The sequence below is a fragment of the Streptomyces sp. Ag109_G2-15 genome (assembly GCF_900215565.1).
GTDB classification, from domain to species: Bacteria; Actinomycetota; Actinomycetes; order Streptomycetales; family Streptomycetaceae; genus Streptomyces; species Streptomyces diastatochromogenes.
In genome coordinates this window covers 1725851-1783521 of sequence record NZ_OCNI01000001.1, presented here as the reverse complement: position 1 = coordinate 1783521, position 57671 = coordinate 1725851, and the positions used below count along the sequence as shown (strand labels likewise).

Sequence of the window (57671 nt, the reverse complement as noted above, 5' to 3'; positions counted from 1 at the left end):
GCGTCGACATGTTGCCGTCGACCAGCCGCAGCACCGAGTCGGCCAGCTCCGCGTAGTTCACGATCAGCCGCTCCTGCGCGGCCGTGCGCTCGGCCGGGTCCTCCTCGTCCAGCAGCCGGGCCTGCGCGAAGGCGCGCACCAGGTCGTGCAGCCGGTAGCGGCTGCCGCGCACATGGTCGATCAGACCGGCCCGGGCGAGCGCGGCCAGATGCCGGGTCGCCTCCGGCTCGTCGGTGGCCAGCAGGGCGGCGGCCGCCGCCGCGCCCAGCGAGGCCCGGCCGGCCAGCGCCAGCCTTCTCAGCAGCCGGCGCGCGCTCTCCGGCTGGTCGGTGTAGCGCAGCCACAGCACCCGCTCCACCGGCTCCACCGGGCCGTACGCGCCGAGGTCCGTGGCCAGCTGCCGCGGCGAGCGCGGACCCAGCGCCGAGCCGGCGACCCGCAGCGCCAGCGGCAGGCTCCCGCACAACTGCCGGATCCGGTCCGTGGACTCGGCGTCGTACGGCCCCGACATGTCCTGCGCGGCCGCGCTCAGCAGTTCCTCGGCGCCCGCCGTGTCCAGCGCCTCCACCGGCAGATGGTGCACCCAGGCCACCAGGTCCGCGGGCAGCTCCAGCGGCGTGCGGGAGGTGACCAGGACCAGGCTGTCGGAGCGCTCCGGCACCAGCGCCCGCACCTGCTCCGGGTCCGAGGCGTCGTCCAGCACGATCGTCACCGGCACGCCGGTCAGCTGCTGGTGATACAGCTCGCCGAGCCGCTTGACCTGCTGGTCGGGGGAGGAGCGCTCACGGAACAGCAACTGCTCGCGGGGTGCGCCGAGCCGGTTGAGCAGGTGCAGCAGGGCGTCCCGGGTGGGCAGCGGCGGCTCCTCCCGGCTGCCGCCGCGCAGGTCCACGACGACCGCGCCACGGAAGTGGTCCCTGAGGTCGTGCGCCGCCCGGACCGCGAGCGTCGTACGGCCCGCGCCCGGCTCCCCGTGCAGCACGACCACCGTCGGCCGGGTCTCGGTGGCCGCCCGGGCCGACTGCGCCCACTGCCTGATCCGCGCCAGCTCCTGGCGGCGCCCCGCGAACGGGCCTGCCGGCTCCGGCAGTTGACCGAACGACTGCTCCAGCACCGTACGCCTGCGGGCCGCCGCGCTCTTGTCCGCACCACGCAGCGCCGGGCCGCTCGTCTTCTTCGGACCCGTGGAGGCGCTGAGCACCCGCTGCTGGTCGAGGAACGGGCGGATGCCGCGCACCTCCAGCGCGGTCAGCCACTGCAGCCGCAGCTGCTCCGGGCCGCCGGGCTGGCCGGCCGCGCCCGCGCGATGGTGGGCGGCGGGCAGATGGGAACCGGCCACCTTCACCACGGTGGCCGCGGCCCCCACCACACCCACGGCGACGCCCGCACCCACGGCCGTGCCGGTGCCGGTGCCGAGGGACAGGTCGGCGACGGCGGCGGCCACCGCGGCGACGCCCGCCACCAGTAAGGCCGTGCCGGCACCCTCGCGGGCGTACCGCTGGCCGAAGGTGAGGCGCCCGGCCTCGGCCTCGTCGAGCGCGCGCGTGTAGGTCTCGTACTCCTCGGCGGCGGACTGTGCCATGGCGTCCAGCGCGCCGCGCCCCCGCGACAGCAGGAGCTGCCCGTCGGTCCGCCCGCCGGAGCGCCGTACCTCCTCCTCCACGGCCCGCCCCAGCAGCCGCTCGGCCTCCACCCGGTGGCTGTCCCGCATGTTCCGTCCCCCTCCGGCGGCAACTCCTTTGCCTATGAGTGTCCTTCGGGGAGGGCGGGAACGCGAGGGGCGGAGATCAGGGGCCGGGTGAGGATTTGGTGGCGGCAACTCCCTTGTGCGCGGCCGCCTTTTGCGGCTCCGACAACGCCAGGACCACACACACCCCCGCCAGCACGGTCTCCGCCACCGCACACGCCAGCGCCTGCGCGAGGTCGCTGCCCGACTGGGACGTCGTTATGTCGAACCACGCGTCCAGCACCGCCATCGCCGCCGTCGCCGCGGCCGTCAGGCGGGCCCGGGGATCCGCGCGCAGGCCGAGCAGGGCCGTCGCGGCGCAGCCTGTCGCGATGAGGACGTCGAGGCCGATCCAGGCCAGCGACCAGTGCTGTACCTCCGTGCTGCCCGGGAGTGTCAGCGCGAGCACCACCATCCACGGCACCAGCAGGACGGCCCCCGCCCCGAGCAGGATCAGCGTCCACCTCTTCGCCGTCCACCTCTTCAGTGCGCCCTTCATGAAAGATCCCCCGTCCGTCGTCCGCGTCCTTCCCGCACAGCCCCCACAGTAGACCGCAGAGAAATTTTTGCAAAGAAAACTCGGCAGACATCAGGGACGGCTCAGGGTTCTCAGGGTTACGGTGGCCGCATGACCGACGGCATGCCCGAGATGACCAGCCTTGAGCGCACCGCTCTCTACAAGTCCCTCGGCAACCCCCTGCGCCGCCGGATCCTCGACTACCTCGGCCGGCACGGCGAGGCGAACTCCACCGTCCTCGCCCGCGAACTCGGCGAGAGCTCCGGCACCACCAGCTACCACCTGCGCAAACTCGCCGAGCAGCGGCTCATCGAGGAGATCCCGGAGAAGTCCGGCGGGCGCGAACGCTGGTGGCGGGCGCTGCCCTTCAGTCACACCACACCCGACCCGGCCACGATGTCCCCGGAGGAGTACGCGGCCGCGGAACAGCTCGCCCACCTCAAGATCGGGGTCGACACCGCCCTCTTCCGCCGCGCCCACCAGGAGTACCGGGGCCCCGAGGGTTGGGCCCAGGTCCAGCGCACCGGCACCTGGATGACCAGGGAGGAGCTGCTCGCCTTCCTGCGCGAGTACCACGCCCTGATCGAGCGCTACGGTCACCTCCGCGAGGACGCCCCGGAAGGGGCGCGCCCGGTGTCGATGCGTTTCTACGCGGTGCCGGACCCCGTGGGAGAGTGGAACGGTGAACCGACTGGCCCATGAGACGTCCCCGTACCTGCTCCAGCACGCCGACAACCCCGTCGACTGGTGGCCCTGGTCGGCCGAGGCCTTCGAGGCCGCCCGCAAGGCGAACAGACCGGTCCTCCTGAGCGTCGGCTACAGCAGCTGCCACTGGTGTCATGTCATGGCCCACGAGTCCTTCGAGGACCAGGCCACCGCCGACTACCTCAACGAGCACTTCGTCAGCGTCAAGGTCGACCGCGAGGAGCGCCCGGACGTCGACGCCGTCTACATGGAGGCCGTGCAGGCGGCCACCGGCCAGGGCGGCTGGCCCATGACCGTGTTCCTCACCCCGGACGCCGAACCCTTCTACTTCGGCACCTACTTCCCGCCCGCGCCCCGGCACGGCATGCCCTCCTTCCGGCAGGTGCTGGAGGGCGTCCGGCAGGCCTGGGACGAGCGGCGCGACGAGGTCGGCGAGGTCGCCGGGAAGATCGTGCGCGATCTCGCCCAGCGGGAGATCAGCTACCAGACCGACCGGGTTCCCGGTGAACAGGAGCTGGCCCAGGCCCTCCTCGGGCTCACCCGGGAGTACGACCCGCAGCGCGGCGGATTCGGCGGCGCGCCCAAGTTCCCGCCGTCCATGGTGCTGGAGTTCCTGCTGCGGCACCACGCCCGCACCGGCGCCGAGGGCGCCCTGCAGATGGCCCAGGACACCTGCGAGCGGATGGCCCGCGGCGGGATCTACGACCAGCTCGGCGGCGGGTTCGCCCGCTACTCCGTCGACCGCGACTGGGTCGTGCCGCACTTCGAGAAGATGCTGTACGACAACGCGCTGCTGTGCCGCGTGTACGCGCATCTGTGGCGGGCCACGGGGGCCGACCTCGCCCAACGGGTCGCCCTGGAGACCGCCGACTTCCTGGTGCGCGAACTGCGCACCACCGAGGGCGGGTTCGCCTCGGCGCTCGATGCCGACAGCGACGACGGCACGGGAAAGCACGTCGAGGGCGCGTACTACGCGTGGACCCCCGAGCAGCTGCGCGAGACCCTCCAAGGTGATGCCGACCTCGCCGCCCAGTACTTCGGCGTGACCGAGGAAGGCACCTTCGAGCACGGGCAGTCGGTCCTCCAGCTTCCGCAGCAGGAAGGCGTCTTCGACGCCCGGCTGATCGCGTCCATCAAGGACCGCCTGTTGGAAAAGCGCGCGCAGCGCCCCGCTCCCGGCCGCGACGACAAGGTCGTCGCCGCCTGGAACGGGCTCGCGATCGCCGCGCTCGCCGAGACCGGCGCCTACTTCGGACGGCCCGACCTCGTCGAAGCCGCCGTCGGCGCCGCCGATCTCCTCGTCCGCGTGCATCTCGACGACCATGGCCGGCTCGCCCGGACCAGCAAGGACGGCCGAGTAGGGCCCAACGCGGGGGTGCTGGAGGACTACGCCGACGTCGCCGAGGGCTTCCTCGCGCTCGCGTCCGTGACCGGCGAGGGCGTCTGGCTGGACTTCGCCGGGCTGCTCCTCGACCATGTGCTGGCCCGCTTCACCGACCCCGGCAGCGGCGCCCTGTACGACACCGCCTCCGACGCCGAGCAGCTCATCCGCCGGCCCCAGGACCCCACCGACAACGCCACCCCGTCCGGCTGGACCGCGGCGGCCGGTGCCCTGCTGAGCTATGCGGCCCACACCGGTTCGGAGCCCCACCGGGCGGCGGCGGAACGGGCGTTGGGCGTGGTGAAGGCGCTCGGGCCGCGTGTGCCGCGGTTCATCGGGTGGGGGCTGGCCGTCGCGGAGGCGCTGCTCGACGGGCCCCGGGAGGTCGCGATCGTCGGGCCGTCCCTCACCGACGAGAGGACAAGTGCCCTGCACCGTACGGCACTTCTCGGCAACGCCCCGGGCGCCGTCGTCGCCGCCGGGACTCCGGACAGTGACGAGTTCCCGCTGCTCGCCGATCGTCCGCTCGTGGGCGGTGAACCGGCGGCGTACATCTGCCGTAACTTCACCTGTGACGTCCCGACGACCGATCCGGAGCGGCTGGGCGCGGCGCTGAACACCACCTGAGCGGCGCGAACGCCCGGAGGAGCGGAGGGGTGAACTGCCCAAATGTGAGCAGGTGTTCGGATAGCTACCGCTTCCCGTAACACCGTTCCGAAACACGCTATTTATCGGAAGAGCTCCCACGCTTCACAGATCCCCCCTAGTCTCTCCACAGCGCGTACGCGGGTGTAACTCACCGTTGCGCGCACAGGGGGTACTGGGGATCTGGGGGGATCTTTTTGCTGACGTCTGTCTTCATTGCTGCCGTCTCGCTGGCTCTGTTCTGGATGGCGGCCTTCACTCTGTGGTGGCAGATGCACGCGTGGCGTACGCCCGAGGTGCTCGCCTCCACCCGGTTCAGCAGACCGGACGGGAACGAGCACCTGTCCTTCTCGCTGCTCCTGCCGGCCCGGCACGAGCAGGCCGTGCTCGACCACACCATCCAGCGACTGCTGGAGTCCACGCACACCGACTTCGAGATCATCGTGATCGTCGGGCACGACGACCCGGAGACCACCGAGGTGGCCCGGGCGGCGGCCGAGCGCGACCAGCGCGTCCGTGTCGTCGTCGACACCCACGAGAAGAAGAACAAACCGAAGGCCATGAACACGGCGCTGCCGCACTGCCGCGGCGACGTCGTCGGGGTCTTCGACGCCGAGGACCAGGTCCACCCGGAGCTGCTCGCCCACGTCGACCACGCGTTCCGGACGACGGAGGCGGACGTCGTCCAGGGCGGTGTCCAGCTGATCAACTTCCACTCCAGCTGGTACAGCCTGCGCAACTGCCTGGAGTACTTCTTCTGGTTCCGCTCCCGGCTGCACCTGCACGCGCAGAAGGGGTTCATCCCGCTCGGCGGCAACACCGTCTTCGTGCGGACCGACGTCCTCAGGGAAGCGGACGGCTGGGACCCCAACTGCCTCGCCGAGGACTGCGACCTGGGTGTACGCCTGTCCAGCGTCGGCAAGAAGGTCGTCGTCGCCTACGACTCCGACATGGTCACCCGTGAGGAGACCCCGGGCTCGCTGATGTCGCTGCTGAAGCAGCGCACCCGCTGGAACCAGGGCTTCCTGCAGGTGTACCGGAAGAAGGACTGGAAGCAACTGCCCGCCCTCAGGCAGCGGTTGCTCGCCCGGTACACGCTGATGACCCCGTTCCTGCAGGCCTTCTCCGGCGTGATCATTCCGGTCAACGCGGCGATCGCGCTCTTCCTCGACGTGCCGGTCGGCGTCGCCTTCATCACCTTCCTGCCGCTGGTCACGGCCGCCGTCACCTTCGTCTTCGAGGTGGTCGGACTGCACGACTTCGGCAAGCAGTACGGCCTCAGGGTCCGCTTCGTCCACTACCTGAAGCTCGTCGTGGGCGGCCCCTTCTACCAGGTCCTCCTCGCCGGGGCTGCGATCCGCGCGGTGTGGCGCGAACAACGCGGCCGGAACGACTGGGAGTTGACCACGCACGTCGGCGCGCACCTCACCGCGGCCGAGCCGATCCGAGAGGACGTTCCTGCGTGACCTCCACTCTTCCCGCGGTGACCACTCCGAAGGTCCCCGCGCAGCGCAAGCCTGCGCCTGAGACGCGTTCGACCGGCCGAACAAGCCCGCCGGAGCGGCTCCGCTCCTCCCGCTCCGACCTGCTGCTGTGCGGTCTCCTGCTGGTGGCGATCCTCGTCGTCCAGGGCTGGAACATCGCCGACTACCCGACCCTCAGCGACGACGAGGGCACCTACCTCGCCCAGGCCTGGGCCGTCCAGCAGGGCAAGGGCCTGGCCCACTACACCTACTGGTACGACCACCCGCCGCTCGGCTGGGTCCAGATAGCCCTGCTCACCTGGATACCCTCCGCGATCAGCCCGGGCTCGATGACCGTCGGCTCCATGCGGATCGCCATGCTGGTGATCAGCGGCATCAGCGCGGTGCTGGTGTACGTCCTCGGCCGCAGGCTCTCCCTGCCCCGCTGGGCCGCCGGGCTCGGCATGGCCCTGTTCGGGCTCTCCCCGCTGGCCGTCGTGCTCCAGCGGGAGATCTTCCTGGACAACATCGCCGTGATGTGGCTGCTGCTGGCGTTCTGCCTCGCCGCCTCGCCCAGCCGGCATCTGTGGCACCACTTCGGCGCGGGCCTCGCGGCCGCAGCGGGCGTGCTCACCAAGGAGACGATGCTCGTCGTCCTGCCCGCCCTGTTCGTCACCATGTGGCGGCACAGCCACCGCGACACCCGCAAGTTCGCCCTCACCGGAGCCGTCACCGCCTGCGCCCTGATCGGCTTCTCCTACCCGCTCTTCGCCCTGCTGAAGGGCGAGCTGCTCCCGGGCAGCGGGCACGTCTCGCTGTGGGACGGCATCAAGTACCAGATGTCCAGGCCCGGTTCGGGCTTCATCCTGGACACCTCCTCCGGCTCGTACGGCGTGCTGCACTCCTGGCTGTACTACGACCGGGTGCTGCCCCTCGGCGGCCTCGCCGGAGCCCTGCTGCTGATCGTCACCTGGCGCTGGTCGGTCACCGCCCGCGCCCTCGCCGGGCCCGCCCTGACCGTGGCGATCCTGGCCGCCGTGGCCATGCGGCCCAACGGCTATCTTCCCGCCATGTACATCATCGGCGCGCTGCCCTTCCTCGCCCTGGTCCTGGCCGGCGGCGCCGCCTCCGTCGCCCACGCGGTCGTGCGCCGTAGGCGCGCCGAGAGCGAGAAGCGGTACGTCACCGGCGGCCGGTACGCACTCGCCGCCGTACTGGCCCTCGCCGCCGGCGCCTACGTCGTACCGCACTGGTACGACGGCGACCGCACCGCCCTCACCGCCGACGCCAACAAGCCCTACCGGCAGGCCTCCGCCTGGCTCAGCACCGAGGTCGAGAACCCGAAGAAGACCCGGGTCCTGGTCGACGACGCCCTCTGGCTGGACCTCGTGCACGCCGGGTACCGGCCCGGGCTCGGCGCGATCTGGTTCTACAAGGCCGACCTCGACCCGGCCGTCGCCAAGACCATGCCGCACGGCTGGCGGGACATCGACTACGTCGTCGCCTCGCCGACCGTCCGCCGCGACGCCAAGGACCTGCCGGGCGTCAAGGCCGCCATCCAGCACTCCGAGCCGGTCGCCACCTTCGGCACCGGACCCGACCGCATCGAGATCCGCCAGATCCAGACGGCAGCCGCGGGAGGCGCACGATGAGCAGCCACGAGTACACCGTCCCCGCCGAGGGCCTGGACGCCGCGGAAGTCGCCGAACCCGGCGCCGTCACCATCGTCGTACCGACCTTCAACGAGTCGGCGAACATCCGGCAGCTGCTGCACCAGATCACCGAGTCGGTGCCCGCGCGGCTGCCCTGCGAGGTCGTCTTCGTGGACGACTCCACCGACGACACCCCCGAGGTGATCCGCGCGGCCGCGCAGGACTGCCCGTTCCCGGTGGCCGTGCTGCACCGCGAGGAGCCGGTCGGCGGGCTCGGCGGGGCGGTGGTCGAGGGGCTGAAGGCGGCCACCTCCGACTGGATCGTCGTCATGGACGGCGACTGCCAGCATCCGCCGTCCCTCGTACCGGAGTTGGTGGCCACCGGCGAGCGGACGAACGCCGGGCTCGTCGTCGCCTCCCGGTACATCAAGGGCGGCAGCCGGGCCGGGCTGGCCGGCAGCTACCGGGTGGCCGTCTCGCGCGGCGCGACCTGGCTCACCAAGGCGCTCTTCCCGCGCCGGCTGCACGGCATCAGCGACCCGATGAGCGGCTTCTTCGCCATCCGGCGCAGCGTGGTGACGGCCGACGCGCTCAAGCCGCTCGGGTACAAGATCCTCCTGGAGCTGGCGGTACGCAGCCGTCCCCGGCAGGTCGCCGAGGTGCCGTTCGTCTTCCAGGACCGGTTCGCCGGCGAGTCCAAGTCGAGCGCGCAGGAGGGCTTCCGTTTCCTGCGCCACCTGGCCGGGCTGCGCACCGCCTCACCGGTCGCCCGCATGGTCGGCTTCGGGCTGATCGGGGCGAGCGGCTTCGTGCCGAACCTCGTCGGACTGTGGGCGCTGACCGTGCTCGGCCTGCACTACGTGCCCGCCGAGATCCTCGCCAACCAGCTTGGCGTCGCCTGGAACTTCCTGCTCATCGAGCAGCTGCTGTTCCGCGACCGGCGCGCGCACCGCCGCTGGTGGGACCGGCTCGGCCGGTTCGCGCTGCTCGCCAACGCGGACCTGGTGCTGCGCATCCCGCTGATCGCGCTGCTCGTCGACCGGTTCGGGATGGGCGCGCTGCCCGCCACCGCGCTCGCGCTGGTCATGACGTTCGTCCTGCGCTTCGTGGGGACCGAAGCGCTGGTCTATCTCCCGCGACGCCGCCGTGGGGGTCGTACAACCGCAAGGAGAGCCGTGTGAGCAAGTACCGCAGACGGACCGCGCTGGTCGGAGTGGGGGCCCTGACCGCCGGTCTGCTCCTCACCTCGCCGCAGGCCGCCGAGGCGGCCAACCTGGTCAAGAACCCGGGCTTCGAGACCGCCGGTACGGACGGCATGCCGTCCTGCTGGGAGAAGTCCGGCTGGGGCGACAACGACTTCAGTTTCGCGACGGTGCCGGATGCCCACTCCGGCTCCAAGGCCATGAAGGTCACGCTGACCCGGCGGGTGGACGGCGACCGCAAGGCGCTGATAACCGAGTCCACCGCGTGCGCGCCGGTGGTGTCGGCGGGCAAGCAGTACGACCTGGGGCTCTGGTACAAGACCACCACCCCGGACGCCAGCATCACCCTGTTCCGGCACGACACGACAGCCGGCTGGCAGTACTGGACCGACCTCAAGACCCTGGACATGGCGTCGAGCTGGACGCAGGCCACGGTCCGCACGCCCGGGGTCCCGGCCGGCACCGACCGCATCACCTGGGGTGTGTCGGTGTACGGCACCGGTTCGGCGACCACCGACGACTACACCATGGATCAGGTCCCGGACACGCTCCCGCCCCCGTCGTGCACGGCCACGAAGCAGATCTGCTCGAACGGAAGCTGGTCCGTGCTGCCGACGCAGAACCCGGTCCGCTCCATGCACTCCGTCGTCCTCAACAACGGCAAGGTGCTGCTGATCGCCGGCTCCGGCAACAGCGAGGAGAACTTCAACGCGGGCACGTTCACCTCGGCGGTGTACGACCCGGCGGGCGGCACCTACAAGGTCATCCCCACGCCGAAGGACATGTTCTGCGCGGGCCATGTGCAGCTCCAGGACGGGCGGGTCCTGGTCATGAGCGGCAACAAGGCGTACCCGGTCGCGGGCGGGCACGGCTACGAGGGGTTCAAGGACTCGTACATCTTCGACCCGAAGACCGAGACCTACAGCAAGACCAACGACCTCAACGACGGCCACTGGTACCCGTCGGCGACCGAACTCGGCAACGGTGACGTCATCTCCTTCGGCGGTCTGCGCGAGGACTCCTCGGGGTCGGTGACCGCCGAGCGCTGGTCGGACAAGGACCAGCAGTGGCTCCCGCTGTCGCAGGTCAACCAGACCTGGTCGTACTGGGGTCTGTACCCGTCGATGATCCTGATGCAGGACGGCCGCCTCTTCTACACGGGCAGCCATGTCTTCGGCAACAACATCCCCGGCACGGGCTCGGCGATCTACGACTACGGCGCCAACACGGTCACCCAGATCCCGGGGTTGCAGAACAAGGACCAGCGGGACCAGTCGGCGAGCGTGCTGCTGCCCCCGGCGCAGGACCAGAAGGTCCTCACCATCGGCGGCGGCAACATCGACTCCAACCCGGACGCGGGCCGTCTCACCGACCTGATCGACCTCAAGCAGGCCAACCCGTCGTACGTCGCCGGTCCGCAGATCCCCCAGGGCATGGTCGACCTCGGCAACGGCAAGGTCGCCGAGACCGGCACCCAGGGCAAGATGTACGTCTCCGCCGTCCTGCTGCCCGACGGCAAGGTCCTGGAGACGGGCGGCGCCCTGCACAACCGGGCCAACCCCGTGTACGAGTCCTCGATCTACGACCCGGCCACCAACAACTTCAACGCCGTCGCCGCCGACCCCGAGTCCCGCGGCTACCACTCCTCGGCGTTCCTGCTGCCCGACGGCCGGGTGATGGCCACCGGCGACAACCCGGGCAACGGCACCTGGAACCACAACGTGTCGATCTACACCCCGCCCTACCTCTACAAGGGCACCCGCCCGACGATCACCTCGGTGATCAACCAGGAGTGGAAGTACGGCGACACCCAGCGGATCACGGTCGACCGGCCCATCGCCAAGGCCGAGCTGATCCGCCCGGCCGCGGTCACCCACTCCTCCGACCCGAACCAGCGCTTCGTCGACCTGCCGCTGTCCGTCGACGGCAACAACGTGGATCTGAACGTGACGAGCAACCCCAACCTGGCCCCGCCCGGCTGGTACATGCTCTTCGCGGTGGACGCCAACGGGGTGCCGTCGGTGGCCAAGTGGGTGCACCTGCAGGGACCGGCCGCGCTCAGCGCCTCGGCCGCCTCCCCGCACGTCCACTCCTTCGCCGACGGTCTGACGGGCAGGACCTCGGGGCCGGGCAAGAAGCGGTCCTCGCAGAAGGTCAGCCCCACGATCTCCGGGTGCGACCGGCACTACGGGTCGATCAACGTGTGCGTGCCGACGGTGTTCCCGCCGCAGGTGAAGAAGACTGCCGCCGCCCGCTGTACCTGGCTCAAGCAGAACCACTACGGCCGGCTGAAGGTCAACGGCGGGGACGATCCGCTGGGGCTCGACCGGAACCGGGACGGGGTCGCCTGTGGGAGGGCTGACGTGCGATAGCCCCTAGGGGCGTTGCGCCAGGGCGCGTTCCACGATCGCTTCGAGCTGGTCGTGGTGCGCGCCCTTCCAGTAGGCGCGGCCGCATGCCGTGCACTGGGCGAAGACGTCGTACGTGCGCTGGGTGCCGTGTTCCAGCTGGTCGGCGACCTCGTCCTTGGTGGCCTCGCGCAGCAGGCCGTTGCAGGCGGTGCAGCGGGTCCAGGGGCGCAGGTCGGGGGCGAAGCGGTCGAGGACGTCCTGGAGCTGGTCCTCGGGGCGGGTGCTGTAGATGTACGCCCCCGCCCACAGCTCGCGGCGGCGCAGCAGGCCCCGGTCGCGGCTGAGCATGACCCGCTTCTCCGCCGCCGAGCGGGCGGCCAGCGCAGGGTCGCCGATGTCGGTCGACTCGTACGCCGTGTCCACGCCGAGCAGGCGCAGCCGGCGGGCGAGGGTGCCGAGGTGGACGTCGAGGAGGAAGCGGAGCGGGGCGCCGGGGACCTGCTGGGGGCGCTGCACCGCGCGGACCTCCACGCGCTCGCCCGACGCCGGGATGTGCGACGGCGGCACCTCGCGGCCGTCCACGACCAGCGCGCCGACCTCGGTGAGCGGGACGCCGAGGGACTCGATGACATGGCCGAGCGTCGAGACGCCGTCCGTGCTGAGACCTGCGGCACCGGCGCGCCTTGCCGGCGGCACGAACAGGTGCAGTGCGGGGGCGACTTCGACGTGGATCTCGGGTCCGTTCACATCGTCAGGATGGCACGGGGCCGGGCCGGGGCCTCAGGGTTTTTCGGCGGGGAGGCCGTGTTCGAGGACGTCCAGGGTGCGGTCGACGAGGCTCTCGAAGTCGTCCCGGTGGCCGTGTTCGGCCCAGTACATGGACGTCTCCATCAGGCCGCCGATCAGCGACATGGCGTAGACCCGCACCTCCAGGCTCTCCGGATCGCGGCCGGTGCGCTCGCCGATGGCCTGGCAGAGCATGTGGCCGGTCACCGACATGCTCTCCATCATGCGCGAGCGCACCGCGGGGACCTGGACCATCAGGTGGGTCCGCAGCCGGGAGATCCGCCGGTCCTCGTCGACGCCGAGCTGGACGGCCCGCCGCATCACGTACCGGATGGTGTCCGCCCACGGTTCCTCCGCGGGCCGCTGCCTGATCTCCTCCATGATGAGCGGGTCGTACTCGTCGGTGAGGACGATGTCCTCCTTGGTCGGGAAGTAGCGGAAGACGGTCGACGGCGACACCTCCGCCCGGTCGGCGATCTGGTCGATCGTCGTGGCGTCGTACCCCTGCTCCTCGACCAGGGCGTACGTCGCCGCGCGGATCGCCTCGCGGGTCTTGATCTTCTTGCGTTCGCGCAGACCGAGGCGGGTGCGGTCGGCAGCGGAGGCGGGGGAGTGTGCGGCCGTCATGCCCGTCATTGTCCGGCATCTCCCGCGGGGGCGGCCACGGCCGGGGCCTGCTCCCGTTCCGTGCGCCGCGCGACCGGGGTGTTCGGCAGGAAGGCCGCCGCCAGCAGCGCGGAGACGAGGGCGGCGATGCCGCACACCAGCAGGACCACGCCCATGCCGTGGACGTAGGCACTGTTCGCGGAGGCGGCCAGGTGCGCGGAGCCGGTCTTCTGGGCGATCAGATGCGCGGCGACCACCGAGTCCCCGGCGGTGTGGGCGGCCGGTGCGGGCAGGCCGGTCACGTCGAGGCGGTCGCGGAAGACGTTGGCCAGCAGGCTGCCGAGCAGGGCGATGCCGATCGCTGAGCCCACCTGGCGCAGGGTCATCAGCAGGCCCGAGCCGCTGCCGGCCCGGTCCCGGGGCAGGGTCGCGAGGGCGCCGGTCATGGACGGTACGAGCGCGAAGCCGAAGCCGAGGCCGGCGATGGTGAGCCACAGGGCGGTGTATCCGTAGCCCTGGCCGGTCGTCGTACGGCTGCCGAGCAGGGCGGCGAAGGCCAGCACGACCAGGCCCGCGCTGACCGTGGCGCGCGCCCCGAAGCGGGTGGCGACCGGGGGAGCGAGCTTCGCGGCGACGGACAGGCCGAGGACCATGGGCAGCATCCGGACGCCGGTGCCGAGGGTGTCGTTGCCGAGGACGGCCTGGAGGTAGGGCGGCAGCACGAACATCAGGCCGGACAGCACGAACATCACCAGGGTCGCGGCGACGGTGTTGAGCAGGAAGCCGCGCCTGGCGAGCAGGGTCATGTCCAGCATGGGGCGCCGCACCCGGCGCGAGCGTAGGACCAGCCCGGTGATCAGGACCGCCGCTCCGGCGAACATCGCGAGGATCAGCGGATCGCCCCAGCCGCGGTCGGGGGCCTCGATGATCGCGTAGATGAGGGCGCCGAGCCCGCCGACGGTGAACGCGGTGGAGAGGGTGTCGACCTGGGGGGAGGCGGGGTCGCGGGTCTCGGGGAGCAGGAGGACGCAGGCCGTGATGCCGATCGCGACCATCGGGACGTTGATCAGGAAGACCGAGCCCCACCAGAAGTGGTCGAGCAGCCAGCCGCCGATGATCGGGCCCAGCGGCAGGCCCAGTGCCGAGCCGGTGGAGACGAGGCCGATGGCCTTGCCCTGCTCGTCCGGGGTGAACAGCGACGGCAGCACCGACATCGCCAGCGGTGTGATCAGCGCGGCGCCCACGCCCATCACCGCGCGGGCCGCGATCACCACGTTCACGTCACCGGCGAGGGCGCCCAGCAGGGAGCCGGCCAGGAAGACCACCAGTCCGGCGATCAGCATCCGCCGCCGCCCGAACCGGTCGCCGAGCAGGCCCGCCGGGAGCATCAGCGCCGCGAAGACGACGACGTACGCGTCCGCCATCCACTGCTGCTGACCGGTGGTGGCGCCGAGCTGCTCCGCCATGGTCGGCAGTGCCACGTTGAGGATCGTCATGTCGAAGCCGAGCACCAGCATGCTCGCGACCAGGGCCCCGAGGGCCCACCAGCGGCGGGAGTCGCGCCGCGTCTCTTCGGTCTGGATGACAGCAACCATGAAATGAGAGTAACTATCAAAAGACGGCTGTCGTCAATAGGGATGCTCTGTCAGGGCATGAAAAACGGCCACGGCTGGAGTGCCGTGGCCGGAAAGGGGCCGCTCGAAAGGGCTGCTCGAAGGGTTACGCGTGCTGGTACGCCACCAGCGAGATGCCGACGTAGTGGACGACGAACGCGGCGAGGGTGAGGGAGTGGAAGACCTCGTGGAAGCCGAACCAGCGCGGTGACGGGTTCGGGCGCTTGATGCCGTAGATCACGCCCCCGGCGCTGTAGAGCAGGCCGCCGACGATCACCAGGACCAGGACGGCGATGCCGCCGGTGCGCATGAAGTCGGGCAGGAAGAAGACGGCCGCCCAGCCCATCGCGATGTAGCAGGGGGTGTAGAGCCAGCGCGGGGCGCCGACCCAGAAGACGCGGAAGACGATGCCCGCGGCGGCCGCGGCCCAGACGCTCCACAGCAGCCACTGACCCTTGGCGCCCGGTAGGAGCAGCATGGTCAGCGGGGTGTAGGTGCCCGCGATGATCAGGAAGATGTTGGCGTGGTCGAGGCGGCGCAGTACGCCGTCCATCCGGGGGCTCCAGTTGCCCCGGTGGTACAGCGCGCTGACGCCGAAGAGCAGGCAGGCCGTCAGGACGTAGATCCCGCAGGCGATGCGGCCTCTGGTGGAGTCGGCGAGGGCGGTGAGCACCAGCCCGGCGATCAGTACGGCCGGGAACATGCCGAGGTGCAGCCAGCCGCGGAGCCTGGGCTTGACCGGGTGCGGCAGCGAGAGCGCGGTGGGACCGTGGCCGGCGGCCGGCGAGTCCGTGGGCGCGTCGGGGACGGGCGCAGTCATGCGGGGCATGGTACCTACGGCTCCGTAAGTCGCGCGTCAGCGCGCCCTCGTGAGGGGTCGTAACGCAAAAAGTCCTCCTGTTGAACTCCATGCGTACGCAAAGAATCACGGAAACCGTGGGATTCCTCACGTTGCTCACCTGTGATGCCCTCTGGACAGATGGGCACTAGAATCGGATGATCAAATGAGTGCGGTCGGCACCGGATGAGCGGCTACGAAGCGTCCGGGCCGCGGCCCCCACGGGGCGAGACAAGACAAAAATCCCTCAATTAGGAGCAATCGTGGCGCGCGACATCGCGGCTCCCACCGTCATCCCCACCAACCACCAGGAACTGATCTCGTGGGTCAACGAGATCGTCGAACTGACCCAGCCGGACAGCGTGGTCTGGTGTGACGGATCCGAGGCCGAGTACGAGCGACTGTGCGAGGAGCTCGTCGGCAAGGGGACCTTCAAGAAGCTCGACCCGATCAAGCGCCCGCACTCCTACTACGCCGCCTCCGACCCGACCGACGTCGCGCGCGTCGAGGACCGGACCTTCATCTGCTCCGAGCAGGAGCAGGACGCCGGCCCGACCAACCACTGGAAGGCCCCCGCCGAGATGCGGGAGATCTTCGCAGGTGAGAAGGGCCTGTTCCGCGGCTCGATGCGCGGCCGGACCATGTACGTCGTCCCGTTCTGCATGGGCCCGCTCGGCTCCCCGCTCTCCGCGATCGGCGTGGAGATCACCGACTCCGCCTACGTCGCCGTCTCCATGCGCACGATGACGCGCATGGGCCAGGCCGTCCTGGACGAGCTGGGCGACAGCGGCTTCTTCGTCAAGGCCGTCCACTCGCTCGGCGCCCCGCTGGAGCCCGGCCAGGCGGACGTCCCCTGGCCCTGCAACCAGACCAAGTACATCTCCCACTTCCCGGAGAGCCGCGAGATCTGGTCGTACGGCTCCGGCTACGGCGGCAACGCGCTGCTCGGCAAGAAGTGCTACGCCCTGCGCATCGCCTCCGTCATGGCCCGCGACGAGGGCTGGCTGGCCGAGCACATGCTGATCCTCAAGCTCACCCCGCCGCAGGGCGAGTCCAAGTACGTCGCCGCCGCCTTCCCGAGCGCCTGCGGCAAGACCAACCTCGCCATGCTGGAGCCCACGATCTCCGGCTGGACCGTGGAGACCATCGGCGACGACATCGCCTGGATGCGGTTCGGCGCGGACGGCCGGCTGTACGCGATCAACCCCGAGGCCGGCTTCTTCGGCGTCGCGCCCGGCACCGGTGAGCACACCAACGCCAACGCGATGAAGACGCTGTGGGGCAACGCGGTCTTCACCAACGTCGCCCTCACCGACGACGACGACGTCTGGTGGGAGGGCATGACCGAGGAGGCGCCCGCCCATCTGACCGACTGGAAGGGCAACGAGTGGACGCCGGCGTCCGAGACCCCGGCCGCCCACCCCAACGCCCGCTTCACCGTCCCGGCCTCCCAGTGCCCGATCATCGCGCCCGAGTGGGAGGACCCGAAGGGCGTGCCGATCTCGGCGATCCTCTTCGGCGGCCGCCGCGCCTCCGCGGTGCCGCTGGTGACGGAGTCCTTCGACTGGAACCACGGTGTGTTCCTCGGCGCCAACGTGGCGAGCGAGAAGACCGCCGCCGCCGAGGGCAAGGTCGGCGAGCTGCGCCGCGACCCCTTCGCCATGCTGCCGTTCTGCGGCTACAACATGGGCGACTACATGGCCCACTGGGTCAACGTGGCCAAGGACAAGGACCAGTCCAAGCTGCCGAAGATCTACTACGTCAACTGGTTCCGCAAGAACGACGCGGGCAAGTTCGTCTGGCCGGGCTTCGGTGAGAACAGCCGCGTCCTGAAGTGGATCGTGGAGCGCCTGGACGGCAAGGCCGAGGGCGTCGAGACCCCGATCGGCGTCCTGCCGACCCGGGACGCGCTGGACACCAACGGCCTCGAACTGGCCGAGTCCGACCTCGACTTCCTGCTCACGGTCGACAAGGAGGTCTGGCGCGAGGAGGCGGCCCTCGTCCCCGAGCACCTCAACACCTTCGGCGACCACACGCCGAAGGAGCTGTGGGACCAGTACCGCGCGCTGGTCGAGCGCCTGGGCTGAGCCCCGCACCGAAGACTCCACGGCCGGTTGGGATGCCCTGACCAGCGATCGTCACGGCCGGCCGTGGTGACACCGTCGAAGGCCCCGCACAACGGCGTGCGGGGCCTTCGTCTACTGCTGACGGTCCTCCAGATAGCGCGTGTGGGTCTCCTGCCTGCGAGCCTCCGCGTCGCGCAGTGCCGACGCCAGCCGTTCGGCCTCCTCGCGCAGCAGGGAGAGCTGCCGTTCGAGATGGAGTTCGGGCGGCTCGGTGCCCGGGGTCAGCCGGGTCCACCACCGGGTGCGGACGAAGGCGTCGACGGCCTCGGGGACGTCCTGCCGTACCGCCCGGGAGAGGGCGTGCACGCCCTCGGGGTCCCGGGCGAGCGCCTCGGCGACCCAGCCCGGCTCCAGCAGCGCGGCCAGCAGGTCGGTCAGCTCGGTGAGCCGGGCGGCGGGAGTGGGCGGCAGGTCGACGTCGGCGAGATACCCGCCGAGCTTCCCGAAGTCCTCGCGCACCGCGTCGAGCTGGGCCGACGGATCCGGGAAGGCGGGCGGGGCCGGCCGCTCCGGCGGGGCGATCAGCGCGCCCGCGCCGTAGAGTCCGGCCACCACGACGGGCCAGTACGGGCCCGCGACCCCGGTGAAGGTCAGCACCAGGCCGACCAGGCCCAGGGCGCCGCCGGTGAGGTTCTTGCGGGACTCGAGATAGCCGAGGACCTTACTGGTAGCCACGGATCTCCTCGAAGGCGCCGTCCAGCGAGCCGCTCTGGGCGTCGAAGAGGCGGCCGCCGGTCAGGTCGGCGATGTGGGCCAGCTCGGAGCGGTCGGAGTCGCCGAAGAGGATCGGGAAGACGGGGGTGTCCCGCCGGGTGCCGGTGAGCCGGCGGTAGAAGCCGTCGAAGTCCCCGGCCCTGGCGCCGGTGGTGTTCTCGCCGTCGGTCATCAGCACGATCGAGGTGAACGTGTCGCGGTCCGCGCCGAGGTGGTCGTAGGCCTTCTCCAGCGAGGTGTAGATCGCGGTGTTGCCGTCGGCTTCGAGGGCGTCGGTGTCCGTGCGGATGGCGTCCAGACCGGCCTTCGGGTCCTTGGGGTCCACGACGTGCGTCCGCACGCTCTTCACGTCCGAGCCGAACGGCATCAGCGTGACCTCCTCACGGTCGCGGAAGTCGCCGGTCAGGCCGGTGAGCGCCTTCTTCAGCGCGGTCAGCCGGTCGCCCTCCATCGAGCCGGAGGTGTCGAGGACGTACACCGTGCGCGAGGGGCGGCGCAGCTCGTTCTCGTAGGAGTCGAGGAGCCCGTCGGCGACGGAACGGCTGCCGGGGAACGGCAGTTCGCGCCGGCGGCTCGTGTCCAGGCCGGACGCGGGCGCCACCGAGGCGACGACCGGGCGGCGGTGGGTGGTGTCGGTGATCAGCTTCTGTACGGCGTCGGTGCGCAGGTCCTCGGTCACCTTGCGGACGTCCTCACGGGTGCGGGCGTCGGTCGCGGTGAGCGAGGAGAGCGGGTAGTCGGCGGTGACGACGCCGTCCTTGGGGCGGATCACGGTCAGGCCCGGGATGCCCTTGAGGACGGACTCGTAGTTGAGCAGGGCGTCGACGTTGCCACGCCGCTTGTACGCCGTCGCCAGCCAGCCGGAGGAACCCGACGTCAGCTTCTGGCCCTTGAAGAACTCCTTCAGCCTCGGCGTGGCCTTGGCCACGTCCGCGTCCGTCAGTGCGGACTGGGCACCGGACAGGGCCGAGGCGACCGAGACGAGGGTGGAGAAACCGGAGTTGGAGCGGGCCGGATCGGTCATGCCGTACGTCAGCTTCCCGTCCTGCACGGCCTGCTCGATCTGCGACCAGGTGACCTGCTCGGGCTTCCAGCCGAGGGCCTGGGCGGTGGCCGTCTTCACGCCGATGGCGACCGGGCTGGACATGACCGGCGTCTCGGAGAGCACCTTCTTCGCCGCGTCGGGCCGCAGCCGCAGATAGTCGTCCGAGGACAGCCACAGCGCGTCGTACGCCCCGTCGGCCTTGCCCTTGGCGAGCAGGTCCACGGCGTCCAGGGTGCCCATGTAGGTCGGGCGGACGGTGACACCGGTGTCCTTGCGGACGCGGTCGAAGACGGCGGTCATGTCGCTGAGTTCGCTGGAGGCGAGGATCCGCAGGGTGCCGGGCTTCGGGGCGGTGGAGTCGGCGGTGCCGTCCTCGTGTCCCTCGGCCGTGCAGGCGGTCAGCAGAGCGGCCGTCGTGGCCAGCACGGCCAGTGTCCGTCTCGTCATGCGAGTCCGCCCTCCAGCGCGCCCCGCGACCGGCTGCGCTCCAGGTACGCGCTCGCGTTCTGCAGCTCGTCCGTCAGCGACTGGACGGTGGAGGCCATCGCCTCGGTCGCCTGCGCCTTGTAGGTGTCGATGGCGTCCAGGGTGCGGTAGATCTGCTGGAACGCCGAGCGCAGCGTCTCCGCGCCGACGGCCGGGTCGGCGGCGATGCGCTGGATCTCGCCGCTCTGCGTGCTGAGCATGTCGGCGTTGGCCCGGATGAGGTCCTCGGTGGTGCCGCGCAGCGCGTTGACCTGCTCGACGACCTTCTTCTGGTTGTCGAGGGCGGAGGCCAGCATCACGGAGATGCGCAGGGCCGAGACGGTGGTGGTGGCCGCCCGGTCGACGCCCTTGATCAGCTCGTCGTTGTTACGGCGTACGACGTCCATGGCGAGGTAGCCCTGTGCGCACACCGCGAGCTGGGTGAGCAGGTCCTGGTGCTTCTGCCGGACCGGGAAGAGGACGTCGGCGCGCAGGCTGTCGGCCTGCTGGGGGTCGGTGACCCGGGCGATGTGCTCCTCGACGGCGGTGTCCAGGGCCTCGGTGAGGACGACGTACTCCTGGAGCTTGCCCATGGACTCCCACAGCCGGACCCGCTCGGTCTGCAACGCGGCGTTGTCCCGGCGTAGTTCGTCCTGCCCGCCGCGCAGCGAGCCCACGATCCTGTTCAACGTGCCCTGAGCCGAGGCGTACTTGGCGACGTGGTCGCGCAGCTTGTTGCCGCCGGGCAGCCGGGAGAGGAACTTGCGGCCCTTGCTCGACGGGAGGTCGCGCGGGTCCAGGTCCTCGACGACCCGGCGGAGTTCCACCAGCGAGCCGGCGACCTTCGTCTGGGCGTCCCCGCCCTTGTCGGGCAGGCTGCGCACGGTCCGCTCCAGCATGCGGTTGGACTGCGCCGCGGCGGTGCGCATGTCGCCGGCGCCGAGGGCGGTGATCTCGCCGACCTTGCCCGCGAACTCGGGCGAGCGGGCGTCGAGCGAGGCGAGCCCGTCGACGTAGGCGGCGGCCTTGCGGGCCATGTCGGTGCGCACACCGTCCTCGACGGGCACCAGCCCACCGGCCTTGTCCCGCGGCACGGGCGTGACGGCCTCGGGCGGTGTGAGTATGAACTCGTTCTCGTTACTGGTCACTTGACGATCCCCCCGTCATCCGCGCGCCCGGCGGGCCATGTCGTGCAGCACCGCGGAGGTGGGCACGGGCGCCTGCCGGACGCCGGTCAGCTTCTGGTTCAGGTAGGCGGTGCGGTCCGCGGTGGCCGCGACGAACTCGGCGGCGTCGCCCTGCGGCCGGAAACCGTGCCGTACGGCGAGCTTGCGCAGCGTGGGGTCGGTGCTGAGGAGTTCCCCGAGCGCGCGGCCGTTCGCGTCGAGCGGTACGACGGTGTGGTCGCTGTTGACCGTGGTGTCCGGGTAGAGCACCACGAGGTCGGCTGCGTCCGAGCTGGGCTGCTGTTCGGCGAGCAGCGAGGCGACCTGCGACTCGTACACGAGCACCAGCGGGTTTCCGGCGCCGCTGACGAAGTCCCGGAAGACCGCGTCCGAGCTGGACTGCTGGGCGCCCTGGACACTGACCAGTTGGCGCAGCAGGGGTGCGGTGCGGTCGACGTCGGCCTTGCTCGCGACCACCTTGCCGCCGTTCGCGACGTAGGAGGCGGCGGCGAGGTACAGCGCGCCCGAGTTGGAGGACTCCGGGTCGGTGCTCGCGATGTAGAGGGTGCCGGTCAACTCCCCGTGCCTGGAAGCTCCCTTGAGCTGCTGCCAGGTCCGGTTGTGCCGGGCGGCGTCGACGTAGGCGCCCATCTTCAGCGTGCCCCGGCTCTTCCCGTCGAGCGTGGCCAGCCCGTTGGCGGCCAGCACATCGGCGGCACTGCGGTGGGCCACGACCACGAGGGGCGAGTAGAAGGGCCGGGGCAGCGGCTCCTGCACGTGGTACTTGGCGGCCAGCACGTCGGCGGGCGCCTGGCTGGACGGGAAGGCGAAGTCGTATCCCTTGAGGTCCAGGCCCTCCATGGCCCAGGACCCCGACGCCTCCGTCTGCACGGTGTAGCCCTTGGCGGCGAGGGCCTTCACCACATCGGGATCGGCGAAGAAGTCGGCCTTCTCCGATCCGATCACTCCCCGCACGGTCTTCGTTGCCGTGCCCTTGTCCTCCCCATGCCGTCCCGCGACGACGGCGGCCACCACGCCACCGATCAGCAGAACCGCGAGGACGATTCCCGCGATACGTCTCACACGGCGGAGCGTGCTCGCGGAATCCAACATTCCCCGCGGCGGGCGGTGAACGGGGGGTGACATACCGGCCCCGGCCCTGCAACGCCCTTAAGGGGCGCGGGGAACGGCGCGAGAAACCACGACGATCCGGTAGCCGCAGGAGACGCAAGCCCCTACGGCGAAAGGCACCCAGCTCAAGCCAACGCAGTGTATGGCGCCCGGTCCGCGCGTCGCTGCGGGTGCACGCGGACCGGGGCCGATCGGGGGACCCCTGAGGCGGGGTCAGTGGGCCGCGCTGAGTTCCTTCGGGTCGGCCAGGGCGGCGGCGTGGGCGTCCATCCGCTCGGCCGAGAGGATCGCCGCCGCGGTGTCCGCGCGGGAGGCGGCGACCACGAGGGCGCGGCCGGCGAGGGCGTGCGCGCGCTGGTGAAGGGCGGCGGGGTCACCGGACGCGGTCGGCGTCGCACGCAACGGCGGACGTCCTGCCCGCAGTCGGCCGACCTCGCCGGCGAGGCGTTCCGCGGCCGTGTCCAGGTCGGCGCACGGGGTCAGGGCGCGCAGGTCGTCGGTGACGGCGAGCAGCGCGGAGAGGTGTCCGGCCAGCTGGATGTCCAGCTCCTCCTCGCGCGACCGGTGCGGAAAGTCGGAAGGGGTGCCGGCCATCGTGCTGTGGACCGACTTGGTGCGGATCGGTTCGTACATGGGGATGGCCTCCTGTGCTCTGACAGGAAACCATCCTAGCTTGGATTTCGTCTAAAGTTGAGCCGTGTCACGGATTGCGGTCCGCCGGTCTCCGTCCGCTACGGCTGGCTGTATCCGTCCAGGAAGTTCCCGATCCGGGTCACCGCGTCCCGGAGATCACCGGCGGACGGCAGGGTCACCACACGGAAGTGGTCGGGCTCGGGCCAGTTGAAGCCGGTGCCCTGGACGACCATGATCTTCTCCTGGCGCAGCAGCTCCAGCACCATCCGCCGGTCGTCCCTGATCTTGAAGACCTTGGGGTCGAGGCGCGGGAAGAGATACAGCGCACCCTTGGGTCGTACGCAGGTCACGCCCGGGATCTGGGTGAGCAGGTCGTAGGCGACGTCCAGCTGCTCCTTGAGCCGGCCGCCCGGCAGCACCAGGTCGTTGATCGACTGGCGTCCGCTGAGCGCGGCGACCACCCCGTGCTGGCCCGGCATGTTGGCGCACAGCCGCATGTTGGCCAGGATGGTCAGGCCCTCGATGTAGGAGTCGGCGTGGGCGCGCGGGCCGGAGATCGACATCCAGCCGACGCGGTAGCCGGCCACCCGGTACGCCTTGGACATGCCGTTGAAGGTGAGGGTGAGCAGATCGGGGGCGACCTTGGCGGTCGGGGTGTGCGTGGCGCCGTCGTAGAGGATCTTGTCGTAGATCTCGTCGGAGCAGACCAGCAGGTTGTGGCGGCGGGCGATGTCCGTCAGCCCCTTGATCATCGCCTCGTCGTAGACCGCGCCCGTGGGGTTGTTCGGGTTGATGATGACGATCGCCTTGGTGCGGTCGGTCACCTTGCGCTCGACGTCGGCGAGGTCGGGCATCCAGTCCGACTGCTCGTCACAGCGGTAGTGCACCGCCGTACCGCCGGACAGGGAGACGGCCGCCGTCCACAGCGGGTAGTCCGGGGCCGGTACGAGGACCTCGTCGCCGTCGTCCAGCAGGCCCTGCATCGCCATCACGATCAGCTCGGAGACGCCGTTGCCGATGAAGACGTGCTCGACGTCGGTCTCGATGCCGAGGGTCTGGTTGTGCATGACGACCGCCCGGCGCGCGGCCAGCAGGCCCTTCGCGTCGCCGTAGCCGTGCGCGGTGGAGACGTTGCGGAGGATGTCCTCCAGGATCTCCGGCGGGCACTCGAAGCCGAAGGCGGCCGGGTTGCCCGTGTTGAGCTTCAGGATGCGGTGACCTGCTGCCTCAAGGCGCATCGCCTCCTCGAGAACCGGGCCCCGGATCTCGTAACAGACGTTGGCGAGCTTGGTCGACTGGATCACCTGCATGTCCGTGAGCTTACGGCCCGGTAACGCCTCACGGGTCGTGTTTTCCGACACGTGAGACACGGAGCTTTGTGCTGTTATCGCCGGTAGCTGTCTCAGGAGTCACACGCGTCTCTACAATTCCCGCCCATGTCCACCGATCGTGAGCACGCGGCGGAGGCGTACGGCGCGCACAGAGCGGGTGGCGAGCCGGAGGCTGCGCCGAACGTGTACCACCCGCAGGCCGCCTCGGCCCCGTCGTACGAGGAGTACGTCGATCCTGCCGCCGCCCACGGCTGGCAGAACGCCTACGACGAGACCCGTGAGCTGCCCGCGGTGCCCGCGGTGCCCCCGGTGCCCGCGCCGGACGATCCCGCCGGGCCGCCCGCTCCCGTGGCGGGCCGCGGCCGGGCCGATCTCCGGCGGCGGCGGAAGCAGGGCGGCCGTCGTCGGGTGGCGGTCGTCGCGGGGGTCCTCGGCGTGGCCGGTGCCGTCGCCGTGATCGCCGCGCTGGCGGGCGGCTCGGGCTCCCCGGCCGGACAGCAGCCCGCGAAGGGCGGCCGGGTCTCCTCCGGCGACTCCGGTGACTCCGGCGCGCCGAGCACGCGGCAGGACAGTGGAGCGACGCCGAGCGCCACGACCACCGCAGGCGCCCCCGGCGGTGCCTCGCCGTCCCTCACGTCCGGGCCCACCACCGCCTCGGCGAGCACCGCCACCTCCCCGGGCGCGCAGACCTCCACCGCCCCCACGCCGACGGCGACGAGCGATTCGGCGACCGCGAGCGCGTCCGCGACGACGACGGCGACCGGCGTCCCCGGCGGTCGGGGGCACGGCCGAGGTGCCACCAAGAAGCCCCGCTCGTCCACTGATTGACGTCCCGTCAGGAAAACAGTTCGCATACAACTCCTTGCTCACTCATGTCCCTCTCATGAGAATGCTCATGACAAGACAGTGGGCGGCCGGAAGATCTCCGGTCGCTTATGTCTGCAGAGGGGACCCCCACATGAACAAGCCTCTCCTGGCCGCGCTCTCCGCCCTGGCGATCGCCGGGCTCGGCGCGACCCCCGCGGTCGCCGCGCCCCAGGCCAAGACGGCCAAGGCGGCCAAGGCGGTGACCGTCAACTTCGCGGGCACCGTCTCGCTCAGCAACTGCTCCGGCTCCGTCGTCCGCTTCCCGAACTCCGCGGACAGCGACCCGGCGCTCGTGATGACCAACGGCCACTGCCTGGAGACCGGCTTCCCGGAACCGGGCGAGGTCATCACCGGCCAGTCCTCCAGCCGCACCTTCGGCCTGCTGAACTCCTCCGGCACCAAGGTCGCCACGCTCCGCGCCAACCAGGTCGTCTACTCGACCATGACGGACACGGACGTCACGATCTACCGGCTGACCACCACCTACGCGGCGATCAAGAGCTCGTACGGCATCAGCCCGCTCACCGTGCAGAACACGCACCCGACCACCGGTGCCGCCATCAAGGTCGTCTCCGGTTACTGGAAGCGGATCTACAGCTGCAACGTGGACGGGTTCGTGTACCGGCTGAAGGAGGGCGACTGGACCTGGAAGGACTCGCTGCGCTACACCTCCGCCTGCAACACCATCGGCGGCACCTCCGGCTCCCCGGTGATCGACACCAGCACCGGCAACGTCGTCGCCGTCAACAACACGGGCAACGAGGACGGCGAGACCTGCACCGAGAACAACCCGTGCGAGGTGGACGAGAGCGGCAAGGTCACCGTCCGCCAGGGCATCAACTACGCCGAGGAGACCTACCAGATCCCGGCCTGCTTCACGACCGGCAACAAGCTCAACCTGAGCGCCTCCGGCTGCACCCTGCCCAAGCCGTAGTCCCTCCGGCCCGGGCGGTCACACCGGTGTACGGCGCACCGCCCGGCCCGCCAGTACGTCCGTCCGCCGGCCGTCCTCGATGACGAACCCCCCGTCGACCAGGACGTACGGGATCCCGGTCGGCAGCGCGCGGGGCTCGGCGAAGGTGGCGCCGGGCGACACCGTCTCCGGGTCGAAGAGCACCAGGTCCGCCCGGTAGCCCTCACGCACCAGCCCGCGGTCCGGCAGTCGCAGCCGGGCCGCGGGCCGCGCCGTGAGGTGGGCGACGCACTCCTCCAGTGTCAGCACGCCCAGCTCCCGTACGTAGTGCCCGAGATAGCGCGGGAACGTGCCGTAGGCCCGCGGGTGCGGCTTGGCGCCCTGCAGGATGCCGTCCGAGCCGCCGGTGTGGGCGCGGTGCCGCATGATCGTGCGGACGTTCTCCTCGTGGCCGACGTGCTGCAGGATCGTCGTACCGAGCCGGTCCTCGACCAGCAGGCGGCGGGCGGTCGTCCAGCAGCTCTCCCCGTGCAGGTCCGCCGACTCCCGGACCGTACGGCCCACGTGGTCGGCCAGGGCCGGTGCGGTCACGCCGGAGATCTCGACCGTCTCCCACTCCACGGGCACGCCGTGGCAGCCGTCCGCGCCGGTCACCTCCAGGTCGTGCCGGATCCGCTCGGCCGTCGCCGGGTCGGCGAGCCGGTCCAGGATCCGCTCCGGGCCGCCCTCGCTCGCCCAGCTCGGCAGCAGCGCGGCCAGGGTGGTGGAGCCGGGGGTGTAGGGGTAGGTGTCCAGCGTGATGTCCGCGCCGGAGTCCAGGGCCTCGTCGAGCAGGGCCAGCAGGTCGGGCGCCCGGCCCTTGTTCACGCCGAAGTTCATCGTCGCGTGGGCCAGATGCAGCGGACAGCCCGCCTCCCGGGTCAGCGCCACCATCTCGGCGTAGGCCTCCAGGGCACCGGCGCCGTAGGAGCGGTGGTGCGGGCAGTAGTAGCCGCCGTACCGCGCCACCACCCGGCACAGCTCGGTCAGTTCGGCGTCCGCGGCATACATCCCGGGCGTGTACGTGAGCCCCGAGGACAGGCCGACCGCGCCCTGCTCCAGGCCCTCCGCGACCAGCTGCCGCATCCGGTCCAGCTCGGCGGGCGTGGCCGGCCGGTCCTCCCAGCCGACGGCGAGCGCGCGGACCGTGCCCTGCGGGACGAGATAGGCGGCGTTGACGGCGATGCCCCGGTCCAGCCGGTCGAGATACTCGCCCACCGTCCGCCAGTCCATGTCGAGGTCGTCGCCGTACCCGTTCCAGCCGGTGATCGCCCGCCGGACCTCCTCCAGCGTGCGGTCGTCCACGGGCGCGTACGAAAGACCGTCCTGGCCGACGACTTCGAGTGTGACCCCCTGCGCGGCCTTCGCGCTGTGGTCGGGGTCGCGCAGCAGGGCCAGGTCGGAGTGGGCGTGCATGTCGATGAAGCCGGGGGAGAGGACGAGCCCCTCCGCGTCCAGCTCCCGCCGCGCCCCGGGCCGCTGACAGCCCGCCGCCGCGGCCTCCTTGACGATCGAGACGATCCGGCCGCCGTCGACCACGACATCGGCGCGGTAGGAGTCCGCACCGCTGCCGTCGACGACGTCCGCGTCCCGGATGACCAGGTCCTCCACGGCACTCCCCGGATATTTAGAAGAACGTACGGATGTAGTCGACGACCGTCCCGTCCGCCTCGGCCACCGGGATCAGCTGCCACTTGTCGAACGCCGTGCAGGGGTGGGACAGGCCGAAGCCGATCCAGTCGCCGACCTCGACGTCCGCCTCGGGGCTGGTGCCCAGCCAGAGGTGCTGGTCGGACAGGGCGGTCACCTCGACGCCGGTCGCCGGGTGCTCGGTGCCGTCCCGGCGCACCACGTGGGCCACCGGGTGGTCGAGGTCGTAGGCGGCGTCCCGCTTGCCCGCGTTGACGAAGGCCTGCTCGGGGGAGGGGCGGGAGACGACCTGCGCCCACAGCCGGAACGCGGGCTCCAGGGCGCCCTCCTCGGGCACCCGGTTGAACGGGGTGAGCCTGCTGTAGTGCACGTCGTCGTGCGAGACGTACGCGCCCGAGCGCAGCAACCTCAAAACGGGGAGGGAGAGTTCGGGGATGTCGGCGAAGACGTCGGCGACCGCGTCGAACCACTCGCTGCCGCCCGCGCTCACCACGATCTCCTCGGCCCCGGCGAACCGCCCCGCCTTGTCGAACTCCGCCGCGAGCGCGACCAGCCGGCCCAGCCAGGCCCGCACCGGCTCGGGGGCGGCGCCGGGCACCTGGGCCTCGTAGCCCGCCACGCCCACCAGCCGCAGGGTCTCCACGCCCGCCACCGCGTCCGCGACGGCCCGCGCGTCCGCGTCGGTGCGCACGCCGGTACGGGCACCCTCGCCCGCGCCCAGCTCGACCACGACGTCCACCGGGCGGGCGGCGCCGCGCAGGGCCGCGTCCATCAGCTCGACCCCGCGCACGGAGTCGACGTAGCAGACGAAACGGAAGTCGGGGTCGGCCGCGAGGTCGGCGGCGACGCGGCGCAGGGCCGCCGGGTCGACCAGCTCGTTGGCCAGGAAGATCCGCTCGATCCCGAACGCCCGGGCCACCCACACCTGGTGCGGCACGGCGAGGGTGATGCCCCACGCCCCGTGCTCGATCTGGCGCCGGAAGAGCTGGGGTGCCATGGAGGTCTTGCCGTGCGGGGCGAAGGCGAGGCCATGGCGGACGGCGTACGTCTCCATGAGTGCGAGGTTGTGTTCCAGGCGCTCGGCGGAGAGCGCGAGCACGGGGGTGGTGAAGCCGCCGGTGAAGAGGTTGCGGCGCTGGGCGGCCAGTTCGGCGACGGTCAGGCCCTCGGCGTCCGGCGGGAGGCCCTTGAAGCGGTGGTCGACCCGTTCCCCGGCAAGGCGGGCGAGTGCTTCGGTACCGGCTTCCTGGGCCATGGGGCCTCCCTGATCTGGTGCGTTGCACTCTCTGCAACATTCATTGCGTATGTCGCTCACTGCTGTCTAACATCTCGGCCAACGCGGGGTCAACGGACTCCCCCCACCGAGGAGCTACGACGATCGTGACCGCCACCGGATCCCGCAACGCCCCCGACACGGTGGATGTCGTGGCGCTCGGCGAGTCCATGGTCACCTTCCTGCCCACCCGCCCGGGCCGCCTCGCCGACGTCCCCGCCTTCGACCGGACCATCGGCGGAGCCGAGTCCAACGTGGCCTGCGGGTTGGCGGCCGCCGGGCATGCGGTGCGGTGGGTCAGCCGGGTGGGGGCGGACGGCTTCGGGGACCACCTGGTCGAGACGATCGGTGCGTACGGCGTCGATGTCACCCACGTCCGGCGGGACACGACGCGCCCGACCGGCCTGTACTTCCGCACGGCCGGGGACCGGGCGACGGACGAGCACGAGGTGGCGTACTACCGGGCGGGGTCGGCGGCGTCCGCGATGACCGTGGACAACGTGGACGTGGAGGCGGTGCGGGCGGGGCGGGTGCTGCATCTGTCGGGGATCACGGCGGCGTTGTCGCAAGGGTGCCTGGAACTTGTACGCGAGCTGATGAAGCCCGGCGAGGGGCGGCCCTTGGTCTCCTTCGATGTGAACTACCGGCCCGGACTGTGGCGGGACGCCGATGACGCCCGGGTGTTGCTGGAGCTGGCGCGCGGGGCCGACATCGTCTTCGTGGGACACGACGAGGCACGCCAGGCCTGGGGACTGCACGGTGGCCGGGCCATCGTGGAGGCGCTGCCCGAGCCGGAGATCGTGGTCGTGAAGCAGGGCAGGGGTGGAGCGGTCGCGTTCGACAAGAACACCGACGGAATGGAGGACGCCGACGGCACGGCAACCCTCGTCCGGGCACCACGGGTCGATGTCGTCGCCCATGTCGGCGCCGGAGACGCCTTCGCCGCCGGATTCCTCTCCGGCACCCTCCGAGGACTTCCGATGCGCGACCGCCTCCGCCACGGCCACCTCACAGCCGCAGCCACCCTCACCACCCCCGGCGACCTCGCCACCCCACCCACTCGCAGCCACGCCGACCGGCTCGCCGCCCTGGACGACGACGCATGGGGGAGACTTCGACTCGGCCCCGGCTGGACGCAAGCCGACGAGGCCCCGGAGGAGGCGAACACCCCATGAGTCAGACCGTCGACCGCGCCCTGAGCATCCTGCCGCTGCTCGCCGAGGGCCCCGCCGACCTCGGCCAGGTCGCCGACCGCCTCGGCGTCCACAAGTCCACGGCCCTACGACTCCTGCGCACCCTGCACGAGCACGGCCTGGTCTACCGCCAGTCCGACCAGCGCTACCGCCTCGGCGCCCGCCTCTTCGCCCTCGCCCAGGAGGCGATGGAGAACCTCGACATCCGCGAGATCGCCCACCCCCACCTCGTCCGCCTCAACGAGCAGTGCGGCCACACCGTCCACCTCGCCGTGTACGAGGAGAACGAGGTGCTGTACATCGACAAGGTCGAGAGCCGCTACCCGGTCCGCATGTACTCACGGATCGGCAAGCCCGTCGCCATCACGGTCGCCGCCGTCGCCAAGCTGCTCCTGGCCGACCTGCCCGAACCCGAGCGCCGCGCCCTCGTGGACAAGCTCGACTACCCCCTGTACACGGCCCGTTCCACCCCCAACGCCACCGCGTTCCTGCGGGAGTTGGAGCAGGTGCGCGAACAGGGCTGGGCCACCGACCTCGGCGGCCACGAGGAGTCCATCAACTGCGTCGCGGCCCCCGTCCGCGGCGCCGACGGCCGGGTGGTCGCCGCGATGTCGGTGTCCGCACCGAACGTCGTCGTCACCGCCGAGGAACTCCTCACCCTGCTCCCGCAGGTGCGCCGTACCGCGGACGCGATCAGCGGCGAGTACTCCGGAAGAACGCCGGTGAAGGGCACCCCCGAATGACCGAAACGCCAGCGAAGGACACCCCCCGCATGACCGAGAAGATCGCGCTCACCCCGAAGACCCACACCACCCCGCCCGCGAAGTTCTCCCACGGCGTGAAGAAGGGCAACATCCTCCAGGTCGCCGGCCAGGTCGGCTTCCTGCCCGCCGAGGACGGCAAGCCCCCGACGCCGGCCGGTCCCACCCTGCGCGAGCAGACCCTGCAGACCCTCGCCAACGTCAAGGCGATCCTGGAGGAGGGCGGCGCGACCTGGGACGACGCGATGATGATCCGCGTCTATCTGACGGACGTGGACCACTTCGCCGAGATGAACGAGATCTACAACGCGTACTTCGAGGAACAGGGCCTCACCCAGCCGCCCGCCGCCCGGACCACGGTCTACGTCGGTCTGCCCGCCGGCCTCCTCATCGAGATCGACGCCCTCGCCGTCCTGAGCTGACGGCACCTCCGCTCCCTCCCGCAGTCCCGCACGGCACGGCACCCCCTCGGGTGCCGTGCCGCGATCCCCCCTGCCCGGCTGTGCCCTCTGGGGGGACACCCCCCAGACCCCCCGGAACGATGCACTTAAGAAGAGGCCCCCCGAATGTCCTTTCCGCTCGCCGCCCCCGCCCCCGCAGCCCCACCCCACACCGGAGGCCTGCTCCTCCTGATCGACGGCACCGCGGGACTGCTCACCGTCGCCGCCGTCGGCATAGCCCTGCTGCTCTTCCTGATCATCAAGGTCCGGCTGCAGCCCTTCGTCGCCCTCCTCGCCGTCTCCATAGCGGTCGGCCTGCTCTCCGGCCTCTCCGTCACCGAACTCTTCGGCACCGTCCAGCGCTCCGGCGCCGTCTCCACCATCGAGACCGGCATGGGCGGCATCCTCGGCCATGTCGCGATCATCATCGGGCTGGGCACGATGCTCGGCGCGATCCTCGAAGTCAGCGGCGGAGCCGAGGTGTTGGCTTCCCGGCTGCTCAACCTGTTCGGGGAGCGGCGCGCGCCCCTCGCCATGGGCCTGACCGGCCTGATCTTCGGCATCCCGGTCTTCTTCGACGTCGGCATCTTCGTCCTCGCGCCGATCGTCTACGCGGCCGCCAAGCGTTCCAGCAAGTCGATCCTGCTGTACTGCCTACCCCTCCTCGCCGGCCTCTCCATGACCCACGCCTTCCTGCCCCCGCACCCGGGCCCGGTCGCGGCCGCGGGCCTCCTCCACGTCGACCTCGGCTGGGTCATCCTCATGGGCATCGTCTGCGGCATCCCGGCGGTGCTGGCCGCGTGGGCGTACTCGGCGTGGATCGGCCGGCGCATCTTCGTCGCCGTACCGCAGGACATGGTCGAGGCCGCGGCCGAGGCGAAGCTGGCGGTGCTGAACGAGCAGCGCGAGCAGGGCGTGGAGCCGCGCGAGCAACCGGTGCCGCTCGGCACGGTCCTCGGCATCATCGGTACGCCCCTGATCCTCATCCTCGCCGCCACCTTCTCGTCGATCGCCCTCGACCCCTCCACCGGCCGCTCGGTGATCGAGTTCTTCGGCAGCCCCTTCGTGGCGCTGACGATCGCCCTGCTGCTCGCCTACTACCTGCTCGGCATCCGGCGCGGCTGGTCCCGCAAGTCCCTGGAGACCGTGTCGACGTCGTCCCTCAAGCCGGTCGGCAACATCCTGCTGGTCGTCGGCGCGGGCGGGATCTTCGGCGCCGTCCTGAAGGCGAGCGGGGTGGCCCAGGCCCTCTCCGACACCTTCCACGACGTGGGTCTCCCGGTGATCGCGCTGGCGTACCTGATCTCGCTGGTGCTGCGCGTCGCCCAGGGCTCGGCCACGGTCGCGATCGTGACCACGGCCGGCATCGTCGCCCCGCTCCTCGCCGAGGGCCACCACTCCCAGGCCTTCGTCGCCCTCGTCATCATGGCCATCTCCGCCGGCTCCATCTTCGCTTCGCACGTCAACGACGGCGGCTTCTGGATGGTCGCCAAGTACTTCGGCATCACCGAACGGGACACGCTGCGCACGTGGACGGTGCTGGAGTCGGTGCTGTCGGTGGCGGGGTTCGCGGTGGCGGGGGTGGTGAGCGTGTTCCTGTAGGCAGTATGGGTACGTGACCTTCTCCTCCTCCCGGCCGACCGACCCGCTCGGTGACATCACCGCCGAACGCGACGCCGTACTAGACGAGTTGGCCCGGCGCTCCGCCGGCGATCCGGAATCCGCCGAGCTGTGCGGGTACGCCGGAGAGCTGAGCCACCGGCTGTATCTGCTGCGGGACGACGACGGCCGCGACGAGGAACTCGCCCTGGCCGTCGAGGCGTTCGAGCACGCCTTCCGCAATCCCGGCGCCGAGCCGCTCTGGTCGGCCTGGCGGGTCCGGTTCGGGCAGCTGCGGGGTGTGCAGTACGAGGACGGCGGCGAGCGGCATCTGCTGGAAGAAGCCTTCGAGTTGCTGGTGGCCGGGGTGGAGGGGCTGCCCGACCAGGACCCCGACTTCGCCTGGGAGCGAGTGTGGGGGCGGCAGGTGCTCGCCGTGTGCGCCAAGCTGCGCTGCCTCGCCGAACCCGACTCCGCCGAGCTGCTGGCGGAGGCCCTGCGCAGGCACGACGACGCCCTTGCGGACGTGGAGCCGGGCAGTGAGGAAGAGGCCGACCTGCGGGCCGGGGCCGGATATCTGTCCATGCAGCGGGCCCTGCTCCACGGCGACCTCGACGCCGCCGACACCTCGGCCCGCCACTACCGCGCCCTCCTCGCCACCGCCCCGCCCGCCGAAGTCCCGCACCTTCGCTACAGCCTGGGCCTGGCCGCGATGGTGCGCGGACGGGTGCGGGTCGACCGGGAGGAACTGGAGGCCGCCCGGGACGCCTTCGACACCGCGCTCACCGAGGCCCGCCGGGCGGGCGGACCCGAACCCCACTGGGCGTTCGAGGCCGAGGTCAACGCCCTCCTCGTACGGGCCATGATCTGGGGCACCTGGAAGGACGTCGGCCACAGCCTGGCCGCCGAGGTCGAGCTGCGGCGCCTGCTGGAGCGGCCCGGCGCCGAGGAACAGCTGCTGCCGCAGTACCTGGACATGTTCGGGCGGCTGCTGTACGAGCGGGCCGCCGCCCGTGACGACGCCGAGGGCAGGGACCGCGGTATCTCCCTGGTGCGCCGGGCCATCGACACCTGGCGGCCGGAACGGGACGGCGACATCGGCGCCACCGCGCTCTTCCTCGCCCTCTTCCAGCAGTCCCGGCACCACGACGACCCCCGGCCGGACCGTGCCCGGGACGTGCTGCGGGCCGCCGGAATCGTGCTGGACTCAGGGACCGACAACCACGATCTGCTCCAGTCCGCCCGCATGCTCGACGGCTGGGCCCGCTTCACCCTCGCCGACCACGGAGAACTGCCCGAGATCGACGGATACCCGGAGGGACTCGACGCCGAACGGCTGAAGCAGACCTGGGACGGCATGCTCGACGACATCCGCGAGGGCCGGGCCTTCGTCGACTTCGGCGAGGAGGAGTTCCTGCGGGGCATGGAACGGGACGTCGTCGGATCCCGCCGTCGCATCCAGGGCTTCGAACAGGCCCTCGCCCGGCTGCGCTCCCTCGAACCGGGCAGCCCCGGCCGGGCCCAGCTCGCCTCGCTGATACTGAACAACCTCACCGTTGTCGACCCCGAGGGCACCCACGTCACCGCCGAGCACCGGCGGGAGCTGACCCAGGCGGTCCTGGAACAGGCCGAACGGGACCCGGCCTGGCGGGGGCCGGCGCACGCCATCGCCGGCGTCGCCCGGCTGCAGCAGGAGATGAGCAGGGGTTCCGGCGCCGGCTTCGACGAGGTGCTCGCCCACTTCGACCGGGCGGAGGCCGACGGCGGCCTCGGCGACGAGGCCGACTACGCCCTCGCCCTCGCCCGGTTCGTGGCCCAGACCCAGCGCGGCCAGACCGGCGGCGCCGGCGACGACATGGAGGCCGGTGCCGCGACCTGGCGCCGACTGCGCTCCGACCCCGCCCTGCCCGCGCACGTGCGCCGCCTGATGGACCTCCAGCAGGCGGGCTTCGACGCGCACACCGCCGTGCGGAGCGGCGACCTGGCTACCGCCGACCGGCACATCGCCGCGCTCACCGAGGGCCACGCCGCGCTGAGCGAAGAGGACCCCTCCCGTATCGAGATCCTCATCCTGCTGGAGAACGCCCGCCTCGGCCGCGACAACCTCGCTCAGCACCTCGGCGTACCCCCGCTGCCGGCGCTCGCCGCCCGCCCCGGCGCGGCCGAACTGCGGCGCCAGGCGAGCCGGTTGCCACGCGACCATCGCGCCTGGGTGCTCGGCGACACCGGCATGGCCCGTTTCGCGCAGGCCGCCGCCCAGCAGGACGGACCGGGACTCGTGGCGGCCATCGGCCTGCTCCGGGAGGCCCATGAGCTGTGCGAGCCGGGCAGCGACAGCCGCCTGCGCTACGCCAATGGCCTCGGCATCGCCCATTGCGTCCTGTCCGAGATGGAGTTCGACCGGGTGCGCCGCCGCGAGCGCCTGGCCAAGGGCATCGCCCTGCTGGAGGGCGCCTTCGCGGAGGCGGGCGGACCAGAGCACCGGCTCTACGCCGACATCGGCCTCGCCCTCGCCCGCGCCCACCGCACCCGCGACGACCTGCACCGCCGCGACCGGGCGAACGCCCGCACCCTCGGCCTGAACTCCCTGCGCGGCCACGCCTGGGCCGCCCTGCTGCAGTCCGGCACCGACCACGCGACGGTCGCCGCCGCGCAGGCCACCGCGGCCGCGCTGGAGGTGGCCGGCTGGTGCCTGAAGGACGACCGCCCCGAGGAGGCCCTCCAGGCCCTGGACGCCTGCCGGGGCCTGGTCCTGCACGCGACCCTCACCTCGGCGACCGTCCCCGACCTCCTCACCGCCACCGGCCACACCGACCTCGCGGCCGACTGGCAGGCCGCCGGAGCCGGCGCGACCGAGCGGCCCACCGACCCCCTCACCGCCGCCCAGACCCCCCTCACCGTCCCCAGCACCCTGCGCCGCCGCGTCCTGGCCGCCCTCACCGGCACCCACCAGGCCCGACTCCTCGACCCGCCCACCCCCGAGGAGATCGCCGAGGCCCTGCGCACCCTCACCAAGGACGCCCTGGTCTACCTGGTACCGGCCACGGATGACACCCCGGGCACCGCCCTGGTCGTCACCTCGAATGCCACGGTGCACGCCGTACCCCTGCCGACGCTCACGGAGGTTGCGGCGCCGCTGAAGGAGTACGGCCCGGGGGAGGGGCTGTCGCGCGCGGGGGGCCCGGACTCGGGGGCCGCGCAGGCGCAGTACGCCTCGGACGCCGGTCTGTCCGGGGGCCCGGGCGTCTCGGTCCCAGGTGCCCCGCCGACGGAGTACGGCCCGGGCGGCACCCCCGCCCACCCCCGCGACGCCGGCCCCGTCCCCGGCTGGCGCCCCACCGCCCCGCCCTCCCTCCGCGCCCAGCTGGACCGGCTGTGCGGCTGGGCCTGGTACGCGGCGATGCGGCCGCTGCTGGAGGCTTTCGAGATGCCGGCCGGACGGTTGCCCCGGCTGGTGCTGGTGCCGATGGGGAAGCTGGGGCTCGTGCCCTGGCACGCGGCCTGGGAGGCGGGCGGGCCGCGGGGCCGGCAGTACGCGCTCCAGGCCGCCGAGATCTCCTACGCCGCCTCGGCCCGCCTGCTGTGCCAGGTGGCCGCCCGCCCCGCCGCCGAGCACACCGGCTCCGCCCTGATCGTCGGCAACCCGACCGGCGACCTGCGCCACGCGGGCGAGGAGGCCGACGCCATACAGCGGGCCTTCTACCCCGAGGCCCGGTTCCTGGGCCGCCGTACGGCCGGTCCCACCGACGGCCCCGGCACCCCGGGCGAGGTGCTGCGGTGGCTGCGCGAGTCGCCGTACGACGGGGCGGTGCTGCATCTCGCCTGTCACGCGTCCGTCGCCGAGAACGCCCGCCGCAGCGCCTATCTCGCCCTGCACAACGGGCAGTTGGCGGCGGAGGAGATCGCCGGCGCGGGCGGTGACCGGCTGGGCCTCGTGCTGCTGGCCGCCTGCCGCAGCCATGTCTCGGGCCGCGGCCACAACGAGGCCTACAGCCTCGCCACCGCCTTCCTCGCCGCCGGCGCCCGCTCGGTCGTCGGCTCGCTGTGGCCGGTCCCGGACGAGGCGACCTCGGTGCTGATGTTCCTCACCCACCATTTCCTGCGCACCCACGGCGAACCCCCGGCCCGGGCGCTGCGCCGCGCCCAGCTGTGGATGCTCAACCCCGACCGCGAACTACCTCCGGACCTGCCTGAGTTCCTCGCCGAGCGGGGCCGCCGGATCGACCCGCACGATCTGAGCGCCTGGGCCGGCTTCACACATCTGGGCCGCTGACCGGCTCCGGCACCAGCGTGCGCAGCGGCACGGTCACCGCCGTCCAGCGGCCCGCCGCCCCCAGCACGGGGCCGGCGATCCGACGCCCGGTCGCCGCGTCCCAGGCGGGCAGCCGGAACGGCACCGTGCTCAACTCCCGGTCCGCCACGATCAGTTTGAACCAGTCACGGGCCTCCGCCCCCGGCGCGACGGCCCGGGAGGCGGGCAGCGACAGCTGCACGGGATCGCCGTCCAGCGCGTGGCCCGTACGGCCGGGACCGATGAAGTGCCCCGGATACAGCGCCGAGGAGGAGGCGTAGTCGTCGGTCAGGTCGAGCAGGACGCACCACAGGGTGCGGTCGGGGGAGCGGTTGTGCAGACGGATCGACACCCAGGGCGGGCGCAGGCCGCCGCTGTACGCGCAGACGATCTCCCCGGACGCGTCCGGCCGCAGCGGCTCCGCCGAGCCCCACGGGGTGATCTCCAGCTCCACCAGACCGTCCAGCAGGGAGGGCCGCGGGGTGAGATCGCGCAGTTGGTGCCAGCGGGTGAGGTGGGCCAGGCAGTCCGCGACCCGCCCCGCGTCCGCCGGTACGGCGAAGGGAAGCGGCGCCGTGAACTCCGTACCGTCGCGCCGCAGCACCGACGCCCGTCCGTCCCGCACCCGTACCCGGAAGTGCAGCCCCAGCGCCTCCTCGGCCCCGTCCACCAGCCGCACCAGCGGCCCGAGTGCCGTCGCCAGCCGCCGTACGTCCTCCGGTGATCCGTCCACCGCCACACTGGCCGGCGGCAGCGCGACGTCCGACAGCGCGACCGGATACACCCGCTCCGGCTCCGGCTCCCAGTCCACCGGCGCGACCAGCGTCCGCGCGGCCGACACCTCCACCGCGCGTACGACTCCCCGGCCCGGCCCCTCCTCCAGTGCCGCGAAGGTGGTGCCCTGGGCCTCGGCGCCGCCCTCCCGGAGACCGTGCACGGCACCGCAGTCCACCTCCCAGCCGTCGGCGCCGTACCGCAGCAGGTGCGGGCTCGCCGTGCGGGGCGCGCCGCCCAGCAGCGGGCGGTCCGCCGCACCGCCCGGGAGGTCCGGGAAGAGCACCGGATGCTGGGTGCTGCCCGCCCGCTGCACCCGGGCCGCGGCCGCCGCCAGCAGCTCCCGGCAGGTGGCGCCGGGACCGGCCGCGCGCACCGCGCCGACCAGCGCATGCGTGAACGCCCCGTGCCGGCGCCCCTCGAACCAGCCCTCGTACGACGGCTCGTCCAGCCGGCTCGCCGCCAGCAGCACATGCCGGGGCGGCCCGCCGTGGGCCCGGGCGCCGAAGTCCCACTCCGGCCGGGGCGGCGCGTACCGCTCGGTCAGCTCCGCCTCCCGCGTTGCGCCCCCCGAGTGACAGCAGTCCAGCACCGCCGTGACCTGGGCACCGCCCGCCGCGACCCGGTCCAGCAACGCGCCAAGGCGCTTGTCGAGCAGCGGACCGTCCACGCACACCAGCGCCTGGTTCAGGCCCGTCGCCTCGATCAGCAGATCATCACCGGTGGCGGCTTCCTGCGTGCCGTGCCCGGAGAACCACAGCAGCGCGGTGTCGTCCGGACCGGCCGAGCCCAGGTGCCGCAGTATCGCGTCCGTCACGGCGGCCACGGTCGCGTCGGCGTTCAACAGGACGGTGACGTCCGCCTGTTCACCGGCCAGGTCGGTCAGCAGCCGGCCCGCCTCGGCGATGTCGTTCGCGCAGCCGCCGAGCGCACTCGCCACGGACGCCGGATAGTCGTCGATGCCCACCAGGAGCGCCTTGATCGTCCCCATAGGGGAGAGTCTGCCAGTGTCCTGTCGGTGTCAATCAGCCGTACCGAGATGCACTCTTGACGTGACGTCACTAACCTTCACCTTCCGTGCATCGCACAACCGCTCACCACCCATGACTCTCGGGGGACACATGGGGAACACCGAACGGCCGCGCCGTATCGTGCAGTCGGCACAGCAGAGTCCAGGAATCCAGCCGGGCCTGGGCGCCCAGCGGGGCGCCGCACCCGCCAACCCGGCACCCGCCGCCCTGCGCCGTGAGCTGTACACATCGCGCTCCCGGAAGCTGCTCGACGCCGTGGGCCGGCTCGACGCGGGACTGGACGAGCAGGCCTGCCGGTCGCTGGCCGAGTGGGTCCGCGAGCAGTACACGACGGCGTACGGCTCGGTGCCGCTCGGCTTCGTCGCCCGCTGCCATCTGGGCCCGCCGTACGTCGACCACCAGCTGAACCTCTTCCACGTCATCGTGCGGCACTTTGCCCCGGCCGAGCCGATGCCCGAGCCGTTCTCGGCCGCCCGCATGCTCGCCCGCTCCGGCGGCTACGCGTACGTCGAGGTCTACGACGACGGCCTGATCCTGCCCGTCCTGGACGACGGCACCGTCGTCCGCCCCTGACCCCCGACCCCTGCCCGCTCACCCCGCAGCACTCGAACGGAGTTCCGCATGTCCGAGGTCGACTACACACTGCGCCGCCAGGTGCAGGAGGTCAGCAACCTCGTCATCAGACTCAGCGAACAGGTCGGCTCCGTCTCCGGCCAGGTCTCCACCGTCGAGGCCAACCAGCACCAGACCCGCACCGAACTCCAGCAACTGCGCGACGAGTTCCTCGCCTTCGTCCAGCAGGCGCAGGCCACCGCGAACGTGCAGCGCGCCGAGACCCGCATCGGGGCCATCGAGGACAAGATCGACCACGAGTTCGGCCACCACAAGACGGTCCGCCGTACCGCGGTCGGCATGCTCCAGGCCTTCGACATCGGCCTGGTGTCGGAGGACAACGTCCGGATGGTCGGCGACCAGCTGATGCTCCAGACCCCCCGCTACTGGCTCGCCCCCGCCCTGGTCGCCCTCGCCTCCTGGTCCGCCGACGACCGCACCCTGTGCGAGCGCGCGGTCGACGAGGCGTTCCGCCGCTCGCCCGACCGCACCTCCCTGTTCTTCGCGCTCGTCCTGCGCCGCCAGGGCCGTGCGGAGGGCGCCGTACGCTGGCTGCGCCACTACCTCCTCGCCCAGGACCCGGCCGCGCTTGGCCGCGAGTTCGCGGTCATCCTGGAGGCCATCGCCCAGGGCGCGTTCGGACTGGTCGGCCGCGAGCTGCTGGACCGTACCCTCGCCGAGTGGCGGAACCAGCTGATGGACAGCGCCGACGCACAGGCCAAGCAGGTCCGGCGCTGGCGCGACGAGCTGGAGTCCCTGCGCGGTCCGTCCCAGGCGGCCGAGTTCCCGCGCCTGGCCGCCCTGTCCCCGCAGTGGCTCACCCTCGACGGCGTGCTCTCCTCGGCGCGCGGCCAGCAGCCCGTGCTGGACAAGTACCGGGCCATCATGGAACGCGAGTTCCAGCCGTCCGAGCGCATCGAGGACGCCGTCGACGACATCCTCGACCGGCTGGTCTCCGAGTACGACAACGAGGAGCTGCCGCTCCGCCGCGACCTCGCCTTCAACCAGGCGGTGGTCGACCACGACGGCGACCTCACCTCCGCCCGCAAGACCGCCGACGCGGACGCGGCGTCGTACGAGGAGACCCTCGACTACCTCACCGTGCAGACCACGGCCGCGCTCAACCCGCAGGCCATCGGCACCTCACCGGCCACCCAGCGGCTCTCCGTGGCGGCCTGCCACGAGTGGTTCCGCCAGGCGCACGCGGCCCACACCCGCGACTACCGTGCCGCCGTACCACAGGACGTCCAGGCCCAGTTCGCAACGTCGCACTCCGTGGGCTCGCAGCTCTTCCAACTCCCCACCTGGGTCGGCTCCTTCACCCAGCCCCTGGCCACCCTGGAGAAGTCCCTCAGCGACCACTGGGACCGCTACACGGGCCCGTTCGTCGAGGCGCTCGCCTTCCCGTGGCTGAAGAAGGTGGCCCCGCTGGCCGGAGTCGTCGCGGCCATCCTCCTCTTCCTCGCCGGCAGCTTCCCCCTCTTCGCGATCGGCTCCGCGGCCATCGTCGCCCTGGTCTGGGGCCTGATCCTGCGCAACCAGGCCCAGACCGCGAAACGAGCCCAGGACGCGGCCCGCGAACTCCTGACCCGCGCCAAGACGGAGTCCCTGCACCAGCTACGAGGCGCCTCCGCCGAACTCACCGACTGGTACGAGAAGTTCACCTCCGCCGACCAGACGGAGACAAAGGTCCGCGAACTGATCGCCACGCTGCCTACGGCGGGCGGGGGTGCTTCGCCGTTCGAGGGGCGGACTGTGGGGAAGGAGAGCGGGGCTGCGGGGGCGGTTGGGGAGGAGGCTGGGCCGGGGGCGTCGGCTCGCGCGGACTCCTCGTCCGAGCCCCACTGGGCCGCCGCTCCCGGGCCCGGTACCGGTGGGGAGGCCGCGTCTGCGGAGTCGCCCCAGAGGGACGCCGTACCCCCGGCCCACTGGGCCGCCGCTCCCGAGCCCCGGACGGGCGAGGACGCCGCGCCTGCGGACTCGGCCCAGGAAGACGCCGTAGCCCCGGCCGCCCCCTGGCAGTCCGCGTCCGAGTCGTCGTCCCGTAAGGAGTCCGGGCCGGAGGCCAAGGCCGGTCAGGAGAACTCGTCCGAGTCTCAGGAGGACAGCGCCCGATGAGTACGCCACCGCCGCCCGCTCAGCAGCCCGGTCCGACGCCGCCCGCGTCGGACGAGTCGCCATGGGCGAACGCCACGCGCCCCGCGTCGCCCGAGGCGGGGACCGTGCCGCCGTCAGGGAGCAGCACGGCAGGCCCGTCGGCGACCGCGGCCCAGCGGTCCTGGGCCGCGACCGGGCAACCCGCGGCCACGGTGCCGGGCCAGGGAGCTGCGGTGCCTGCGCAAGGGGCAACCCCGGCGGCGTCCTGGGCCGCCGCCCCGCAGTCCGCTGCAGGCGGCACCGCACCCCAGGGAGCCACCCCGGCGGCGCCCTGGGCCGCCGCCCCGCAGTCCGCCGCCGCCCCCCATGCCGCCCAGCCCAGCGGCAGTGGCCCCGTCTCCCCCTGGGCCGCCTCCGCCGACTCCGGTCGCGCTCAGTCCTCCCCGTGGGCCGCGCAGCGCCGCCCGCAGCAGGAGCGGGTCACCAGCAGGCTTCGGCGGGTCGTGGAGGGGCTGCCCGACTGGGAGCCGCTGCCGCCGGGCGAGACCCTCGTACGCCGGCCGGGCAGCACCGCATGAGCGGTCTGTGGGGCGACGGCGGCCCCTACCAGGCCTGGGTCGGCTTCCTGCGCCGCTGGGCGGCCCTGGAGCCCGCCGACCCGGCCGTGCTGCCCGCGCTCGCCGAGGAGCAGTACGACGGCGACACCTGGGCCCGGCTGACCGAACACCTCACCGGCGCCCTGAACACCCGCCTGGTCGCCTGGGCCGAGCACCTGGTCCGCGCTCTGAACGAGGCCCGGGACGACTTCAGTTGGGGCCGTGAACTCGCCCAGGCCCGCACCGGTCTGCACAGCATCCGCGGGCTGGCCGCCCACCCCGGCCTCCCGGCGTCCCTGCGCACCCGGCTGACCGAACTGGTCGACAACCAGATCACCGAGGTGCAGGCCCAGCTGGAGCGGAACCTGGACGCCGAGATCCGGCGCGGCACCGACCCCCGCCTGGTCGACCGCCGCCGCCGCACCCTGCGGGACAACGCGCTGACCGCCACGCTGACCGTACGACCGGCCGGGGACGCATGGTCGTACGACCCCGCGGCACCGCCCCGACGGCGCATCGTGCCCGGCTGAGGCGCGGCCCGCCCGCAACCCGTCCCGATCCGTCCCGCCCCGAAGAAGGTCCGAGAAGGCCCGCATGTCGAACTACGCCGAGAGCCTCAGCCACCTCGACAGCTACATCTCCGCCCGCGTCCCGGTCATCGCGATGCGCACCATAGAACAGCAGCGCGCCCTGCGCCTGTTGCGCGAGGCGGCCACCCAGTCCCGGCGCAGCAGCATGCCGTTCTGGATCTACACCCGGGCCACCGGCCTGCGGGATCTGCGCACCAACGCGCCCGTGCAGGACGACCGTTCGCTCGCCGGCGCGATGGACTTCGCGGCCGCCCAGTTCGGCAGCCGCGCCAACGCCACGGTCGTCTTCGTCGACCCCGACGAACTCGAGTCGGACACCCCGGTCACCCGCCACTTCGCGGAACTGGCCCGCCTGGCCGACAGCAACATGGGCAGCATCGTCCTGATCACGGACACCCCCATCTGGAGCGGCCTGCAGCGCCTCGGCATGAGCCTGCGCCTGGACCTGCCCGACTCCGAGGAGATGTACGGCATCCTCAGCGGCTTCCTCGGCGACCACCACGGCCACATCCCCATCGAGTGGACCGAGGAGGACGCCCGGCGCGCGGCCGAGTTCCTGAACGGCGTCACCGAGGCGGAGTGCGTCAACCTCATGGCGACCATCGCCGCGAAGGGCGCCATCCGCCGCGAGGACGTCCTCGGCCTCGCCCAGGCCAAGGACCGCATCTTCAGTGACCTCACCGGCCTGGAACGGGTCCACCTCAAGCAGAGCGACTACGCCATCGGCGGTCTGACCGGCCTGCGCACCTGGCTGGAACGCAAGCACGACATGATCTCCCGCGACCTGCGCCACACCGCCCTGCGCCCGCCCCGCGGAGTCCTCCTGGTGGGCGTCCCCGGCTGCGGCAAGTCGCTCTCCGCCAAGGCCATCGCCCACGACTGGCAGCTGCCCCTCTACCGCCTCGACATGGCCAGCATCCACGGCAAGTACCTCGGCGAGTCCGAGGGCCGCTTCCGCGAGGCCCTGGCGATGGCCGACCGAGTGGCCCCCTGCGTCCTGTGGATCGACGAGATCGAGAAGGGCCTGGCCGGACGGGACGACATGTCCGGCGTCCCGCAGCGCATCATCGGCCAGTTCCTGTACTGGCTCCAGGAGTCCCAGTCCCGCGCGTTCGTCGTGGCCACCGCCAACGACATCCGCAGCCTCCCCCCGGAACTGCTGCGCAAGGGCCGCTTCGACGAACTCTTCTTCGTGGACCTGCCCGACGCCCAGGACCGCAAGGAGATCATCCGCATCTACCACCACCGCTACCTCCAGGCCGACCCCACCCCCGAGCAGCTCGACCGCCTGGTCGACCTCTCCGAGGGCTTCGCCGGCTCCGACATAGAGGCCGCCCTGCACGACGTGGGCGAGGAGGCGGTGCGCCGCGGCGGCATCGCCCAGCTGAAGGACTCGTACGTCATGGACACCTTCGCCCAGGTACGCCCGCTCAGCGTCAGCAACCCCGAGCAGATCGAGGAGATCCGGGCCTGGGGCCGCGAACGCGCGGTACCGGCGGGCCGGGCGGCGGTGACGCCGGTGCCGGGGGACGGCGGCCGGACCCGACGCATCGTCTTCATGGACGAATGACGCATGTGACCCCAGGGATCGGTGGGCTGACTGGTTCCGGCACAGGAATGTCGTCCATACTGCCGCCGTGGAGCAGCGCATAGGATCGAGCAGCAAGCCCGTCGAGGGCGAGCCCGTGACGGGCGCCGGATTCGACCCGGCCTTCATCCCCGGGATCACCGGACCGGCGGCGAAGTCGCAGCCGGAACCGGAGCCGGAGTCCGAGTCGGAGCCGACGGCACCGGAGCCCGCCGAGGAGCCGGAGCCGAAGGCGGAGACGCAGACGGCCGAGGCACCGGCAGAGCCGGAGGAGGAGAAGGAGGCGCCCGAAGACGGCCCCGTCTTCGAGGCCTCCGACCGCCGCGCCAAGTTCGTCGCCGACCACCGCGGGGTCCGGCTCAGCCTGGACGAGGAGAACTGCGAGTTCCGCTGGAACGAGATCGCCGCGGTCGAGACGGAGTCCCCCCGCTTCGGCAAGCGTTTCACCATCACGGTGCACACCCCTGACCGCCGCTGGTACCCGATCGAGATCGAGGCGACGGCCAGGGCGCGCTTCAAGGAGTGGGAGGACGAGCTGGACGCGGTCCTCGACGCGTACTTCGAGGAGGCCTAGCCAGGCCTAGCCGCAGTACTGGTCGGCCTTCCCGATCGACCGGTACATGCAGTCGGAGTTCTCCAGCAGCTGCAACACCGCATCCTTGTTCCGGGACGTCTCCCGCTCGATGACCTCGTCGGGCGGGTAGAACCCACCCCCCGAACTGGATGTCGGATACATCTCGAAGGTGTAGTCGAAGATCTTGTGCACGCCCCACAGGTAGTCGTCGATCGACCCGTCGGTGATGTACAGATCGCTCGACTGCTCGGGCGTGTACCCGTTGCTCGCGGCCATCTTCTGCCCCACGGCCTTGAAGGCGGCGGCGTCATCCGCGGTCATCCCGGTGGCCGTGTCCGAGTACGTGTACCCGAACGGCCACAACACCAGCTCGCTGTAGGTGTGGAAGTCGATCCCGGCCTTGATCTGCTGCTTGCCCCCGACGACCCGGCTGCGCACGAAGTCGGAGACGACCTTCACCTCGGGCGCGGACTCGGCGGCGGAACCACGGTAGGTCTCGGAGGACGTCGACCCCGACGACCCGCCACAGCAGCCCCACTTGTAGTTCCAGTTCCGGTTCAGGTCGGTCCCGACGTACGACGACCCTGAGTTGGGCTGCCGGTTCTTCCGCCACGACCGGTACGCCCCGGTGGCGATGTCGTACTCGCCGCCGTCCGGGTTGAGATCCGGGACGATCCATATCTCCCGGCTGTTGACGAGATTCGTGATCCGGGAGTCGCTCCCGTACCCGGCGCCGAACTCACGCAGCAGATACAGCGCCATCTCGACGGTCAGATGCTCACGAGCATGCTGATGGAAGGTGAACAGCACCTCCGGCTCGTCCTCGTCGGTCCCGACGTTGTCACTCACCTTGATGGCGACGATGTCCCGCCCCTGGTACGACTTCCCGATCACCCGCTTGCTCATGATGTTCGGGTAGGCGGCGAGCCGCTGGTCGATCTCGGCGTTCATCTCCGCGTAGTTGTGGTACTTGGAGTCGGCGCTGGGGAAGTCGTACAGCCGGGCCCCGGACCGCTCGGGTGCCGCGCCCAACGGACTGACGTCATAGCCGAGTTTCCGCAGCTTGCCGATCTGCTCGGCCCGCCCGGACACGACGACGGTCTCCTCGTCGGCCTCGTCGACGGTGACGCCGGCCTGCTGAATGGCCGTACGGGTCACGGGATTGGTGCTCTGATGGATCTCGTACTGCCGGATGTCCTCACCGGACGAGGGGGCCTTCCGGACGCTCTCGGCGGTGGCGTGCGTGGCGGTGGCCGACACGGGGGCGGCGAGGGCGAGGGCCAGCAGCGCGCCGAGTGCGGCGGTACGTCTGCCGCCGCGCGCGCCGGAGCCGCGGATGCGAAGTCGCATGAACTCTCCTTGGGTCTCCAGGAATTCCGGGGTCGCCGGAAGTGGGGAGTGGAGCTGGGGGGTGCTTCAGTGCGACGTGCGGGGTGCGATGTGCGATGTGCGATGTGCGGGGTCGTGGTGCGTGTTGCTGTGGGGCCGCTGTGCGGGGTTGGCGCTCATGGTGAAGCGTTGGCATGGTCAGGTCAAGGGTGCGTCAAAGCGACTACGGCGGGAATGCGCCGAAGCAGCCGTCACTTGAAGGGCACGGTGAGCCAGGGACTGCCCGGCTCGGACATCAGAACCCGATGGACGTCGACCATGTCCGTGTACCAGCTGCCGAACTCCTCGTCGTCGAAGTGCAGACAGCGCCCGAGGATGTACCCGGCGGCGAAGTCCTGCCAGGACTTGTACGACCGCGCGGCGGCCCGCCCGGCCTCGATGACGGCGGACTCGGCCTCCGGCAGCGAGCAGTACCGGGCTCCCAGCCCCCAGCGAGCCATACCTGACGCTCGCCCGAAGTTCCATGCGTCGACGGAACTGACGAACCGGTTCTCGTCGAGGATGCCGTCGGCGCGGAAACGTGCCTCGTAGCGGGTGATGCGCCCGACGAGAGCCTGGACGCCCTTGATGCGGGCCTCGGTCTCCGCCTCGGGGACGGTGGGGGTGGAGGTGACCCCGTCGGGAGTGATGACGATCTCTCCATCCGACCGACCGCGCAGCACCCGCGCAACCGCGTCACGCCAATAGCCGGTGTCGACATGACCGCCGAAGTCACGAGCGATGGTGCGACGCAGCCCGAGGGCGAACTCCCAGACGGGATTGGCGCCATCGGGGTCGAGCAGGGCGCGCTGCTGCTCCTGCCACCCCTCGCGACTGGTGACGCCCCACCACTCGCGAAGCAGCTTGCGCTCCGACGGATAGCCGTTGCCGTGATAGGCCATGGCGTTCCAGGCCAGCCCGTCGCGCACGATCAGCAGCGCGCCGCAGGCCAGCCCTCGCGCGACGGGCCCCTCCAGGGGACCGCCGAGCCGGAGCGTGAGCACCCTCGCCCGGTCCAGGGGACCCTCCGCCCGCTCACTGTGCTGCGCCCACACGGCGGAGTGCGGCGGCGCGGAGGGCAGGAACGCCTCGCACGGAGTACCGGGATTGACCACGATCATGGCCGGATCACTCGGCGCCCACACCCGGGCGAACCACCCGAGCTTCTGCCAGTCGAGCACCCGGTGCGGGTCCGGCGCGGGCAGCATCCCCTCCGTATACACGGCCCAGATCCGGCCGCCGGCGACCCGAGGATCGTGCCCGAAGACGGGCTGGATCCTGCTGGGTTCAGCATCGGCCCCGTCGCGCCGTATCTCGAAGTACAGGCGACTGTCGGCGAGGGTGTCGAAGTAGGCTGCCCAGTCCTCGCGCGACTTGGCGTCGAAGAGGGCCTGCTCGATGTCTGACGGGGGAGTCCAGGCAGGCGGCGTCGGGGCGGGCGGAGTCGAGGCCGGCGGAGTCGCAGGCCCGAACCCTGCGGGTGGCGGACCGAACGACATGGCTTGCCCTTTTCAACTTATGGCCGTCTGAGGCGACTTGACTTGCCCGGTCATGCTATGTGACGCGGGGGCGGTGGCTTCAGCGGGGCGGTAGGAGTGGCCCAGACCACGCCGTTTTCCAGGAAGTAACCCTCAAACGGAACGCGGGTGACCCGCCTTCTTCAGGGCTTCGATGAAGGGGGTGAAGGCTCCGGGTGGGAAGGTGAGGGTTGCTCTGGCCGGGGTCTTTGAGTCGCGGATGGCTATGTGGTCGGGGCGCGTCGCGATTTCCACACAGTTGTTGCCGTCGCCGCTTCCCGAGAAGGACGATCTCCGCCAGTTGTCAGGGGCCACGGTGTGCCTCACAACTCTTTCGCTAGCTTGTGGATGAAGTCACGCGACCGCTCGGGGGCGAGTGACACAGCCTCCACCTTACGGAAGAGCGTTCGAAACGCACCGAGCTGGGCTTCGGAGTCGATGAACCCTGCGCCATGAGGGGCATCACGCACTGCTGTGTCCAACCTGGGTACGGCACCACCCACGTACATCATGGCGTTCGTGGCTCCGGCGAAGCCGTCCAGGCTGAACGGGATGACTCGCACGGTGATGTGGGGCACTTCGGAGAACCCCAGGATGCGATCGAGCTGAGCGCGCGTGGCGGCCCGGTCTCCGACCCTGATGCGCAGGGCTGCCTCGTGGATCACGGCCTCGTAGGGGGTGCAGGCCGGCTCCTCGATGATGACCTTTCGCTCCATCCGGTGACGGACGCGCAACTCGAGGTCCTTCTCAGGGAGTTCAGGGACCCGGTACGAAAAGATGGCACGTGCGTAGTCATCCGTCTGGAACAGGCCCGGTACGTGCAGGAACTCCACGTCGAGGCGATACGAAGAGTGGTACTCCAACTCGGCGAGATCCAGGAACGACGTTGGCAGCAGCCCCCGGTACTCCTCCCACCAGCCCGAGGTCCGGTCGGTTGCCATCGTCACCAACGCCTCGACCAACTCCGCGTCCGTACACGAGTAGTGAGCAGCGAGTCGTCGTACACGCTCCTCGCTCACGCCCGCCGTGCCGAACTCGATCTGGCTGATCTGAGCCGAGTCCGTCCCGAGCAGCGCGGCGGCTTCGAGCCCTTTGAGTCCGGCGGCCTCGCGTAGTTTCCGCAGCTCAGACCCCAGACGTGTCTGGCGTGCCGTGGGCTGTTTCCTGCGCGCCATGTCTTCCTCCTCGCCACTAACTTCCCTGGAACAGAACCTCGTTCGAGGGGCAGATTACGGTAGCGACTTGCATGGTCCCAAATTGTGGCTCTACCGTCAGTGATGCAACGAACACGTAGCGGAAGCGCACTGCTCCGTCGTGCCGTGACGGTTGCGGCAATGCCACCGCGCGTGAAATCCCCTTCCTCTGAACGGAGTTGACTCATGCCCGAAACCTGGGACTACACCCTCTACATCCCGAACGACCTCAGAGCGGTGACCGTCTGCCGTCGCACCCTGCGTCTGATCCTGACGCTGCACGGGCTGACCGGTCTGGTGGACACGGCGGAGCTGCTCGCGACGGAGCTGGTCTCGAACGCGGTACGGCACACGAAGGGGCCGGCTGCGCTGAGGGTGCGCCGCTCCCCGGAGGGCGTGGTGTGGATCGGGGCGTGGGACACGGACCCCGGGCCGCCGGAGCCTCCGCGACCGTTGGAGCAGGTCGCCGAGCTGGAGGAGGGGCGGGGGTTGGCACTGATCCGGGCGTGCGCGGACTACTGGGGCTGGCAGCCGTCGGCCAGGTTCGGCAACCGGGGCAAGTTCGTGTGGTGTGAGCTGGGGGCGGCGTGATGGTGGGTTCGTCGCACGAGGCGCCGCACCGGATCTTCCAGAAGGATCCGGCGCTGCTGACCAGGGCCTTACAGCGGGTGCTGCACGTGCACTTTCCATCTCGACGCGCCGGTCGTGCAGGCTCGTTCCAGTGCTGCGATGCCGTCCAGGCTTTCCTGGACACGCTGCGGCAGGGTGTGGGTGCGCGCGAGGTCCAGGCATGCGTGCCAGCAGCGGCGGGCGGCCTCCCACTCCCCGAAGTGATGGTGGGCCCGGGCGGTGGCCGCCAGGCAGTCCGCCTCGCCACCGTGATCGCCCAGCTGACGGCGTATCGCCATGGCTTCGTCCAGGGCCGCGAAGGCCTCGTCACGCAGGCCCAGGTTCTGCAGCGCGGAGCCGTAGTTCGTCAGGCCTGTGGCGAGTGCTGTGGGTCGCGCCTGGCTCCGCAGCAGCGGGATGCGCCTACGATGCTGTTCCGCGGCACCGCTGAAGTCCCCGGCCAACTGGAGTGCGTCGGCGATCCTGCCGAGTAGGAGGGCTTCGCTGCCGGGGCTGTCCGTCCTGCGGTACAGCTCCTGCGAGCGCAACGCGTAGGCCAGGGCTTCTTCCGCCCGGCCGGCCTGAGTGTGGAGTGCCGCCATGTTGCCCAGGATCGATGCCTGGGCGGTGATGTCTCCGGCCCGCTCGAAGAGGTCCAGGGAGATCTGCAGGTTTTCCAGGCACTCGTCGTTGCGGTAGGCCATGCCGTGCGCGACGGCGAGACGGCGGTACAGCCAGGCCTGCCCCACGGTGTCGTCACCTTCCACGGCGATGGCCAGGGCGGCCTGGAGACAGGTGTCCCACTCACCGGTCCACCAGTACGTGTCCGCGTACCCGAACAGACCGACGGCGAGGCGCCAGGCCACGTCGGAGCGGCCGAGGGAACCGGCCCTGCCGATTGCCTGCCGGATGGCGGGCAGCTCCCGCACGTACCACCGCAGAGCCTGCTGGGCGTCCCCGAAGTCCGGAACGGGTTCGTCCGGCTGCTCGTCCAGCGGGGGAGGCGGCTGCGTCTCGCCGACGGTCACCCTCGATGCCTTCTCCACCGCAGCCACGTACCAGGACAGCAGCCGGAGCGAGGCGTTCGCCCGCTCCCGCGGGGCCTCCTCCGCCGCGGCTCGTTCGACGGCGTACTCGCCGAGAAGATCGTGGAAGGCATACCGGTCGGGCGTCGGGCACTGCACGAGGTGGACGTCGGCCAGGAGGTCCAGGAGGCGGGCGGCCTCCCGCACCGGGAGGCCGAGCAGCGCCGCCGCAGAATGCGGTGTCAGCTCATGCTCGGGCCACAGTCCCAGCAAACGGAAGGCTCGGGCGGCCGCCCGCTCCTGGGGCTTCTCGCTGTCGCGCATGGCGACGTAGCTCATGGCGAACGTCGCGTGGACGTCGAGACCACCGACGCTGAGTTCCCGCAGACGGCCGGAGCCGGACGACAACTGCCGTGCGAGCAGGGCGAGCGGCCATGCCGGCCGGGAGGCCAGCCTGCCACCCACGACGCGCAACGCCAGCGGCAGCCCGCCGCACACAGCCAGGATGTCGGCGGCTGCGGCCGGTTCCTCCAGTACGCGCCGGCCTCCGCAGAGCGCGGCCAGAAGCATCTCCTGGGCATCGGCGTCGAGGGGCGTCAGCGGCACGAGCGTGGCATCCGGCAGGTCCGCGAGGGTATGGCGGCTGGTGACCACCACGGCGCAGCTGCCGCTGCCCGGGAGCAGCGGCGTGACCTGAGCGGCATCTCGCGCATTGTCGAGCACCAGCAGCATCCGGCGTTCCGCCATGACCGTACGGAAAAGCGCCGCGCAGTCGTCCGTGTCATCGGGAAGGGACTCCGCGCGCACTCCGAGGTCCGACAGGAACCGTGCGAGCAGGTCGCGGGGGCTGCGCTCCCGGCCTGGGCTGAAGCCGCGCAGGTCGGCGTACAGCTGGCCGTCCGGGAAGTCCTCGTGCAGCCGGTGCGCGACATGGACGGCCAGGGCCGTCTTGCCGATGCCGCCCATTCCGGAGACGACGACCGGTCGGGGGCAGTGGCCGAGTGGCTGCCTCCCGGCGTCGGCGCCCGGGCGGAGCAGCGTTGTAAGAGTGGCGATCTCCCTGTCCCGGCCGGTGAAATAACCAACGTCCGCAGGAAGTTGGCGCAATGGCCGACGTTCGGGCTGGGAGACGGCGGCGGACGCGGGCGTCGGCACAACGACGGTGCCCTCGTCGGCGAGTACGTCCTGGTGTGTCGCCCGGACAGCGGCGGACGGCTCGACGCCCAGTTCCTCCACCAGGCTCCGGCGCAGCCGCACGTACACCTGCAGTGCCTCCGCCTGCCGGTTCGAGCGGTGCAGGGCGAGCATCAGCTGGCGGTGGAACGCCTCCCGCAGCGGGTGCTCGGAGGCGAGTGCCGTCAGCTGCGGGACCAGCTCGTGGTGCCTACCGAGAGCGAGGGCCGCGTCGAACCCCCACTCCAGCACCTGGAGCCGGGTTTCCACAAGCTGCTGGACCAGCCGAGCCTGCGGCTCGGCATCCGCGAAATCGGGAATGTCAGCCAGCGGTTGCCCGCGCCACAGCGCCATGGCGTCGGCGCTCCGGCGTGCCGCCGTGTCCCAGTCCTGCTGCAGGTACGCCCGGCGGACGGCACTCACATGGGCCTCGAAGACGTCGACATCGAACTCCCCATCGCCGACGTGCAGCCGGTATCCGGGCGGCTCCGCCGCGAGCCGTCGCGCATCGTCACCAAGAGACGCCAACTGTCGTCGCAGTCGCGCCACGTGGTTGGCGAGGGAGGCGTCGGCGGTCGCCGGGGGATTAGGCCCCCACAGAGCCTCTTTCAGGCCGTCCTTCGACATGGTCCGGTTGCGGTGAAGCAGGAGCGCGGCCAACAGAACGCGGACTTTGCCGGCCCCCAACGGTCGTTCCTGTATCCCGTCGTGGACCATCAGCGGACCGAGCAGTCCGAACGTCGGCATCGCACCCCCCTTACCCCTCGCCACATGCTAAACAGCGCCCGCCCTTTCCTGGTGATCGGCGCCCCGGGCGCTGTTGATTCGCTGTTGTCCGTCTGTTGTCCATCTGTTGTCGATGCCCGGCAGTGTGATATCGGCGACTCGACGCCGGATACACGTACTTGGGGGGAAACAGCGCATGAAACGCGCTCTTGTCATCTTGGGCATGACAGCCGTGTCCGTCCTGGGCCTGATCGGAAACGCGCCTTCCGCGGGCGCGGCGGACGGCTGGTGCAGCACTACGACGTCCGTGTGGGAGGACTCCGGCCGCTTCATCCAGCCGGCCACGAGCAGCGGCTCGACCTCCTGCATCATGGGCCGCGGATCCAGCGGGTCGGCGGTGGCGGAGCTGCAGCGCGCGCTCGTCAACTGCCATGAGCTGGACACGGGAGGCATCGACGGTGTCTACGGCGCCCAGACGGAGAGCGCCGTACGTTCGATCCAGACCCGCATCGGGCTCAAGCCCGACGGCATCTACGGGCCGGACACCCGGTTGCACGTCTTCTGGCAGTACTACTGGAACGACGGCGACGTGACGTGCAGCTTCCTGTAGGCGGCAGCTCCCAGTACCAGGCCCACCGGCCACCAACACCTCCAGCATCCTCCTGAACCAGCAACGGAGAACAGAACAATGAAGCGCACGCTTGCCGCCCTCGGCGCGGCCGCAGCCGTGTTCGGCGGCATGGTCAGCATCGCCCCCAGCGCCTCGGCGGCCGACGGCTGGTGCACCACGACCATCGGCGTGGACCGGGGCGGCTACCACACCCTGGTGCCCGCCACCAGCAGTGGCTCCACCTCCTGCCTGATGGGGAAGGGCTCCAGCGGCGAGGCGGTGGAGGCCCTTCAGCTCGCCCTCGTCATCTGCCACGGCCTGGACACCGGCGGCATCGACGGCGTCTATGGCGGGCAGACCGTGGCCGCCGTACGCACCCTCCAGTCCCAGACCGGCCTCTACCCCGACGGCGTCTACGGTCCGGACACCCGCGGCAAGGTCTCCTGGCGGTGGTACGCGTCCCAGGGCGTCGGCGCGACCTGCGCCCGCCTCTGAGGTTCAGCGAGTCCGTGACTTCAGCCGTACGACACTGCGCTCGACCGGTGCACGGTCCACGGACAGTCCTCGGCTGACGGTGCGGTCGGGTCGGCGTGGGGGTGCCGACGGAGATAGCGAAACCGGCAGCGACACGCTGATGCGGCGGGGAGCTTGCGGCGTCGTTGACCCTCACGGGTGGCGACAAGCTTGATTCCCCACTTGACCAGGGCGTGAGGCAGATCGAGTGCGGCAGCATGGAGAACCAACGAGGCTCCTGTGCCAGAGAGTTGAGACGTCGAACATTTTCCTCAACGGCACGGGAGCCTCGTGCGTCGTGGACACCGACCACCTCACCCGATCAGTGGCCTCCCACTCGTTGGCGCTGTTCGCCGAGACCGTCACCGGAACGGGATGTTGAGCCAGGGACTCTCCCCGGCGGTTCCGTCGCAAACTCAACTGGACGGCGTGACCGGGGACCGCATGCCGAGCCACTGCTCGGCGCCCCAGGCCTCGAACCGCTCTACCTCAGTGAACCCGAGCTTCGCCGCGAGACGCATCGAGCCGACGTTGGCGGTCTGGGTGGTGAGCACCACCGGCTCGCCGGGAAGCGCGTCGGCGAGCCAGCCGAGTGCCGCCGCGCACGCCTCGTAGGCGTACCCGAATCCCCACGCCCGCGGCAGGAACAGGTAGCCGAGATCGGCCTTCCCCGCGGCAGCCGGGCGACGGTGCCCCGTTGCTCTCCTGAGCAGGATCTGGCCGATCATCGACCCGTCGAGGTCGACGACGAAGCTCCCGGGCCACCGCTCGGGCGCCCGGGGCATCTCGCGCTCAAGCTCGTCACGCGGTCGAGGGCCGCCGAGGTAGGTGTGCACCTCTGGCGAGGCGAGCAGCTCGATGAACGCCGCACGGTCCCGGGTCTCGGGCTCACGGAGCACGAGCCTCTCGGTCCTGATCGGCTCAGGCGGCCAAGTCACGGGTCCCAGATCTTCCATCCGCGCACGCTAACAGGTGGTCAAACCAACCGAACGGGGAACGCTTGACTCCACCTGGATCCGAACCCCAAACAGCACCTAGCGCGCCACGCGGTAGCGGAGGTAGACGACTCTCGAGCTGAAGGTGCGGGTCTCGACGAGTTCGAGATCCACCCGGCGCTCGCGTCGGGGAAAGAACGGAGTGCCACCGCCCACCAGCACCGGGTAGACCATGGCCCGGTACTCGTCGATCAGACCCGACGCGGCCGCCTCGGCGGCGAGAGTCGCGCCGCCGATCGCGATGTCGCCCTCCCCCGGCTCGGCTCGCAACCGCTCGATCTCCTCCGCAAGGCCGGCGGAGGCCAGGCGGGCGTTGCCCTGCACCGCCGACAGCGTGGTCGAGAACACCACCTTTGGCAGCGGCTTCCAGAGCGCGGCCCACTCGAGCTCTGAGTCGTCGAGCGATGGATCCTGGTCGGCGGTCTCCCAGTACAGCATCGTCTCGTACAGCCGTCGTCCCAACAGGTGGACGCCGACCTCTTGAATCTCGTCGATCCAGAAGCGAAAGACATCCTCGACGGGCGCCGTCCAGTCGAAGCTGCCGTCCGGCCCGACGATGTAGCCGTCAAGTGAGATGCCCATCGAGTAGGTCAAGCTGCGCATCGGAAGTCCTCCTCGGTGACGGGTTCGACAGTACGACCGCCGGACGCCGCAGGACTCATCGCGACTCGCGCGGCGGAGCTGTTCGTCGGGACCGTCACCGGAACGGGATGTTGAGCCAAGGGCTGCCGGGATCTGACATCAGGATCCGGTGGGCCTCGACCATGTCCTGATACCAGTCCCCGAACTCCTCCTCATCGAAGTGAAGGCAGCGCCCGAGGATGGAGCCGGCGGAGAAGTCCTGCCACGACTTGTAGGAATGGGAGGCGGTCCGCCCCGCCTGGATGACGGCGGACTCGGCCTCCGCGAGTGTGCCGAACCGGGCACCGAGCCCCCATCGGGCCATCTTCGAGGCGCGCCCGAGATCCCAGGCGTCGACGGACGACACGTACTGGTTCTCGTCGAGCACGCCGTCGGCACGCATCCGGGCCTCGTAGCGGGTGATGCGCCCGATGAGTCGCTGCACGCCCTCGATGCGGGCCTCGACCTCGGGCTCGGGTCGGGGATCCGTTGTGGTGACGCCGTCTTCGGACACCACGATCGAGCCCTCGGACTTGGCCCGGATGAGGTTGGCGGCGGCCTGCCGCCAGTACCCGAGGTCGACGTGCCCGCCGAAATCCCGGGCGATGCTCTGGCGCAGACCGAAGGCGAAATCCCAGACCGAGCTGTGCTGCTCGCAGGCGAGGAGGTCGCGGAGGTAGTCCTGCCACTCCTCGCGGGTGGTGATGCCCCACCACTCACGAAGCCGTGTCCGCTCACCTGGATATCCCGTGCCGTGCCAGGCCATGGCGTTCCAGAAGGAGCCGTTGCTGACACACAGGAGTGCTCCGCAGGCGAGGCCGTGGGCGACAGAGCCGTGCAGCGGCCCGCCGACGCGGAGGGTACGCAGCCGCAGGGACCGTTTCCGAGCGGGGGCCAACCTCCCGTACTGCGCCCAAGTCGCCGAATGCGGCGGCGCCGAGGGAAGGAAGGCCTCGCAAGGGCTCCCGGGATTGACGACGATCACCGACGGATCAGTCGGCCGCCACACCTTGGCGAACCACTCGAGGTGGTTCCAGTCGAACACCCGGTGGCGCTCCGGCGCGGGCAGCATGCCCTCGGTGTAGACGGCCCAGATCCGCCCGCCTGCGACACGCGGATCGTGTCCGAAGGCGGCGTACGTGGCAGGGGGTGTGGCATCCGCCTTGTCCTTCTGTATCTCGAAGAACAGCCTGTTCTGCGCCAGCGTCCCGAAGTACGCAGGCCAGTCCTCGCGCGACTTGGCCTCGAAGAGCGCCTGCTCGATATCCGTTGGCGGTGTCCACGTAGGCGATATGGGAGGACCGAAACCTGCGGGTAGCGGACCGAATGACATCAGACGCCCTGCCCTTTGTCCGTTATAGGCGTGTGCCCCCTCCCTCAGCCGTGGAGATGGGGATATCGGGAAGTCATGCTTTTCGTCTGGCATCGCACCGATCAGTATCAGCGGGACGCCCGGTTGGCCTGACGGGATCAGCTCTTAGGGATTGGAATCTGCTGGAGATGCAGGATAATAAGATCAAAATCCGAAAGCGCCTTGAGGCAGAATTCCTGATCCTGAACATTAATGGAGTGCACGATATTCGCAAAAGCGGGATTCTCAAGCCCTTGCGCCTCGCGCAGAATCCGACTCGGCAGCAGGATCCAGTTTCTTCTGGATCTGTCAAGCGTCCATTCGACTTGAGTGGGTAGCCCCTCTACGGCATCTTCGATGAGCTGAGCGATGTCTTCCTGCGGGGATGTGTAGCGCCACCCCATGTAGGGAACCTGGTGATAGCCGTGCACAGGATTATATTCCACGGGAAGTTTAAACCAGGCAAGCTCTCCAAACCTGCTGAGGGTGCGCATTGCCTGCATATTTCGTGTCGACATGAGACGCCCAATCAAATATTACCAGAGGGGGCCGGAGTACCCTCCATCTGTAACTATTAGCTTCTTTCCCGGGTTCGATAGCCGAATTGCCCTTTCGTAGTCCCCGTACGGAATCGGGTTTCGGCTCATTGCCGGGTCGTACACGTACCTTCCGTCCGTGTAGACATCATGGTAGCGATAGGTGGTCAGCTCCTGGCCCATCTTCTCAGGGATTACGATTTCGGGGCTGTTGCGTGCGGTGAAGTTTATTATTTTCCCTTGTCCGCCACCTTCTCGGAGGATGTACTCGGCGATCTCTGAGCAATCAATGTTCCCGCCGATTGGTGCCGCCCTCATGGCCTCCGTTGCTGCTTCGTCGGGAGGGTGGTTCGGATTCGGATCCCGAAAATCAAAGGTCCCTCGTTGGTTTTCCTCGCCAGGGTAATCTGGAGCGAGTCCGAGTGAATCGGAGTATGCGTGAGGATTATG

At 70.7% G+C, this 57671-nt stretch carries 49 protein-coding genes (2 of these 49 running past the window's edge); 23 read left to right on the top strand and 26 right to left on the bottom strand.

Translation table 11 applies throughout. The annotated features are described in order from the left end of the window. Together CRP49_RS07620 and CRP49_RS07615 are read right to left on the bottom strand one after the other, a co-directional pair. A protein-coding gene (locus tag CRP49_RS07620) for a tetratricopeptide repeat protein (RefSeq protein WP_097252721.1) crosses the window boundary here: on the bottom strand, positions 1–1711 show its 5' portion. It extends 1493 nt beyond the left edge of the window; only the first 1711 of its 3204 coding nucleotides appear in the window; the start codon lies at positions 1709–1711; the stop codon falls past the left edge of the window. Between the two features lie 76 nt (positions 1712–1787). Beyond that, complete coding sequence (locus tag CRP49_RS07615; protein ID WP_097252720.1) at positions 1788–2225, bottom strand: hypothetical protein; 438 nt, start codon at positions 2223–2225, stop codon at positions 1788–1790. A gap of 129 nt (positions 2226–2354) precedes the next feature. On the opposite strand from CRP49_RS07615, the gene CRP49_RS07610 reads away from it, so the two are divergent. The 6 genes from CRP49_RS07610 (at position 2355) to CRP49_RS07585 (ending at position 11663) form a co-directional block, all read left to right on the top strand. Continuing rightward, positions 2355–2945 carry a helix-turn-helix transcriptional regulator gene (locus CRP49_RS07610; RefSeq protein ID WP_097252719.1) on the top strand — a complete coding sequence of 197 codons (591 nt, stop codon included), beginning with the start codon at positions 2355–2357 and terminating at the stop codon, positions 2943–2945. Continuing rightward, complete coding sequence (locus CRP49_RS07605; RefSeq protein WP_097252718.1) at positions 2926–4956, top strand: thioredoxin domain-containing protein; 2031 nt, start codon at positions 2926–2928, stop codon at positions 4954–4956. The genes CRP49_RS07610 and CRP49_RS07605 overlap by 20 nt, the downstream gene beginning before the upstream one ends. 215 nt (positions 4957–5171) lie before the next feature. Continuing rightward, positions 5172–6440, top strand: a complete 1269-nt coding sequence (locus CRP49_RS07600; RefSeq protein WP_097252717.1) for a glycosyltransferase — start codon at positions 5172–5174, stop codon at positions 6438–6440. Further along, entirely contained in the window at positions 6437–8089 is a 1653-nt protein-coding gene (locus CRP49_RS07595; protein ID WP_097252716.1) for a glycosyltransferase family 39 protein, read from the top strand. Before CRP49_RS07600 ends, CRP49_RS07595 begins: the two co-directional genes overlap by 4 nt. Further along, positions 8086–9270: a glycosyltransferase family 2 protein gene (locus tag CRP49_RS07590; protein ID WP_097252715.1), complete on the top strand. Its 1185-nt coding sequence runs from the start codon at positions 8086–8088 to the stop codon at positions 9268–9270. The genes CRP49_RS07595 and CRP49_RS07590 overlap by 4 nt, the downstream gene beginning before the upstream one ends. Further along, complete coding sequence (locus tag CRP49_RS07585) at positions 9267–11663, top strand: galactose oxidase early set domain-containing protein (protein WP_097252714.1); 2397 nt, start codon at positions 9267–9269, stop codon at positions 11661–11663. The genes CRP49_RS07590 and CRP49_RS07585 overlap by 4 nt, the downstream gene beginning before the upstream one ends. A 3-nt stretch (positions 11664–11666) precedes the next feature. Here CRP49_RS07585 and CRP49_RS07580 read toward each other — a convergent pair whose 3' ends face one another. From CRP49_RS07580 to CRP49_RS07565, 4 genes are all read right to left on the bottom strand, one after another. Then, positions 11667–12389: a Mut7-C RNAse domain-containing protein gene (locus CRP49_RS07580; RefSeq protein ID WP_097252713.1), complete on the bottom strand. Its 723-nt coding sequence runs from the start codon at positions 12387–12389 to the stop codon at positions 11667–11669. A gap of 33 nt (positions 12390–12422) precedes the next feature. Continuing rightward, a complete protein-coding gene (locus tag CRP49_RS07575; RefSeq protein WP_097252712.1) occupies positions 12423–13064 on the bottom strand; it encodes a TetR/AcrR family transcriptional regulator in 642 nt (213 codons plus the stop codon). Continuing rightward, the gene (locus CRP49_RS07570) at positions 13061–14629 is read right to left on the bottom strand and encodes an MFS transporter (RefSeq protein ID WP_097252711.1); all 1569 of its coding nucleotides are present in this window, start codon (positions 14627–14629) and stop codon (positions 13061–13063) included. The genes CRP49_RS07575 and CRP49_RS07570 overlap by 4 nt, the downstream gene beginning before the upstream one ends. A gap of 124 nt (positions 14630–14753) precedes the next feature. Beyond that, complete coding sequence (locus CRP49_RS07565; protein WP_097252710.1) at positions 14754–15467, bottom strand: hemolysin III family protein; 714 nt, start codon at positions 15465–15467, stop codon at positions 14754–14756. A 281-nt stretch (positions 15468–15748) separates the two neighbouring features. Between CRP49_RS07565 and CRP49_RS07560 the strand changes: the two genes are divergently transcribed. Continuing rightward, positions 15749–17572 (top strand): phosphoenolpyruvate carboxykinase (GTP), encoded by a 1824-nt coding sequence (locus CRP49_RS07560; protein ID WP_097252709.1) that lies wholly within the window; start codon positions 15749–15751, stop codon positions 17570–17572. A 111-nt stretch (positions 17573–17683) separates the two neighbouring features. On the opposite strand, the gene CRP49_RS07555 is transcribed toward CRP49_RS07560, so the two are convergent. From CRP49_RS07555 to CRP49_RS07530, 6 genes are all read right to left on the bottom strand, one after another. Continuing rightward, positions 17684–18286 (bottom strand): hypothetical protein, encoded by a 603-nt coding sequence (locus CRP49_RS07555; protein ID WP_097252708.1) that lies wholly within the window; start codon positions 18284–18286, stop codon positions 17684–17686. Continuing rightward, complete coding sequence (locus CRP49_RS07550) at positions 18273–19817, bottom strand: substrate-binding and VWA domain-containing protein (protein WP_097252707.1); 1545 nt, start codon at positions 19815–19817, stop codon at positions 18273–18275. The genes CRP49_RS07555 and CRP49_RS07550 overlap by 14 nt, the downstream gene beginning before the upstream one ends. Beyond that, positions 19814–20983: a toxic anion resistance protein gene (locus CRP49_RS07545; RefSeq protein ID WP_097252706.1), complete on the bottom strand. Its 1170-nt coding sequence runs from the start codon at positions 20981–20983 to the stop codon at positions 19814–19816. Before CRP49_RS07545 ends, CRP49_RS07550 begins: the two co-directional genes overlap by 4 nt. 15 nt (positions 20984–20998) lie before the next feature. Beyond that, positions 20999–22084, bottom strand: a complete 1086-nt coding sequence (locus CRP49_RS07540; protein WP_097252705.1) for a substrate-binding domain-containing protein — start codon at positions 22082–22084, stop codon at positions 20999–21001. Positions 22085–22345: 261 nt separating this feature from the next. Next, positions 22346–22765: a hypothetical protein gene (locus CRP49_RS07535; protein WP_097252704.1), complete on the bottom strand. Its 420-nt coding sequence runs from the start codon at positions 22763–22765 to the stop codon at positions 22346–22348. A 98-nt stretch (positions 22766–22863) separates the two neighbouring features. Then, the gene (locus CRP49_RS07530) at positions 22864–24075 is read right to left on the bottom strand and encodes a pyridoxal phosphate-dependent aminotransferase (protein ID WP_097252703.1); all 1212 of its coding nucleotides are present in this window, start codon (positions 24073–24075) and stop codon (positions 22864–22866) included. 126 nt (positions 24076–24201) lie between these two features. Between CRP49_RS07530 and CRP49_RS07525 the strand changes: the two genes are divergently transcribed. Both CRP49_RS07525 and CRP49_RS07520 read left to right on the top strand, forming a co-directional pair. Then, the gene (locus CRP49_RS07525; RefSeq protein ID WP_257033326.1) at positions 24202–24924 is read left to right on the top strand and encodes a hypothetical protein; all 723 of its coding nucleotides are present in this window, start codon (positions 24202–24204) and stop codon (positions 24922–24924) included. A gap of 130 nt (positions 24925–25054) precedes the next feature. After that, positions 25055–25897, top strand: a complete 843-nt coding sequence (locus CRP49_RS07520; RefSeq protein WP_097252702.1) for a serine protease — start codon at positions 25055–25057, stop codon at positions 25895–25897. An 18-nt stretch (positions 25898–25915) separates the two neighbouring features. Here CRP49_RS07520 and CRP49_RS07515 read toward each other — a convergent pair whose 3' ends face one another. Together CRP49_RS07515 and CRP49_RS07510 are read right to left on the bottom strand one after the other, a co-directional pair. Further along, positions 25916–27526, bottom strand: coding sequence for an amidohydrolase family protein (locus CRP49_RS07515; RefSeq protein ID WP_097252701.1), 1611 nt, complete (start codon positions 27524–27526; stop codon positions 25916–25918). Positions 27527–27542: 16 nt separating this feature from the next. Next, the gene (locus CRP49_RS07510) at positions 27543–28820 is read right to left on the bottom strand and encodes an alanine racemase (protein ID WP_097252700.1); all 1278 of its coding nucleotides are present in this window, start codon (positions 28818–28820) and stop codon (positions 27543–27545) included. A gap of 125 nt (positions 28821–28945) precedes the next feature. Between CRP49_RS07510 and CRP49_RS07505 the strand changes: the two genes are divergently transcribed. The 5 genes from CRP49_RS07505 (at position 28946) to CRP49_RS07485 (ending at position 37104) form a co-directional block, all read left to right on the top strand. Beyond that, positions 28946–30013, top strand: a complete 1068-nt coding sequence (locus CRP49_RS07505) for a sugar kinase (protein ID WP_097252699.1) — start codon at positions 28946–28948, stop codon at positions 30011–30013. Continuing rightward, positions 30010–30774 carry an IclR family transcriptional regulator gene (locus CRP49_RS07500; protein ID WP_097252698.1) on the top strand — a complete coding sequence of 255 codons (765 nt, stop codon included), beginning with the start codon at positions 30010–30012 and terminating at the stop codon, positions 30772–30774. The genes CRP49_RS07505 and CRP49_RS07500 overlap by 4 nt, the downstream gene beginning before the upstream one ends. 29 nt (positions 30775–30803) lie before the next feature. Continuing rightward, positions 30804–31214, top strand: a complete 411-nt coding sequence (locus CRP49_RS07495; protein ID WP_097252697.1) for a RidA family protein — start codon at positions 30804–30806, stop codon at positions 31212–31214. Positions 31215–31358: 144 nt separating this feature from the next. Continuing rightward, positions 31359–32834: a GntP family permease gene (locus CRP49_RS07490; protein ID WP_097252696.1), complete on the top strand. Its 1476-nt coding sequence runs from the start codon at positions 31359–31361 to the stop codon at positions 32832–32834. A 13-nt stretch (positions 32835–32847) separates the two neighbouring features. Next, positions 32848–37104: a CHAT domain-containing protein gene (locus tag CRP49_RS07485; RefSeq protein WP_257033325.1), complete on the top strand. Its 4257-nt coding sequence runs from the start codon at positions 32848–32850 to the stop codon at positions 37102–37104. Here the strand turns inward: CRP49_RS07485 and CRP49_RS07480 are convergent. Then, complete coding sequence (locus CRP49_RS07480) at positions 37085–38887, bottom strand: caspase family protein (protein WP_097252695.1); 1803 nt, start codon at positions 38885–38887, stop codon at positions 37085–37087. The two genes, CRP49_RS07485 and CRP49_RS07480, sit on opposite strands and share 20 nt — an antisense overlap. Before the next feature lie 130 nt (positions 38888–39017). Here CRP49_RS07480 and CRP49_RS07475 point away from each other — a divergent pair, with 130 nt between their 5' ends. Next, positions 39018–39500, top strand: coding sequence for a hypothetical protein (locus CRP49_RS07475; RefSeq protein ID WP_097252694.1), 483 nt, complete (start codon positions 39018–39020; stop codon positions 39498–39500). Positions 39501–39548: 48 nt separating this feature from the next. Then, positions 39549–41657, top strand: a complete 2109-nt coding sequence (locus CRP49_RS07470; RefSeq protein ID WP_257033324.1) for a hypothetical protein — start codon at positions 39549–39551, stop codon at positions 41655–41657. 19 nt (positions 41658–41676) lie between these two features. Here the strand turns inward: CRP49_RS07470 and CRP49_RS46760 are convergent, their stop codons facing one another. Continuing rightward, positions 41677–41847: a hypothetical protein gene (locus CRP49_RS46760; protein ID WP_179851538.1), complete on the bottom strand. Its 171-nt coding sequence runs from the start codon at positions 41845–41847 to the stop codon at positions 41677–41679. Positions 41848–41869: 22 nt separating this feature from the next. On the opposite strand from CRP49_RS46760, the gene CRP49_RS46755 reads away from it, so the two are divergent. From CRP49_RS46755 to CRP49_RS07455, 4 genes are all read left to right on the top strand, one after another. Continuing rightward, positions 41870–42214, top strand: coding sequence for a hypothetical protein (locus CRP49_RS46755; RefSeq protein WP_179851537.1), 345 nt, complete (start codon positions 41870–41872; stop codon positions 42212–42214). Beyond that, the gene (locus tag CRP49_RS07465) at positions 42211–42762 is read left to right on the top strand and encodes a hypothetical protein (RefSeq protein WP_097252693.1); all 552 of its coding nucleotides are present in this window, start codon (positions 42211–42213) and stop codon (positions 42760–42762) included. Before CRP49_RS46755 ends, CRP49_RS07465 begins: the two co-directional genes overlap by 4 nt. A 64-nt stretch (positions 42763–42826) precedes the next feature. Then, complete coding sequence (locus CRP49_RS07460; protein WP_097252692.1) at positions 42827–44392, top strand: AAA family ATPase; 1566 nt, start codon at positions 42827–42829, stop codon at positions 44390–44392. Positions 44393–44459: 67 nt separating this feature from the next. Beyond that, a complete protein-coding gene (locus tag CRP49_RS07455) occupies positions 44460–44984 on the top strand; it encodes a hypothetical protein (protein ID WP_097252691.1) in 525 nt (174 codons plus the stop codon). Between the two features lie 6 nt (positions 44985–44990). Here the strand turns inward: CRP49_RS07455 and CRP49_RS07450 are convergent, their stop codons facing one another. From CRP49_RS07450 to CRP49_RS07435, 4 genes are all read right to left on the bottom strand, one after another. Next, positions 44991–46334 carry a M14 family metallopeptidase gene (locus CRP49_RS07450; protein ID WP_097252690.1) on the bottom strand — a complete coding sequence of 448 codons (1344 nt, stop codon included), beginning with the start codon at positions 46332–46334 and terminating at the stop codon, positions 44991–44993. Positions 46335–46564: 230 nt separating this feature from the next. Further along, on the bottom strand, positions 46565–47851 hold the full coding sequence (locus CRP49_RS07445; protein WP_097252689.1) for a DUF1266 domain-containing protein: 1287 nt from the start codon (positions 47849–47851) through the stop codon (positions 46565–46567). 132 nt (positions 47852–47983) lie between these two features. Then, complete coding sequence (locus CRP49_RS07440) at positions 47984–48184, bottom strand: DUF397 domain-containing protein (protein ID WP_373560333.1); 201 nt, start codon at positions 48182–48184, stop codon at positions 47984–47986. An 8-nt stretch (positions 48185–48192) separates the two neighbouring features. Next, positions 48193–49044 carry a helix-turn-helix transcriptional regulator gene (locus CRP49_RS07435; RefSeq protein WP_097252687.1) on the bottom strand — a complete coding sequence of 284 codons (852 nt, stop codon included), beginning with the start codon at positions 49042–49044 and terminating at the stop codon, positions 48193–48195. Positions 49045–49248: 204 nt separating this feature from the next. Here CRP49_RS07435 and CRP49_RS07430 point away from each other — a divergent pair, with 204 nt between their 5' ends. Beyond that, a complete protein-coding gene (locus CRP49_RS07430) occupies positions 49249–49653 on the top strand; it encodes an ATP-binding protein (protein ID WP_097252686.1) in 405 nt (134 codons plus the stop codon). 68 nt (positions 49654–49721) lie between these two features. Here the strand turns inward: CRP49_RS07430 and CRP49_RS07425 are convergent, their stop codons facing one another. Next, entirely contained in the window at positions 49722–52616 is a 2895-nt protein-coding gene (locus CRP49_RS07425; protein ID WP_097252685.1) for an AfsR/SARP family transcriptional regulator, read from the bottom strand. Between the two features lie 202 nt (positions 52617–52818). Here CRP49_RS07425 and CRP49_RS48820 point away from each other — a divergent pair, with 202 nt between their 5' ends. Further along, positions 52819–53205, top strand: a complete 387-nt coding sequence (locus CRP49_RS48820; RefSeq protein WP_306459715.1) for a peptidoglycan-binding protein — start codon at positions 52819–52821, stop codon at positions 53203–53205. Positions 53206–53283: 78 nt separating this feature from the next. Next, positions 53284–53700, top strand: coding sequence for a peptidoglycan-binding protein (locus CRP49_RS07415; protein ID WP_097252683.1), 417 nt, complete (start codon positions 53284–53286; stop codon positions 53698–53700). Between the two features lie 434 nt (positions 53701–54134). Here CRP49_RS07415 and CRP49_RS07405 read toward each other — a convergent pair whose 3' ends face one another. The 5 genes from CRP49_RS07405 to CRP49_RS07385 form a co-directional block, all read right to left on the bottom strand. Beyond that, complete coding sequence (locus tag CRP49_RS07405; RefSeq protein ID WP_097252682.1) at positions 54135–54674, bottom strand: GNAT family N-acetyltransferase; 540 nt, start codon at positions 54672–54674, stop codon at positions 54135–54137. A 78-nt stretch (positions 54675–54752) separates the two neighbouring features. Then, positions 54753–55316, bottom strand: a complete 564-nt coding sequence (locus CRP49_RS07400) for a dihydrofolate reductase family protein (RefSeq protein WP_097252681.1) — start codon at positions 55314–55316, stop codon at positions 54753–54755. Positions 55317–55410: 94 nt separating this feature from the next. After that, positions 55411–56667, bottom strand: coding sequence for a DUF1266 domain-containing protein (locus tag CRP49_RS07395; RefSeq protein WP_097252680.1), 1257 nt, complete (start codon positions 56665–56667; stop codon positions 55411–55413). A gap of 137 nt (positions 56668–56804) precedes the next feature. Further along, complete coding sequence (locus CRP49_RS07390; protein ID WP_143669967.1) at positions 56805–57179, bottom strand: hypothetical protein; 375 nt, start codon at positions 57177–57179, stop codon at positions 56805–56807. A gap of 42 nt (positions 57180–57221) precedes the next feature. Beyond that, positions 57222–57671: the 3' end of a putative T7SS-secreted protein gene (locus CRP49_RS07385; RefSeq protein WP_097252678.1), read on the bottom strand. Its footprint extends 4299 nt past the window's final position; 450 of the gene's 4749 nt are visible here — the last part of the coding sequence; its start codon lies beyond the right edge, outside the window — the gene reads right to left on this strand; its stop codon occupies positions 57222–57224.

Excerpts from the sequence above, each read along its gene's own strand:
- CRP49_RS07615 (WP_097252720.1), bottom strand. The coding sequence starts at position 2,225 with ATGAAGGGCGCACTGAAGAGGTGGACGGCGAAGAGGTGGACGCTGATC.
- CRP49_RS07610 (WP_097252719.1), top strand. The coding sequence starts at position 2,355 with ATGACCGACGGCATGCCCGAGATGACCAGCCTTGAGCGCACCGCTCTC.
- CRP49_RS07590 (WP_097252715.1), top strand. The coding sequence starts at position 8,086 with ATGAGCAGCCACGAGTACACCGTCCCCGCCGAGGGCCTGGACGCCGCG.
- CRP49_RS07575 (WP_097252712.1), bottom strand. The coding sequence starts at position 13,064 with ATGACGGGCATGACGGCCGCACACTCCCCCGCCTCCGCTGCCGACCGC.
- CRP49_RS07570 (WP_097252711.1), bottom strand. The coding sequence starts at position 14,629 with ATGGTTGCTGTCATCCAGACCGAAGAGACGCGGCGCGACTCCCGCCGC.
- CRP49_RS07565 (WP_097252710.1), bottom strand. The coding sequence starts at position 15,467 with ATGACTGCGCCCGTCCCCGACGCGCCCACGGACTCGCCGGCCGCCGGC.
- CRP49_RS07550 (WP_097252707.1), bottom strand. The coding sequence starts at position 19,817 with ATGACGAGACGGACACTGGCCGTGCTGGCCACGACGGCCGCTCTGCTG.
- CRP49_RS07535 (WP_097252704.1), bottom strand. The coding sequence starts at position 22,765 with ATGTACGAACCGATCCGCACCAAGTCGGTCCACAGCACGATGGCCGGC.
- CRP49_RS07530 (WP_097252703.1), bottom strand. The coding sequence starts at position 24,075 with ATGCAGGTGATCCAGTCGACCAAGCTCGCCAACGTCTGTTACGAGATC.
- CRP49_RS07525 (WP_257033326.1), top strand. The coding sequence starts at position 24,202 with ATGTCCACCGATCGTGAGCACGCGGCGGAGGCGTACGGCGCGCACAGA.
- CRP49_RS07520 (WP_097252702.1), top strand. The coding sequence starts at position 25,055 with ATGAACAAGCCTCTCCTGGCCGCGCTCTCCGCCCTGGCGATCGCCGGG.
- CRP49_RS07510 (WP_097252700.1), bottom strand. The coding sequence starts at position 28,820 with ATGGCCCAGGAAGCCGGTACCGAAGCACTCGCCCGCCTTGCCGGGGAA.
- CRP49_RS07500 (WP_097252698.1), top strand. The coding sequence starts at position 30,010 with ATGAGTCAGACCGTCGACCGCGCCCTGAGCATCCTGCCGCTGCTCGCC.
- CRP49_RS07495 (WP_097252697.1), top strand. The coding sequence starts at position 30,804 with ATGACCGAGAAGATCGCGCTCACCCCGAAGACCCACACCACCCCGCCC.
- CRP49_RS07490 (WP_097252696.1), top strand. The coding sequence starts at position 31,359 with ATGTCCTTTCCGCTCGCCGCCCCCGCCCCCGCAGCCCCACCCCACACC.
- CRP49_RS07480 (WP_097252695.1), bottom strand. The coding sequence starts at position 38,887 with ATGGGGACGATCAAGGCGCTCCTGGTGGGCATCGACGACTATCCGGCG.
- CRP49_RS07475 (WP_097252694.1), top strand. The coding sequence starts at position 39,018 with ATGGGGAACACCGAACGGCCGCGCCGTATCGTGCAGTCGGCACAGCAG.
- CRP49_RS07470 (WP_257033324.1), top strand. The coding sequence starts at position 39,549 with ATGTCCGAGGTCGACTACACACTGCGCCGCCAGGTGCAGGAGGTCAGC.
- CRP49_RS07465 (WP_097252693.1), top strand. The coding sequence starts at position 42,211 with ATGAGCGGTCTGTGGGGCGACGGCGGCCCCTACCAGGCCTGGGTCGGC.
- CRP49_RS07460 (WP_097252692.1), top strand. The coding sequence starts at position 42,827 with ATGTCGAACTACGCCGAGAGCCTCAGCCACCTCGACAGCTACATCTCC.
- CRP49_RS07450 (WP_097252690.1), bottom strand. The coding sequence starts at position 46,334 with ATGCGACTTCGCATCCGCGGCTCCGGCGCGCGCGGCGGCAGACGTACC.
- CRP49_RS07445 (WP_097252689.1), bottom strand. The coding sequence starts at position 47,851 with ATGTCGTTCGGTCCGCCACCCGCAGGGTTCGGGCCTGCGACTCCGCCG.
- CRP49_RS07435 (WP_097252687.1), bottom strand. The coding sequence starts at position 49,044 with ATGGCGCGCAGGAAACAGCCCACGGCACGCCAGACACGTCTGGGGTCT.
- CRP49_RS07430 (WP_097252686.1), top strand. The coding sequence starts at position 49,249 with ATGCCCGAAACCTGGGACTACACCCTCTACATCCCGAACGACCTCAGA.
- CRP49_RS07425 (WP_097252685.1), bottom strand. The coding sequence starts at position 52,616 with ATGCCGACGTTCGGACTGCTCGGTCCGCTGATGGTCCACGACGGGATA.
- CRP49_RS48820 (WP_306459715.1), top strand. The coding sequence starts at position 52,819 with ATGACAGCCGTGTCCGTCCTGGGCCTGATCGGAAACGCGCCTTCCGCG.
- CRP49_RS07415 (WP_097252683.1), top strand. The coding sequence starts at position 53,284 with ATGAAGCGCACGCTTGCCGCCCTCGGCGCGGCCGCAGCCGTGTTCGGC.
- CRP49_RS07405 (WP_097252682.1), bottom strand. The coding sequence starts at position 54,674 with ATGGAAGATCTGGGACCCGTGACTTGGCCGCCTGAGCCGATCAGGACC.
- CRP49_RS07400 (WP_097252681.1), bottom strand. The coding sequence starts at position 55,316 with ATGCGCAGCTTGACCTACTCGATGGGCATCTCACTTGACGGCTACATC.
- CRP49_RS07395 (WP_097252680.1), bottom strand. The coding sequence starts at position 56,667 with ATGTCATTCGGTCCGCTACCCGCAGGTTTCGGTCCTCCCATATCGCCT.
- CRP49_RS07390 (WP_143669967.1), bottom strand. The coding sequence starts at position 57,179 with ATGCGCACCCTCAGCAGGTTTGGAGAGCTTGCCTGGTTTAAACTTCCC.